Genomic DNA, 57,671 nt, shown 5'->3' on the forward strand with positions numbered 1-57,671 from the left:
TCGGGGGAAGAATTTATGAAGAGTCTGTCTTGGTTGAGCAATTTGAAGTTACGTTTGAGTTATGGTCAGACTGGTAATGATAATGTAAGTGCATATCAGACACAGGGCTCTATTAGCGGTGCTAACTATTATACATTTGGTTCAAGCGAGTCTATCGGCTATGTTCCCAATAATTTGCGGAATCTGGATTTAGGGTGGGAACGTACTACAGAGTATAATGTGGGCATTGACTTCGGATTATTGAATAATCGTATTTCAGGTAGTGTGGAATATTATAATCGTTTGACAGAAGATTTGATTATGAATAAGACGGTGCCTGTTACTACCGGCTATTCTTCTGTGAAAGCGAATGTGGGATCTGTCAGAAATGAAGGTTTCGAAGTAAACATTCATTCAGATAATATCCGTACCAAAGATTTCTCATGGAGAACCAGTCTGAACTTTGCCTATAACAAAAATAGGATTGTAGATTTGCAATATAAGGAAGATCTGACTTCCCGTGGACAATCTTTAGCAGGAATGAGTGGTGACTACAGTAATCTTTGGATTATCGGTCAGCCTATTGATATAAATTACAATTTGATGACATTGGGAGTATGGCAGTTGGACGAAGCCGAAGAAGCAGCTAAATATGGTTGTAAGCCGGGACAATATAAACCGTTAGACTTGAATGATGATGGTGTGATTGATGATAAAGACCGTGTGATTGATGGTAAACGTACTCCGGATTGGACAGGTGGTATGACTAATACATTTACATACAAGGAATTCGATCTGTCATTTCAAGCGGCCTTCCAAGCGGGAGCAAGAGCTAGAAACCAGTTTTATGTTTCGTATGCATTGGAAAACAACAATCTCAATTTTAATAACTTAAGAAAAGATTATTGGACTCCGGAGAATCCGACCAATGCTTCTGCACAGCCTAGCAACATGGGTACTTATCGGAGTAAAGCAGGATCATGGGGGAATGCGAAGTCAGAGATGTCGCATACGATGTTCTCCAGTGATTTTCTTAAAATCTCATATATTACTTTGGGATATACTTTCAAGCCGTCAGTTCTTGAAAAAATGAAATTAGGTAATTTGCGTCTATATGCAACTGTTCAGAATCCATTTATTTTTTGTGCAAAGGATGTGGTTGATCCTGAACAGTTGAATGTCAGTATCAATACATCGGATGCAATGACTCGAAATGTGATTTTCGGTATTAATTTATCATTCAAATAATTAGGATAATATGAAAGCAAAAAATATTTTTACTAAAGGTCTCCTGCTGGCGTCTGTATTCGCAGTTTCGGGGTGTTCGTCTTTTCTGGATGAAAAAAACTGGTCCAGTCAGTCTGCCGAAGAATATTATGCTACGGCTGAAGGATATGAATCTCTTATAAATGGAGCTTATTCCACTTTAAAATCGGTATATAATACAACAAATTATTTTCTGTTGACCCAACTTGGTACGGATTTGGGAACTCAGAATGACGGTACGGCTACCAATGCATTAAATCAGTATACGGTGGATTATGCTAATGACAATGCTACTGTTTACAATCAATGGAAAGTAGTATACGAATCGTTGAAAAATGTCAATGCCGCTATTGGTCGCGCCGGTGCGGTAGTTACAAAAGATCAGGATCTATTTGATGGCATTGATAAGGGGGTATTGGCTCAGCGGGTTGCGGAAGCCAAGTTCTTGCGTGCTTTATATCTTTTTGAAATCGTGAAGAATTGGGGACAAGCTCCGTTGATCTTGGAAGAGCCGACTTCACCTTCTACAACTTCGCAATTGAATGGTGGTGCTGATTTTTACAGACAAATTCTGGCTGATTTGCAGGATGTCATGGACTCTTCTCTTCCAATGAAGCAGACTTCGGCTAATTATGGACGCGCCTCAAAAGCTGCGGCAAAACATCTTCGTTCCCTTGTTTATTTAACTCGCGGATATCAGAGTTATGCGGAAGATGATGATTTTAAAAAGGCTTATGATGATGCCGTAGATGTAATTAACAATTCCGGACATGCCTTGTTGGATGATTATGCAATGGTTCATCGTCAGGCAAATGAAGAGAACGATGAAATTATCTTTGGTATTAATTTCTCTGCCGGATCAGGATGGAATAATAATATTCAGACTGAATTCTATTTATTTGTTTATCGTGAAGGTTGGACTGATTTGGGATTTTCTTCGATTTATTGTAATGATTATGCTTCTGTAATGCCGACCAAATATAGTTATTTATTATTTGACTGGAAAAAAGACAGACGTACGGAAGTTACTTTTATGAGCCCGTTGAATGGTGATCCGGCAACTTCTATAGATGGACGCGCTTATGGTAGAAACTGGTTTGAAAGTACGAATGGCGTGAATGTAGCAAAGGGAGATACAGTTATTTATTTCCCAGTTCCCGGAGAGAGTGGATATAAGCAATATACAGATGCTGAGAAAACAGCGGCCAACAACCGTGGGCGTTTTTTCTATAATTATCCCGAGGGAGCGTATACTGATGCCGGTAATGATGATTATTATAAGACAGGTTATCAGAGTTTTAACTCTAAATCACGCGCTTGGCTTCCTGTCTGGAAATTTAAAGATTGCAATACTCGTTATAACAGTTCAGGAACAGTCGAAAATGGAACTCGTGATATTTATTTGTTCCGTTTAGCTGAGACTTATTTAATTGCTGCTGAGGCTGCTGTTAAGATGGGAGATAATTCTAATGCTTTGTATTATATAAATCAGATACGTAAACGTGCCATGAATAATACCCCGGAAAGTGGATTGCAAGAATATGCAGGTACTGTTACAGTGGATAATGTATTGGATGAAAGAGCATTGGAACTTTATGGAGAAGCACCACGTTGGAACGACCTGCAACGTACGGGAAAACTGGCTGAAAGGGTTTTGAAATACAACTGGGATGTTACAAATATTACAGGTGGATTAATCCAGACCCAATTAAATGAGACTACTTTTAAAAGTAAATATAAACTTCGTCCTATTCCTGTTACATGGTTAAATACTTTGTCTAATGGACAGGAACTTGGTAATAATCCTGGATGGGAATAGGTATAACAGATGACTGATATTTAGAGGACTATCTTCATTTGTGAAGATAGTCCTTCTTCCCATTTTCTCTTTTACTTTGTTTTATCTTTACCTCTTGGACTTCCAATTATAAGATAAACATCAATACGGAAAAGAGATAAATATATCTAAGGTTCCTTTAAAAAGTATGTTTTTGTACTTTTATCTCTCCAGACCGTCCGAGAATACATATAAAAGAAAAAGGAATTTAAATCTTTCTGTATTGAGTAAAAACAACCCGCTATACGTCTTTTAATATAAAGATGATACATCAAAAACAATAATTTACTAACTTTTGAAAATATGAAAAAATTATTTGTAGGCGTATTATGTGTAGCTTTGTCTTTGAGTGTACAGGGCAAAGAGGTGAATATGACATCACCGGATGGAAAATATCAGTTTACGTTGAGTGATAGCGGTGGACAGTTACATTATTCTTTGACCTGGAACGGAAAACAGACAGTAAAACCTTCCTTATTGGGAATCAATGCAAATGTAGAATGGCGGGATGGAGTTGAAATCGGAACTGTGGATAGTAGTCGGAAAGATACGATCTGGCATCCGGTTTATGGCGAAAGAAGTGAAATTAAAGACTGCTATCATGCATGGAAAATAGTTGTCAACCGTCAGAACGGACGTGATAAGCTTATTCTTGATGTCCGAGCCTATGATGAAGGAATTGCCTTCCGTTACCATTTTCCGGGTGGACAATATCTGAAGATTACAGATGAGTATACAGAATATACCATGCCCGAAGGTACTAAAGCCTATTTTACTCCCAAAGCCCAGACCCCGTATTCTTATCTGCCTCTTGAAAACTGGCCGGGCAAATCGGACCGTCCGTTGCTGCTGACACTGGCAGATGGAGGATATGTCTGCCTGGCTGAAGCGCAAGTGGTGGATTATGTACGTACGAAGTTCAATGTGTCACCGACTAAAAAGAATACGGTTATATCGGCTATGTATGGTCCGGTAGAAGATATTGCTCCTTATTCTACTCCGTGGCGTGTAATCATGTGTGCTGACAAGCCGGGTGAGATTTTGGAACACAACGATATTCTGTTAAATCTTAATCCGCCATGTCGGATTAAGGATACTTCCTGGATTAAACCGGGAAAGGTGATGCGTGAAGTGACCTTGACCACAGAAGGTGGAAAAGCTTTGGTAGACTTTGCTGTAAAACGGAATCTGCAATACATTCATTTTGATGCCGGGTGGTATGGTTTTGAGTATGATAAGGCTTCTGATGCTACTACCGTAACACTCGATCCGCGTAGAAATCCGAAAATAGATGCCCTGAATCTGAAAGAAGTGGTTGCTTATGCAAAGCAGCATGGTATCGGAGTTATACTCTATGTCAATCAACGGGCTTTGCAGCAACAGTTGGATGAGATACTCCCTTTGTATAAATCATGGGGAATTTCGGGGATTAAGTTTGGGTTCGTGCAGGTGGGTTCGCAGGTGTGGACTAAGTGGATGCACGAAGCCGTAAAGAAGTGTGCTGATTATGGACTGATGGTGGACATTCATGATGAATACCGTCCGACAGGCTTTAGTCGTACTTATCCTAATCTGATGACTCAGGAAGGCATTCGCGGCAATGAAGAATTTCCGGATGCCACTCACAATGTTACGTTGCCTTTTACCCGCTTTGTAGTCGGAGCAGCCGATTATACGATATGTTACTATCGCCAGGACTTTGGCAGGCTGAACGTTGAAAAAGATAATTATGGTGTTCCCCGTTCTAAATCCATCCAGACTACACCGGCGCATCAACTGGCATTAGCAGCTGTCTATTACAGTCCTCTGCAATATATGTATTGGTATGATAAGCCTTCGGATTCGCAGGACGAACCGGAATTAAAGTTCTTTGATGATGTGTACACCACCTGGGATGATACGAAGGTTTTACAAGGTGAAGTCGGTGAGTTTATTACTGTGGCTCGCCGGAAAGGAGAGGAATGGTTCATAGGTTCAATTACAAATAATGATGCACGGACGTTACCGGTTGATTTGAGTTTTCTGCCTGCCGGAAAAGATTATGTGGCTGAAATCTATACGGATGGCGACAAATCTATTCCTACACGAACGAAAGTCAGAGTCTCAAAATTCCGTGTCAATGCCAAGACTGTGTTGCATTTTAATTTGAGGGCTTCGGGAGGTTCTGCCATTCGTTTAGTGCCCGAGCTGACTAAGGATAAATCTTTGAAAACCTATAAACAACAGAAGTTGTGATGAAATATGTAAAAGAGACAGATAAAAAGTTACGGTAGTGGTGTGGCAGTATGGTAGGAGTGCAGCACCTAAGATTCAAACGGCCGAACCTATTAAATAAACATCCTCTATTTGGTAGTTACAGTTATTTCAGGATGTAGAAACTACGTTCCACCGGTTCGGCCGTTTGTACTTTACCAGCAATACCGTATTGCCAGGCAACTACCGTTACTTTTACCGGAAATTTACTGCGGGGTGGGATAGGAGTGAATACAATTTGGTCTCCTTCTATTTCAGCCGGACCTTCTTTGATGTAGTAAGAGACGGGCAGTCCACAATCACTTGTGGCTTTTAAAGATAAAGAACCGCTTTCCGCTTTCACATCGGGTAATCCTGGAAATAATATATACTGCCTTTGCCCTTCCGTATTCCGGTAGGGGATGCGGATACTGACTTCCTGAACAGCACTTTTATACTTCCGGTCTCCTGTCTGGCTTGCCAACAGACATATATCACCGGTACGGCGCGGATTATTCATACCCATCCGATAGAAAGATACCATGAATGTGGTGTCATTTACCTTTTCTACTGGTCCACAGATGCGGCTGATTACCGGTGTTGCATCTGCATGTTCTTCAGATAGTTGGGCTCTCAGGGAATCCGTACATACGGCTTTCAGGTGGAAAGTGATTCCATCGGCTTCCGGATTGAAGCGGGGCTGTACACGTACATGCTGCTTCTTGTCGTATGTCAGTAAACTGCCGTTTTGCTCAAAACCCAGATACTGTTCTTTCTTTCCGCGGCTTTGTGTATACCGTGCTTCAGTCGCTTCCGCTATTTCACGGTCAAAATACCAGAAAGCATCATGAGGATCACCTTTATATTGTGAATAGGGGGCGGCTTTGACTCGCTTCTTCTGATCGGGATGCCAGCGTTCTGCCAGCCAGCCTTTGGTTGGGTTTACCGGATTCAGTTTTACTTTACCGTCTTTCGTTACTTCATCAGTCAGTCGTTGATTGATAGCTTTTTCCAGAAATAGAGCAATGTATGCGGCTGTCTCATCTGCCACATCGAAATGTCCCCGTCCTGCGTCACACAGAAATGAGATACAACTTTCAGGATACATCATGCGGAAGGCCAGTGCCGGATTTACCCGGGCTTCCCACCATTCATATTCTCCTTCAATCATCAGTCCGGGTATTCCATCTATATTACGGGTACGTCCCCATTCCAGATTCTCACGCCCGTAGCCGGTAAGGTTTGTGCGCGGAGCATCGCCATGCAAGGAAATGATAGCCAAGGTACGTTCCGGATTCCATGCGGCAAAATTCCAGGGATAAGTAGCCATAGCCGAATGGCCTATGGGGACGATGGGGACATTTTTCAGTTCGCTATATCCGCTGACGTCTGCCAGGTCGACCATCATTTTCTCAAATATCTGTTGTGTGCCTTTCGATACATCCCATTGCTGATCGATACCGGGAGTTATCCATACAAAGCCGATTCCCAGCTTCTGCATCTTTTCGCGGAAAAGGGGATTATCAAAAAGAGTTTCTTCGCTCATATTGTGTTGTCCTACAATAATTGCTTTTATCTGCATACAGTCAGCGGGTATTCACAAGAAAGCCGTAGGATTCCGGTTCGTTTCGTTGGAGACGAACCCGTCAAGAGTCACAGACCATTGCCATTCTCCTGCCCGCAAACAGGGAGAGAGGAAAAGCAAAAGGATCATTGAAAAAAGCAGTCTATATCTATTCATTGTTCTTTGTTTTTATGTTGTATAATACGAACGAAGAACAGGGTTTACTCAAATAAATCAGGTTATAAATCCAATAAGAATTCTTCTATGTTGGAACGATTGATTACTTTAAAGGAACTGTTTGGATAAGCTTCAATAACTGTTGGGGATATTTATATTTGGCACCGGGATTCCACTTGAATTCAAAGGTTGAAATCTGTCCGTCTTCTTCTTCTATATAGTCGATTTCTTTCTGTTGTTGAGTACGCCAGAACCAACTGTTACAATAACTGTCAGAATAAGCGTTGTGCTTGATTCGCTCAGATATAATGAAGTTTTCCCATAATGCACCCGCTTCTTCGTGAGTGCGACTTTCGAGCATAGAAAAATTAGCCAATACGGCATTACGAATTCCGTTATCATAAAAATATATTTTCCGGCTTGCTTTCAGCTCATTGCGCAGGTTTCTTGCGAAGGATCCTAAACGGAATATGACATAATTCTTTTCGAGTACATCAATATATCTGTCAACAGTTTTTGTGTCAAGTCCTACTAATTGCCCTATTTCATTATAAGAAACCTGTGAACCGATTTGCAGAGCTAATGCTTGAAGTAGTTTTACCAGCTTTTCCGGCTTCCCGATAGAATCAAGAGCAAGGATATCCTTATAAAGATAACTGTCGTTCTATCATAACTTTAAGAGAATAGTTGCATAGGCAAAGATAAGGTATTTAAAACAATGATTCCACAAATCTTATAAGATTTGTGGAATCAGCCTGCTTTCTCTGTAATTCTGTGCGTCTTAGTATTCGTTAATAATCGTTCATTTAGAGGCTTCTTTCAGTTGTTCCGTCAGCTTATCCATATTTTCCGGGCTGGCTGCCGATGGGAATTGCAATTCCCCTTCTTTATTGACAATGGCATAATGCGGGATTGACAGTATGCCGTTCCGCCCGAACTTCTCATAAATTTCCATTTTGAAAGCCTCGTTGATGATGACATGCTCTCCTTTTAAGTTATAGTGCCCTGTCATCTTTTTCCAAAGTTCAGCTTTTTGGGGAGTATCGATGGAAACATACAATAACACGATATCATTTTCAGCAGCATATTTCTGCAAAGGTTTGATGTGTGCAAACGAAGCACGACAAGGACTGCACCAGGTAGCCCATACGTCGATAAAGATCACTTTACCCGGATATAAGTCAGTAATTTCCTTAAAGGTGCGTACACTGTCCGTATTCAATATATGAATGTCTTTCGGAAGTTCGGTTTCATTGAACGCTTTGTTCTTCTGTATCGCTGTTTCTAATTTCGGCATCAGTACGCTTTTGGGATATAATGTCTTGAACTCCTCATACAATGCAGAAATACCGTTTGCAAAATATTCGCGGCTTTCATCTTCTAGAATGAGAAGTCCCATTGCAGCTTCTTGTACCCGGCCTTGTAGATTTGCTTTATACCAATCGAATAACAACTGATTGCGTTCATTGTCATCATTCGTGCGCCTTTCATGTTTCATGAAAATATCTATGCCTGCCATATTCGATATGACATCTGCAAATGCGGGAGAAAATACGCTTTCAGCCTGACCGATGTTTGCAAAATCCAACATCTGGGCGTAAGCGTCGTCCCATTCCTTCCTGACCATTTCGGAACCTCTCCGGTAGTTACCGAAATATTGATTCATATATGCCATCAAAGCCTGTATACGTATATCTTGTACGGCTCTCTGCCTGAACTGATCGTCCACTCCTGCCACTTCTTTTTCTAATGTAGTAGCGTAGTCTGTCAGCTTTTGATATACGGATGAGGCAACCGTGTCCTTACTGACGTTAAAGACATCTCCCCGGCGTGCACGCAGATTAAATACGTTTTCATTCAGATCAGCCAACTTCTTGAGTATTTCATTTTCTTTCGTCAAGCCGTCAACTGGGTTTAGTTCATTAGATTTGGAAGCATCGATATCAAGCGTCTGTTTTCCCGGAGTAAGATAGATACTGCCTAAGTTTCGCTCACCATATAGAAAAAGAGTCAGCTTTTCGTTACCATTTACAGGTAAGGTAATCTGATACGTGCTGTCGGCATTTAAGCGTAAAGTATCAATCTTGTTCGGTAAGTAAATGCCATCTGTAGTGATGTTATATACAATGGGAGCGCCGGATGTATTCGTTACTTTGCCTTCTAAAGTAATGCTCTTCTGGGTACATCCGCTTAGGAGCATAGTGGTTGCTATGCCGCCAAGGCATAAAGATTTGATGAATTCCATTATTTGTTTTTCATTTAGTTCATAATCTGAGACGCTAAAATAGTAATAAGGTTACACTGGGACAATTATTTTCTGTTATTTCTCGATGATTACTTATTTAATCTTAATACCTTTTATAAAATCATTGGTTACTACCCCTTTCAAGTCTTTCATCCGTTCTCCATTGATTACTACATTTTCAAACGTCACGTTTTGCACGGTTCGTTCTTTGTCCAATCCTTGAATTAACGATGGATTTTCTCCCACACCTGTATATGTAATATTCCTGAAAGTAATGCCTTCAATACCGCTTCCCGGCTGTTTATCATATTTCTCGTTGAAACGTACTTTTACATAAAACAGCCGTCCTTCCTGAATATTCTCTACCCGGATATCTTCGAAAAGAACATTACGAACCTGATTCTTATCACCACAATCCACTGTCATGCAACCCTGATAAATCGGATCATCCTCGTCATGTTCCAGAATGTCGATGTTACGGAAAGTCAGATTCTCTATTACTTCTCCTGTCGGTGAGTCCGGATCGCCATGACCACCTATATTAATGGGATGTGCCACATCTGCCCAAAGAATAGAGTTCTGCACTGTGATATCCGATGAACCTCCCCACCAGTTCCAGCGGTGATTGTACAAAGCAATACAATCGTCCGAATTGCGCATAAAGACATTGTCAATAAGTACCTGGCGGCAACACATCATATCTATGCCATCGCTCCAACCTTTGCAACTGAATGATTTCAGGTTTTTGATGGTGATTCCTGTAGACCCGCCGCCGAATACCGTATAATGGTCAGGGTTCACTACGGTAATTCCATCTATCAGTACATTTTTTGAGTCGGTTATCTCTATACCCCGTATCGGATGATCTAAGATACCTCGTCCGATAATTCGGACATTTTCCGCTTTATCTACCAAAAGTTTCGCTTTTACTACTGCTCCCGGTGCCAGATATACGGTGGTATTACTGGGGATACGGATTTGATTATTAGGTAAGTCTTTAGGGCGGTGGACTCCCGGACCGAAGTACATAATGTCTTTTTCTACCTTATCATATTTCTCTGTTTCTAAGGGATTGGCAAAAAGATGCAGATTGTGCAGTCGGTCGCCATTAAACTCGATGGAGAGATATTGCGGCTTTTCCAAAGTGAAAAGAATGGCGTTTTGTATCTGTTTGTATTCAATGCCTTTACTCAAAGGGCGTATAGCCACTTCACGCACGGTGCCATTGTTCTTCTTCACCATTAGTTCTACAGGACTTCCCATATCGAATTGCACCATAGAAGCATCCTGCACTTTGTCCATATCTACCTGTACGTTGTATTCGAACAAGTCTTTCCATTCACCACCGGGAATGCGTACACGTATGGTATAGTCATCATTATGCGGCATTCCGGTACTCAGTGTACCGGGATAAGTCACTAACTGTGCCTGCATGGATAAGCAGAAAAGAGTTGATAAAATTGTTGTAATAAACTTCATTGTATAATTGTTTTTTATCGGTGCTTCTATACCTGCTAATATACGAATTAAAACAGAAGATCACTCAATACGATTATACAATTCTATAAAAAGAATACGGAGCTCATCACGGGCTCCGTATTCACGAGATGAAAAGGATTGGAAAAAACGGGTATATATATTGGTTAGATGAGGGGCTTATTCTTTTTTATGATAAACAAGTGATAGAGAAAAGGCCAAATTCCTCCTTTTCCGGATATCTTATTCTCATAATCTTTCATCATTTTTTCATGGATTTCGAGGATTTCATGTGTATAATTCATCATTTTCTCTAAGTTCTCTCCTAGTTCTGTTTCCCGTCGGGTGTGCTTATGAATTTCCTCTAATAAATCGTCGTTGACTTTTTCCAGACGGGCTTTTTCCTGATAAAGCCAATTCAAATGCTCTTTTCGCACTCGTTCCATCATGGTATCATCAGGATAAGATTTTAGTGAATTAAATTCGAGAGCTTTGTCAAGTTCGTCAGTATCTATCAGTGGGTCATTGTCTTCATAAGGTTCTGTGCCTATAGAAGAGCATGTCAGATAACGTAACCTAATCCATTCGCGGATTTGCTCTTTCGGTATGCCGTATTTCTCAGCTACTGACTTTGTAGATAACCAATTAGCCATATAGTGTTTGATTATAAGTTTAAAATCAACCCTATACGGCTATAATGGCTTTATTATAAAGGTACGGGGCATTACTCTATCCCTAAGGTCAGGTATGTAGCGCACCCTTAACGCAGGAAGAGTAAGCCCGTACCAATAACTGATACAGGCTACGCTCATCCGGTCGTTAGATACAAATCGCTACATTTTAACCTAACCGAAGGAGGACATGATATATGTTAAAATATCATCATGTCAAATAGTTCAGTTGCAAAGATACGTCTTTTTTCACATTTAACAACGAAATCATAGATTTGTTTCTCCATTTTGCGTAACTTTTCTGTTTTCTTGGAAAAGTGGCATAAAAAGTGTCTCTTTGCCTTGGATAAGTGGCGTAATTATGGTAGTTTTGTCTTGGAAAAACGGAAATAGGTGTTTTCGTCGTTTAAGGTAAACTGTAGAAGCCATGCTGAAAAGAAAGATTGACCATTACATTAAGCGTTATTATGAGACCACTCGTAATGCTTTGCTTGTTACCGGTGCGCGCCAAATCGGTAAAACTTATTCTATCCGGGAATTTGGAAAGTCGTTCAAGAGTTTTGTCGAGATAAACTTCATAGATAATCCTGAAGCCGTAGAAGTCTTTAGAGGTGCAAAGGGGAGTGCGGATATACTGTTTCGTTTGTCGGCTATGACTACAATTCCACTGATTAAAGGTGAAACACTCATATTTTTCGATGAGGTACAGAAGTGTCCTGAGATGGTTACAGCCATCAAATTCTTAGTAGATGAGGGTTCGTATCGTTATATTTTGAGTGGGTCACTGCTTGGCGTAGAGCTGAAGGATTTGCGTTCGGAACCTGTGGGATATATGGGAATCAAAGATATGTATCCCATTGATTTCGAAGAGTTTATTTCGTGTGTGGGCATTAATGATAAGATAATCGACTCTCTGCGTAATGCTTGGGAAAGTCGCGTGGCGGTGGATGAATTTGTCCACTCTAAAATCATGGAATTGTTCCGCTTGTATCTGGTTGTGGGCGGTATGCCTGCTGCCGTGAGCAAATATATCGAGAGTAATAATTTGCAAGCAGTAATGTCTGTGCAGCAGGATATCATTCGTTTGTATAAGCGTGACATTGCTCAATATGATCCTGATAACAAACTTTATATAGAAGAGATTTTTAATCTCATTCCGCCTGAACTCGATGCCAAGAATAAACGGTTTATCTTGAAAAAACTCAATGAGAATGCCAAGTTTGAACGTTATCAGAACAGTTTTCTTTGGTTGAAAAATGCGGGTGTTGCATTATCTGTTTATAATGTGGAAGAACCTAAGATACCCTTATTGCTTGCTCGCTCACGCAATCTGTTCAAACTTTTTCAGAACGATATAGGCTTGCTCGCCGCTCAATATGCCGAAGGCATTCAGTTACGAATTATCAGGGGTGAGAAGAATATTAATTTTGGTTCCGTATACGAGAATGCGGTTGCTCAAGAATTGGTGGCGCATGGCATAGAACCCTATTATTATAACAATAAGAAGCGAGGCGAATTAGACTTTGTCATCGAACTTGACGGTAAAGTATTACCCATCGAGGTGAAGTCGGGAAAGGATTATGAGGTGCATCGTGCTTTGTCTAATATCATGGATTGTAAAGAGTATGATCTTTCCGAGGCTGTAGTGTTCTGTAATGATAATCTACGAGTGGAGGGCAAATTAGTGTATGCTCCCATTTACATGGTGATGTTCCTTGAAAAGAGTAATGTGGCGCCAACTTATTACAAGGTCGATTTGTCGATGTTACAGTAATCCTCCAGCAACGGCGCATCAGTTTTGGAATGTATCAACTATGTTTCTTGAAAGTTTGAAGTATACTTCAAACTTTTAGCGTATGGAGTCACATTTTTGAATATAATGTCGCATCAATGAGGGTATTAGAGAAAATTGGATTTGAGAAAGAGGCAATTATTAAATTGTCCGTCATAAAAGAAGGACGAATATTTAATGAATACATATATAGCATTATGAATATATGAAAGATGAAGCAATAAAACATATAATTAGCAGGTGTAATCTAAATGAAATAGTTGATATACTGTCCGATAAATTGAGTGGTTCAGAGTTAAACTCTTTGCTATTAGAGGTGTTTGACAGGCGTACCACAAAAGAAACACCATCTTCCTTATTGAGTAAATACAGTAAAAACAAATTGGCTAAACCTGCACAATTAGATTTTCTGGAATTTAAAGAGGAAGAATTGGAATGCTGTAAAATAATTGCGAATAATAACTATGAATTAATTGAGTTATCCCCTGTTGCTCAATTAGGTACAAGTAGTGTAATGGCAACAGTAAATCAAAAAAAAGTTCTTACAGCACTAAGAAACACGGAAGTTCAGTCCGACCCAACAAATGCAATAGCTTTGCATTATGCTTCATTAAAGAAAAGTAATGAACTGTCTGAGAAAACATATAATTTTGGTAATGTATCAAGAGTTATAAGAACTCAGGTTTTCTCAAACCCAAATTTTACGCCTCATTTTCCTCTTTTGTGCCTAATCTCGTGCGGTATGGATACGGGTAGTTTTGAATTTGAAAGAACTGAATTGCATAAACATTTAGCCATAACACAGAAGGTCTGCAAAGAAGTCTTTGGGTTTGAAAATATATTCTTTGAAATTATACCCTGCAAAGGATATGATGAAAAAAGTCAATTGGTATCAGATACCTTTTTTTATACTAAAAATAGCGGTTTGGATATTCGTATTGCCAAATCAGATTCACATAATAATTATTACTACGGCATTAGAATTAAAACTAAGATTATTATTGATGGGGTAGAACATGAAATAGGTGATGGAGGATTACTTAACTGGACTCAAAACTTATTGGCAAATAAAAAAGAACGTATGCTCACAATGGGGATAGGGATACAATTATTGCACTTATTTAAGAAACAAAAATGTTGAAATCTAAAGTCATATACGAAAGCGAAATAAACGAACATGTTAAGGTTATATACACCTATAAAGATACTTGTCAATAATTGTTGCACCTCAAAAAGTAGACACTGGAAGGTAGAAAAAAGATAGAGATTGGTTATCTTCGTAAGTGGATAAAGGAAGCGCCCTGTAGAGAGGGGGTAACCCGAACGAAAGGGCGCTTCCTTAGCCCGTTTTGATTACCCCTGTCATCTACCGGAAAGGAGAAACTTTTATGGCAAAACATTTGAATCCATTGGAAAAAGAGTTCTTGATACGTAAGTTCAAGAGCAATTCCTTGATTAAGTTAAGTGACTTCTGTACAGTCAACAACATCTCTGACACAGCCTTCAAAAAATGGATAAGGCAGTATGATGAAGGTGGCTTAGAAGGTCTTGCGCGTGCTGACGCAGAGCTAAAGGGTGTTCTTCCTGAGGGTCTCAACCCTACGGAAGAAGCCTATAAGCGGGAGATTCTGCGACTCCGCATAGAGAACGAGCGTTTAAAAAAAAATTATGTGGTACGTCAGACCGAGGATGGGCAAACGGAGTATGTTCGTTTAAAGCCGAAGAATTTAAAATAGTCGATATGTTGTCAAGAGACTTTGCGATAGCGGATATCTGCCCCATGATGGGTGTGAGCCGTGCCGGCTATTATAAATGGAAGAGGCGTGAACCTTCTATGCGTGACATCACTAGGGAAGCGATGGTCGAAATCGTCGAACAGATCCATACGGAGCATCCGTCACATGGATACCGTTGGACGGCTGCTTATATACGTCATAATCTCAACCTCATTCTCAGTGACAACTTCGTCTATAAGTGCTTCCGATATCTTGGAATACAGTCTGAAACCTGCCACAAGGTGCATTATAAGCCTCGTAAGGTACGTGATCGATATCCTAATCTGATATTTTCCACATGGGATACGGTCGACCGTCCCCGCCAGGTGATAGTATCTGACATGACTGTACTTAAGTTCTGGATATTCTATTTTGAGCTGACTTTCTACTTTGACGTATTCACTAAAGAGATATTGTCCTGGAAGTTGGCCGAGCGTAGGGGCGCCCGTGAACAATATGTGGATGGATTGAAAGAGGTAGTGACCCTGTTGAAGGGCTCTTCCGAGTCTGTTGTACTTCATACGGATCAAGGCAGTGTTTATTCATCAATGGCTTATAATGACCTTATAAAAGATACTGTGATAGTAAGGTCTATGTCACGTGCCGGGAAACCCACAGACAATCCCGTAAATGAGGCTCTTAATGGATGGATAAAAGAGGAACTGATGATAGACTACCGAATTGACAATTGTCGTTCGCGCGATCAGGTAAGAACTGTTTTAGAGAACTACATGGAATACTACAATAAGCAGCGCCCCTGTTTTGCTATTGGGTATGATACTCCCGTAGGCTATCGGAAGAGATATTACAAAGGTGAATTAGACAGAAAAGACACTTTTTCTAAGAGGGAACTATCCGAATTACCGAAATTTGTACAGAAGAGGAAAAATCATGCTGATAATCAAAAGGTTGAATAAGGTGTCTACTTTTAAAAAGAAAAACTTGTGAAAATAGATGAGAATGTCTACTTTCGCAAAAGAGAAATTAAGAAAAAGTGTAGTATTGACTACTTTTAAAAATAGTATTAACTAAAGATTATTTTTAGTGTCTACTTTATTGAGCTGGTACAATATTTAATTCTTTATTGTCCGGCTACAAAGATGATATTGAAAAGTATGCACAACGTCCTAAAGAGCAAGATATCCTTCGCTATATTTTGAATTATGGCTGGGGATTGGCCGGGCAACGCTTCCAGTTCTCCAAATTCTGTAGTTCTTCCTATAAGTCGGCAGAAATGGGTAATGCGTTCAGAACTTTGGAGAAAACTCTTTTGTTGGAACTGGTCTATCCATTGATTTCCACTTCATTTCCTATTCTTCCGGATTTGAAAAGAAGTCCGAAATTGTTGTGGTTGGACACTGGATTGGTTAATTATGTGGCTGGAATGCAGGAGAGTTTGTTGTTCACTTCTGATACAGATGAATTATGGAATGGACATATTGCTGAACAGGTAGTAGGACAGGAATTGTTGGGGGCTTCTTTTGCCTTTGGAGTCAAACGCATGTTTTGGGTTCGCGATGCCCGTAATTCACAAGCGGAGGTGGACTTTGTATATAAATATAAATCACATTTGATACCTGTTGAGGTGAAGACGGGGGATAATTCTAAGCTGCGTTCTTTGCATCAGTATATGGATGAGTCCCAAGAGGACATTGCTTTGCGTCTATGGAACGGACCCTTGACTTCCGATTTGATACGTTTGCCTTCCGGCAAACAATACACATTATATAATATGCCATTTTACTATGCCGGACAACTGGAAACCTTTTTCAATAATAAGTTTGCATAGTTTGTCAGCACTTCAGCACAACTCCATTGAATCTATTGAAATACAAACGGTTGCCTGGTGACGGCAACCGTTGTGATAAGTGACGACAAACCGTTTGTCGTCACACTGAAAAATAAATTATTATAACTTTTCTACCCAGTATACAATACCTTTGCAAGTTCGTTTATATTCCAGATTATTCTTCCGCAATATCCTCCCAAAGTGATTTACATTGCTTGCTGTCAGCTTAATATCCCTATTCTTACTCCGTAGATGTTCCAGTATTTGCATGGGAGACAAGTATTCGCCTTCTTCTCTCTCTTCCGGTGAACGAAAATAACAATGGAATAGCTGCTCAACCGGGCTCATTTGCTCGAATTCCCGGTTCGTTTCACGCAAAATAGCCTCATCGGCATCATCAAACCAATAACGTTCGCCCTTTACGATGGCTTCCATCGCCTGTGCATAGAGTTGGCGGTAGTTGATGGTTACGTTTGTATCAATCGGTGCGGTCACTTCTATACAGATGAAACGGCGGCTGCCGCTCGGATCGGTCAGCAAGTCTTTCTGATTGCTTGTCCCGATGAACGAGGCATAGCGCCGCATTTCCTGTATGCTGCTGCCATACGGTTTGCGCAGGTTGGCTACGGGCTTTTGTAGTAAATGTTTCAGAAAGCCTTGTTGATTGATGCTGACCTGGTCGAACTCATCAATGTTAATCAGCATGAAGCGCCCCAGATACAGTTCCGCATCCCGTTTGCTCTTGAAGTCCAGACTGTCGGTATAGCCGAAGCGGAGTTCAGGTGGAAGAATGATGCGGCAATAGGTCGATTTCCGAAAACCCTGCGCACCCACCAATAGGGGAGATGTACTGTTGGAATGCAACTTATCGAGCCCCCTCCAATGCGCCACCATATTCAGGAACCAGCGGTAGAAAAGTTCCCTCCAATGAGGATTGTTGCAAGGTACAAGGTCGGCCAATGCGCGGATGCGGTCTTTTCCGTCCCAGCGGCCCAGATTGCAGAGGTAGTCTTCCACCGGATTATAAAGCGGTACTCGATTGGAGGATAAATACCTGTTCACATCCCTGTCCCACACACGGATACCTTCTTGCAGGGCATCCATTGCCACGCTGTTTTTTACGCGCTGGTCAACGGGCTGGAAATAAAAATGAATGGAGTCCCGTTGCCGGTATTCCAGGTCGCTCGTCAAAGCATTGAAACGGAATTCGTACCTGCGTTCCATAAATTCATTTAGTCGGAAAGCAGTATCTTGTTCCGGTGTCAGCGATTTTCTTTTGCCAAATCCTTTGCATTCCTGATAGAGGTTGTGGACAGTTGTCCGCACGGTTGGTTCGTCCGTCTGCTTGAAATAATGTATCATGACTTGGCGTACAGTCTCTTCCTCCGGTATGCCTGCCTTGAAACAGTGTTCTGCCAGGCACACCAGCAGTTGCTGCAAGTCGTCGCCCCGTTTCCATTCTTCCATTTCATTCAGTGCTTTGCTGAGGGTTGTTTCAAACAATAATGTGAAGGTCTGCGAGGTTTCGTAACCCGGTTTCAGTCTTGACAATGGGTTCTTTTCCGTCAGTTGGCGTTGCCGGAAAGTTTCTTCGCCGGGCATACCGAAGGGCTGCTCAAGGCAGAAAGGAATGGCTTGCCGGTTGAAGTAGGGATATGCATCAAGCGTCATGCGGCAGCTTTGCGTCATAGAAGGCTCTCGCAGCGTGATGGGAAACGGCAATATGGGCTGGTAGCATTGCACTGCCATGCGGTAGGCGTGTGCGTGAAAAGACTCCATGTTTTCTTCTTTCACCGGCAAATTTCCGTCCGGCAGGGCGAATTTCACCCAGATTTTCACACTCCGTCCACTGCTTCCGGCAAAAGCCGCCCAAGTTTGCGGTAACAAAGCCGCCTGCCGTTTCACCAGTTCCACTTCGGACAATCCGGCCAAATGGTTTACTTCCAACATCACTACGCCGTTGTAGTGTTTCAGTTTTCGCCCGTTGTCTCTGCTTCTTCCGAATTCCACGGAGGGATAAATGCGCGGCAACTTGTCGATGTGTTCATAGTATCCTCCGCTGTCAGGATTCGTGTAAAGGAGCATGGAGCGCAATCTTGTGACGTGTTCCTCTTTGGTTTCTGTTTTTATCCGGTCTATCCATGCGTCAGCTTCGCAGGTGTTGAGGGTTTCTTTTCCACTCTCCCGGTCTTCTCTGATAAGAGTTATTTTCATCCGTATATGTGTTTTGAAATAATTGAGCAATAAGGGTTATTCCTTAGCGACTGCAAGGTACGCATAATATGCGCTGAAAGCAAATTATAAATGCCTTTTATGATTCTATTTATCCTTAAAGACTGTCGTCCTAAATGCATGAGAAAAATTAACGAATACTTAAGGGCAAACTTGCTTTTGCCTTATTGATTTCGTATCTTTGCTTACTCTAAAACTTCGTCCTGCAATTGCGGGCCCGACGGTTTCGATATGGGAACCAAGTAGCCTGCAACTGCCCACCGGACAGCCCGCAATTGCAGGACGAAGTTTTAGAGTAAGCATAAGAATATTTATCCTAAGCCAAAAGCACAAAAACGACAGACTATCTGCACATTTCTCTGCCTTGTTTTGGCTTTCAATCACTTAAGAAGAACAGTATTAACCCTTTAAACAGAAACAAAAAACAATGGCAGCACAGTATGACTTCCAAAGAAGACCTAACCCGAAGGGTGACGGTGAATTACAACCCTTGTATCCACGTATCGTGAATAAAGGTACGATTGACACAGAGCGTTTGGTTAGTGACATTTCCCGAATGTCCAGTTTCAGCCCCGGTGACATCCATGGTTTGTTGGCGGCGATAGAGGATCGGGTTTCATATTATTTATCCGAAGGACACCACGTTCAGTTGGGCGACATGGGATATTTTTCGGCAGGCCTGCAAGGCCGTCCGGTGATGGATCCGAAAGAAATCCACGCGCAGACTATCTTTTTCGGCAAAGTACATTTCCGTGTATCACCCGATTTCCGCAAGCGGTGTGCCGGTTCTGTGGAGCGTGCCAAATATGGTTTCCGTAAGAGTGCGGAGCTTGGCGGTGCCGAGCGTTACCGCCGTTTACTGGTGTTTTTGGAGACGCATCCCTTCATTACACGCAAAGATTACAGCTGTATCACGGGACTTTTGAAGAATAAAGCACTGGATGACCTCAATTTGCTTGTGGAAAAGGGATATTTGAGCACAATCGGGCGTGGTTCGCATAAAGTGTATGTACGTGCTAAACCACAGGAGGTTAAATCGGAAAATCCGTAAATATATCGAAAAAACCAGTGCTGATAAACAGTTTGTCAGCACTGGTTGCAACGGTTGCCAGCACAAGGCAACTGTTTGTTTTATTGTATATTAGCTGTCTTAGTGCTGGAGTGCTGACAACTATCGAAAAACTTTCATTGTGTAGAAATTCCTCTTGTTCGTTTTTTGGGGGGTGACACACTTATTGTCCACCGTTCGGTTTTCCAGATTTTATTGCGTACGGTGAGTACTTCCCATTGCGGAACTTTTTTCAAAATTTCACAGATGTGTTCTATATAGAGATTTTTACGTTCTTCCATGATACTGTCCGGACGAATTATGTGAACTTCTATACTATCGCTCCACTGAACCAAGAGGCTACTATCCGGCCTCGTTTGTCCTGATACTGATCGAAGATGCCATTTAAATCAACGGTAACTTCCGGCACTGTATCGGGATAGGCGAAAAGGCTTTTGCTGTCTTCTATTTTTTTCAGAATCAGTTTATCATCTTCTATTTGCCATGTGGCTTGGTATCCTCTCCAGCAGGCTGTACAAAAGTCCTCTTGGGAGAGACGTTCACTCACCTGTTTGCTTAAGATTGAATCGTGCTCTATCGGGCACGTTTGCAACATAAAAGTGTCTTTTCCGATAATGATGAGATCGGATATCTGTCCGGTTGCTTGGGCTGAAAGGAGGCAACAGAAGCACAGGAGGTGGAGGAGGAAAAGCTTTCGTGTCATAGTAGAAAAAGTTATATCTGCAAAAATAATTGTTTTTGTGTATAAGAAGGGAGTTTTATATAAGAAATTAGTTCTCATCCCTTTGGCTTGGTGAGAGAATAGTTTCCGTTTCATCTATAAAAACTTCCTCTTGGTCGATTTTCTTGCTGACGGGATTAAACTGTTTCATGTAAAAAGAGTCATAGATGCATATTTGGTGAATTCAATGAAAATATAACTCACTTTTAAATGCATTAGAATTATGAAGAAGCAAATTTTAGGTTTGGCCGTTGTTCTGTTTATGGGCTCGGCAGTATGTATGGCTCAGGATAACAGAGGTGGACGTCCTGACATGTCAAAGCGTATCGAACAGATGGTGACAGATCTGGGACTGAATGAAGCTCAGGCTAAAGAATTTAAGGCGGTAATGGAGGAAATGAGACCAAACAGAGGTGCTTCGGGCGAAAGACCTTCACGCGAGGAAATGGAGAAAAAACGTAATGAGGCAGATGCGAAACTCAAAAAGATTCTGACGGACGAACAGTATAAAAAGTATCAGAGCATGAGGCCTCAGAGAGGACAGAGAAGAGGGAAATAATCTTCTATAAGGAAGATATGTCAAACGTAGTGAAGGATCTACTCACCTGAATGCACGGAGAGGAGATCCTTCGACTACGCTTAGGATGACAGTATCGATAAGCTTATTGTTTTTTTTCAAACGGTTATTTACTGAATGTAACCTCTTCTGTATGTTCGCCTACAAAGATGCGTGCCATATCTCCGGTCTTATACCATTTGGGTTTATCGGGCATGTCATCATAAATCACTTCACCGTTTATTTGTAAGTTTTCAAAACGAATGTTTTTCACTTTCCGTTTTTTGTCATAACCGATAATCATGGAAACTTCTGCATTCTCTCCCGTGTAGGAGATATCCTTGAACAATACATTCTCAATACCTCTGCCCGGTGCTTTGCAATATTTCTCATTGTAGAAGATACGCAGATTAACTAATTGTCCCTGTCTGAAATCTTCTATCCGGATATTCTCAAAGCGCACATTGCGGATCAGATTATTATCGCCTGCATTGATGGCGAGGCAGCCTTGATAATCCAATTGCTTCTCTTTATGGTCCAGAATGTCGATATTGATATAATTCAGGTTTTCCAGAATCTCAGGGTTTTCAACGTCTCCATGAATACCGATAAAGATGGGGTGCGCTACATCCGCCCAAAGGGTAGAGTTTTGCATGGTGATATTTTTGCAACCGCCGGTAAATCCCAGACGAGTTCCGTAGACAGTGGTGCAATCGTCGGAGTTACGGCAAAATACGCCGTCGAACAATACATTGTTGCTGGCAAATACATTCATGCCGTCGCCCCAACCGTAAGAGCTGATGGATTTTACGTTGCGTATCGTTATGCTGTCCGATCCTCCTGTGGGGCATTGGGTAGTGATAACTCCTTCTACTAATACATTTTTGGAATTGACGATACGTAGCCCTGCCCAGCGTTCGGGAATAACGATACCTCTTCCCAGAATCTTCACATTCTGAGCATTTACCACCTGGATGCATCCTTTTACAAGAGCTCCTCCCGCTATATAAACCGTCTTTCCGGACGGAACATTCAGTGTGTCCCCGGGAAATGTGTGTATGCCCGGACCGAAGTAAATCAGATTCTTATCCTTCAGTTTTTTGGGTTTCTTCTCATCTATCGGATTGGCAAAAAGATGAAGATTATGGAAAATATCTCCGTTTACTTCTACCGACAAGTTACGCGGACGGTCCAGTTTGAAGGTCATTGTATTACCGTCTATCGAAGGGGCTATTCCGTAAGATAGTGGGCGGATACGACCCGTTTGGATTGTTCCGTGATTGAACGTTACCGATACTTCTACTTCGCCTGAGAAGTCGAAATAGCTCATGGAGGCATTTTCTACATTATGGTTGTTTCCTTGCACTTCGTCTACTTGGACAAGGTATGTGTCCACAGACTTCCAGTCTTTTCCGTTTTGTCTCACTTTGACAGAGAAATCATTCATCAGTTCGGCATCTTTCGGTGCCGGGTAAGTTGTTAATTGGGCTTGTGAGTAGATACACTGGATATAACCCAACAGGATACTTGCGATAAATACAAATCGTTTTAGGTTCATTTATATAGTATTACGTTATTTATTAACGGAAGATACGAATAATGAAAGAAATACACTTAATGCAAAAGGAATGTTATAGCATTATTTTAATAATTCTTTAGGTACTCCTTTCCATTTATTATTTAATCGGATAGCTTCCTCTTCGGTGATGCTGATTACACTACCATGCCTTGGATTGAAGTTTTTATTGAAAACCTCAGGAGTATTGGTGAAGTTATAAAGGTCTTTACTACGCTGAAACTCGTAACGTAGGTTTTTATACAGGTCGTACATGAGTATATAAGTGTCGGAATTATTCAGTTTAAAAATACTTGAACCTTCTACCACCGTAGGTGTTTCGGCATAAACATCCAGATATTTGAAATCTTCAATCCAGGGCCCTTTTAGAGATTTGCTTGTTGCTTGTTGGATACCATTCTTGTATTCTTTCCCGTTCTCATCTTTCGTATTTCCTTTATAAAAAAGGTGGTAAGTTCCGTCTTTGTATACGATATCTCCATCAATTGCACCATATCGGGCACGAAACATCAAAGTTGGTTCATTAATGAAAGCGGTAAATTTTTTATTAGCATATGCGCAATAGAAATCTAAATTCTCTTCACCTTTAAAGCGTATGGTGAAATATACCAGATATTTCTTTTCATCCGGATCGTATACGACTTGAGGTGCCCAGACCCATTGTATGTTTTGAAAATTGTTGGGATACGCTTTTGCCAAATCAATCACTGAATGTTCCCAATCAATCAGATTATCTGATTTCATCATTATAATTCCCGGGTTGTGTCCCCAACCGTTTTTAAAGGTAAACATATCTGTGGCTACCATATAAAATGCTTCTTCATGTTCTCCGCGCATAATATAGGGGTCTCTGATTCCACCGGTTTGTGATATGGTATCGGAAGCAATAATTGGTTCATTGTTGTTGAGTGCGTACCAGTTTATAGCATCGCTACTTATCCCAAAGCGTAGTTGCTCTTGTTTCAGGCGCTCTCCTGACCCTTCAAAATAGGCAAATAAATATCCGGCAAATGTCGGCTTTTGTTTTCCTTTGGTTAATGTGCAACTACTTAGGCAAAAAGCTAATGTGGTATAAGTGAAAAGTTTTAAAGCTCGTTTCATGTGTATTGATATAATGTTAAACTGCTGGGCGCATAGTCCCAGCAGTTTTGTTAATATTAAGATTATCATTTGTAGAAGATGATCATCTTTTTTCTATACAATCATTATCCGGCAAAAGCCTTTCTGAATGTACCTTGCATTCGATAACGCCCTTCACCGTCCATATAGTCATACCAGAAAGTGAATGTGCCATTGTTGTATTCGGCTTCTCCGTTCACGATTGGCATATCTTCCCAAGCTCTCACAGTAAACTTGTTTTCGCTTACCTGAACGAAGTTGACACATAAGTTCTTGACTGCTGTAAAGTAATCTTTTCCAGGATTCCATGAATTACTATATTCAGCCAAAGTTTCTTTCGTTTTATCGTGGAAGAAACGCACCGTGTTTTGTGATGCGGCAGTCAGTGTGCGCTGGATGCTTACAGGAATAGGCATACCTTGTTCCACCCATTCTGTAGTACCATCGGGAAGTGTTTCTTCTTTAAGTGTGGTTCTGGCTGCATCCAGATGGTAATTACCTGAATAGGGATTGGTCAGTTTCAGAGTAAAAATTAACTCCGAACCATTTTCAGAAATCTGATAATCTGATGTTGATTCTATGGCAAAACCGATGGAATACAGTGAGTCGCAGTGTAATTCATTTGTATTTAGACTGAACGGGAAACGTGTGTATAATTCTCCTGCTTTGAGGGTTGCGGTCCATGAAGGAAGATTAATGAGAGCCAAAGGTAACTGTTGATACTTTACCGGAGCATCAAGCATGTATTTGGCATTGTACCAGTCTACAATTTCATCATTGCGTTTCAGCGTAATAACTACATCTCTGTCCACTTTCTGGCTTCCGCTGGCTGACAGAGAGACAAATGCTTCTTGCTCATCTCCATAGGGGATTTCAAAAGAGGACACTTTGGTATCGGCGCCAATCATATAGATGTCTTTCTGATATTGTTCGGAATCCATCGGATCGACAACTTCACAAGCTGCAAACAGCACTGTTGACAGCAGTGAAAGTATAAAGTTATTTCTATTCTTTTTCATAATCTATTGTATTTATAAGGTTTACCATCCGGGATTCTGAACTAATTTACTGTTTTTATTCATTGCAGACTTCGGTATTGGACAGAAATTATTCTTATAGTCGAAGTACCGGCGGGATTTATCATCATTCAAAGTAGTGATGGTGTGGAATGCTTCACGCTCACTTTTTCTGGCTTTGATATTCATACCCAATACTGGTTTATTATAAGCATGTTCGGCATCTCCCCAACGGCGAAGGTCATGATAACGATGTCCTTCGCATACAAATTCGACGCGACGTTCGTGCTTGATCAGCTCGCGCATTTCCTCGCGTGAAGGTAATGCAGTCAAACCTGGTAGTCCTGCACGATAACGGATTTGATTGAAAGCATCCAGAATCTCGTCTTCATCCCGTCCGGTCACTGTTATATCGCCTTCGGTATATGTGCCTTCCAGCTCATTCATGGCTTCCGCGTAGTTCAGTAATATTTCAGCATAACGGTATATCGGGAAAGACTTGGGTTTTAGAGAACCTTTCAGGTTGTCTTCTGGATGAACGTATTTCTTGCAGGTATATCCGGTATGGTTATAGTCTACGGCAAAATTAGCCGGAGGACCTGCATTGCCATCGGCATAGTATTGCACTTCTACATTTTTCAATGAATTATCATTGCCGGAGTAAGATGTGCCGGGCCATAAGCAATGATTAAATCCCATAGAGACATAAAAACGCATTTCCCGGTTGTCATACATTTTTGCTGCATTGGCTTTCAAGGTGTATCCTGAGAATTTTTTATCAGTTCCAATAGGTTCCCAGTGATTTGCAGGAAGAGAGTAATTGCTGCCGTCAGCCATATAGAAAGCATCGGCTACATCTTGTGTAAGATTTAATCCGTTCATACCTCCCATAACTCCCGGTAGGGCGATTCCGGCAGGCGTATCTTTACCTGTCTGAGTTGGCCGGCATGAATAGATAACTTCCTCATTCATCTCAACAGGTACATCTCCATTGAATATTTCAGCATAAGAACGATAAGGATCAATATCTGTAGGGTTGAATTGCGAAATAGGACGGGCTGCATAAGCTTGGGTTACAGCCTCAGGCAACTGGCCGGTATCAGATTTTCTTTTTGCTGTATAGAGATGGTATAGTTCGGTATTCATAACACGTTTGGCTGCTACCGCCGCTTTTCCCCATTTTTCGTTATCTTTGTTTTGACTGATGAAGTGAACTCCGTCGCTCTTACGTATCCAGTCTGCGTATAATCCACCGCTACCACCATTGAACCAAGGACTTGCCGCATACAATCTGACGCGTGATAAAGTAGCTAAAGCTGCTCCCTGTGTTGGAATAGTGATTTGGTCGGTCGGCCTTGAACTATATAAATACTCTACTGCCTTTTCCAGATTCTGGCAGATGTAGTCCACGCATTCATCGTATGTGGCACGCTCTATGGACATTTCCTCTACACTTGCGTCAACGGCAAATGCTTCGTCGGGGACAATGGGAACAGGACCATATTGCAACAATAACTGGAAATAATAATAGCCTTTCAGAAAATAACATCTTCCGATAAAGTCTCTACGGTCTAAGTCAGAGATGTCCTGTACTTCGTTGATACGTTTCAAAACGATACTTGCTTTTCTTATTCCTGTGTAGTAATTGGGATAATTAAAGTATTTTGTTTCATAAAAAGGTGTCATTTCATCCAACAAGAATTTGATGGCAGCATGACGGTCATCGTTGAAAGACGTAAAATTTTCATCCGATGCTCCTTGAAAAGGGGTTGGGGCTAATGTCCATAGGTTTCCTTCATTGGGCAGATAACTTGCTGCTCCATTGATGTATTGTTCCGTCAGTACTTTTCTCTTGAATATAGAATCCAATTGGGTGGTCTGTTTAAAGTAATCGTCTACATCCAGATAATTGCTACATGAGAACTGTGTAATACTAAGCAAGCAAATGCATAGCATGCCTATTATGATATGTATATTTTTTATATATGTTTTCATTATTGTCACTTTTTAGAATGTTACAAATAATTGCATGGTATATTTACGTTGCAACGGATAAACTGCTCCATTGTCCGATGCTTGTGCGGGATCCCAAAGTTTTACTTTATCCCATACGTGCAGGTTCTCACCTATTAGGCTGACGGTTAAAGATTTGATTATTTTGGTCTTACGCATCCATCTGTCAGGAAAGCTATAAGAAAGTTCTACGTTCTTCAATCGGACATAGCTACCATCAGCGAGCCAATGTGTGGAAGCCCGGTTATTGTTCTTGTTCTCTCCATATGTCAGTCTGGGAAAGCGTGCATTAGGATTCTCCGTGGAAGGGTCGCCTGAGTACCAGGCGGGAGTCCAGCGGTTGGATTGATCGGTTACGATAGAGAGTACATTACCCGTTGTTTCTCCGGCAAACGGATAGTAACCGCTTCCTCCCATAAAATATTGTACGTCTTTCACGCCTTCAAACAGTGCATTGAGGCGGAAACCTTTGTAATTCACTTCGAAGGCAAGACCATATTGAATTTGCGGAATATTGGAGAATGAGAGGGGAACAATATCGTCATCGTTGATAACTCCGTCACCGTTTACATCTTTATATTTGATGTCTCCCGGCATTACATTTTCCATGAAAGTTTGTTTAGGGCTGCTTTTAATATCAGCTTCATCCCTGAACAGTCCTTCGGATATCAACCCGCGTAGTACATTATAAGGAACGCCACTATATGACTGGTACGGATAATTTATACCGGATTGTTCCCAGTAATTCACTTTGTTTCTTGCCAATGTAAAATTACCACGCAGGGTGAAGGAAAGATCTTTGGCTATAGTCTGGGTGAAAGAAGCATTTCCGTCAAATCCCCAGGAAGTCATGGAGCCGATGTTGGCGTAAGGAAGTGTGGAGTTCAGACCGGATTCTAAAGGAACACTTTCACGCTTTTGAAAGACACCAGTGGTCTTGTTGCGGAAAAAGTCTACGGTAAACTCTAACTTGTTATCAAATAACTTACCATCAATGCCGAGATCAAGTTTGGTAGTTGTTTCCCATGCCATATTTGTTGCACCGATTTGTGTCTCACCGATGGCTGTTCCGCCCCAAGTGCCAGCGCCTGTACCTCCTACAATGGTAAGGTAGGGGAAGCGTACATCTTTTAGGCGGTCGTTACCTACTTTTCCATATGATCCGCGAAACTTCAGGTAGTTGAAGAAAGGTAGCGCTTTTTGGAAGAACTTGTATTGGGAAGGAATCCAGCCGAGCGCGATAGACGGGAATAAGCCATAACGTTCTCCCTTTTTGAAGTTCTCCGAACCGGTATATCCTACATTACCTTCGATCATATAGGTGTCTTTATATGAATATGTGGCTCTGCCGGAGAAAGCTTGGTAACGCTTGGGGACTACAGAATATAAGTCATCACCCCATGTGCTATTTTTGGTTTCCTGGCAATAATAGTGCAATAGTCCCGTAACGCGGTGGTCTTTATTAAAAATACGTTCATAGTTGGCTTGTAACTCAAAATAGTACTGTCGGTCTGATGAAGTCAACTGTTCGGACTTCAAGTCTACCTTTTCCACTTTCTTTTGGGTTCGCAGGCTTCCATCGGTATAGCGTCCCATTTTAGGATCAGCAAAATATAGGTCGGGAGTGATGGAATTTTTAATAGTATGACTTCCGTTGGTCATCAACGAGAATAAACCTTGTACGGATAACCCTTTAACAAACATTCCTAAATCCTGTTTCAAGGTTATATTCGACTTGGCACTATATCGTTCAATAGCTTTATATCCGGTATAGTTCAGTTGTACATAAGGGGACATTTGGTCACTATTAACACCATAAGAAGGCAACTGACCGTTTGAGTAGCGAACCGGAACCATGGTTGCAGGTAAGTTGGCCTGCGCTGTCCATAGTGCTTTATTATCATCTCCGAATCCCGGTGCGTTCTGCTTTACAAATACAGTCTCTAAATTAAGGGAGAGTAGAGTTGTGCGAGTTATATTAGCATCTACATTAGCCCGGAAATTGTATTTGTTATAATCTACATTAGCGCTATATGGGGATTCTTTATCTTGCTTAAAAAGGGCTTCATTGGTAAGTGCTCCCAAACTTACATAATAGCGTGCGTTTTCTCCACCACCTGACAGGCTGAAGTGGTGTTGCGTGTTCCATACATGATCTTTTAGAATCACATCCCGCCAGTTGACGTTAGGATATAAGTCCGGATCTAGCCCAGTTCTATACAGTTCTAATTCAGTAGGAGTATATAGCGCACTGTTGCCCCTGACCATTCGTGCCTCATTGGCTAGTGCGGCGTATTGATAGGCGTCTGTATATTCCGGCATACGTGGAGAGTAAGAGTAGGTCATGTTTGCCTTGTAGTTGATTTGCAACTTACCAGCCTTACCTCGTTTGGTTGTAACTACAACGACACCGTTAGCGCCACGTGTTCCATATACTGCTGTTGCTGAAGCGTCTTTTAGTACAGAGAAACTTTCAATATCAGATGGGTCAAGGTCATTCAAGTCTCCTTCGATACCATCAATAAGAATTAGGGCTCCTTGGTTGGCTCCGAAAGTACTGATACCACGTATCCAGAATTCGGAGAAGTCATTGCCAGGTTCACCACTACGCGTCACTGCAATGATACCCGGTACGCGTGCACCAAGCATATTACTGACAGATGTGGCCGGTACTTGCAATTCACGTGTTTCTACATTAGTAATAGCTCCAACAACGGATACTTTACGCTGAGAACCACGCCCTGTTATTACAACTTCTTCCAATTCACTGATATCGGGTCTCATACCGATTGTTTCTCTCTCTTTATCAGATGTATATCTGATTTCAAGAGTCTTATAACCCATATAGGAAAATGCTACAGTAGCTCCTTTGGGAATGTTGTTTATTCTGAATCTTCCGTCTAAATCGGTTATGGCGGCAATATTAGTGCCTTTTACCATAATATTTACTCCGATTAATGTTTCTCCGTTCTCATCCATTACTACTCCCGCCACTTTAACAGTATTGTTTTGTGCAAAAGTAGGGACTGATAGACAGAATGTAAGCAATAACAAATATATATATTTCATATTTACGCGATGTTAAAGGTTATTCAATTGAATATTTTCTGATTGTGGCTTCCCACCATTCGGTAATGTAGAAGTTACCTTCTCCATCATAAGAAATGTCTTGCGGGTCAAGGAAGACTGATTCGGCCGGTTCGCCATTTGCTTGTGGACTCTCTTTATCCAATGTTCCGGCGATGGTTGATACATAGCCGTCGATTCCGGAAATTTTTCGAATAACATCTGCTCTGTCGCAGTCGCAAATGTAGAGGTTACCTTCATCATCCATACACATCCCCATAGGCTGTTTGAAACGGGCATCCTGAAGTTCTCCGTCTTTAACTGCGCTTTCGGAAGGACTACCTGCATAAAGTTCGGCCTTAACGCCGTCGCTCCAGTCGGCGCCGGTTTTCGTTATTTTATAGATACTGTAGAAATTATATAATGAAACATAGAAGCAGTCCTTGAATTTGTCGTAGGCCATATATCCGGCAAAAGTATTTGTCGGCATATCCAAAGTTTGATCTGCCAAAATCTGAGTCTCTTCCGTATTGACGTTAAAACGTCCGAAAGTTTGGTCTTTATGACAGAAATATAACCATTCCTGATTAGGATCATGAGTCTCGTCCATCATGACAAGCGAACGGATACGGTCACAACAGGTGGTATACTTCGGAACCACAATTTCTCCAATGGTATATGGTGTCCAACCCGTTTCTTTTTTATATTCATAAACAGTATGAGGAGGGTTGAGCGTAGTGGCGTAGACTTTGGTTTTTGCTTCATTTATAGCCGGTTTACCCAGATAAACTCCACTTTGTACAGTGATGACTTTATCATCGTTCACAGAGATAAGCCGAACGTAATTGGCTTTAGCTTCATGGAAACCAAAAGTCATCATCTGGTTATTACCGAGTGCTACAATACCTTGAGGTTTCCAGAAATGGGCTTCTGATAAGGTGCCATCTGCATATTTAGCACCAACGCCATCCCGAGTTCCTACTCCGGCCACCCATGAAACGCTGGCGGCAGCTATATAGTGAAAATTCTGAGATGCGGTAATCGTTTGATTTTCAGCTATACGAACTTTAATCCGGCTTCTACCATCACTTTGTCTGGGTGCAAGGCAATAAATAGAGGTTCCATCTACATTGATAACTTGTGCTTCTTTATCCGAATAGCCATCGTCAAAAAAAACTTTTACTTTAGACGGGTCGTTGCCGAAATTTTCTCCTGAAATAACGACTTTTTCTCGTATCTTACCCTCTTCAGGAATAAAACCGGTAATTTTTACAGGTAAATCAGGGTTGTAGGGAGTACCTTTACCTTGATTCTGTTGATAAACATAAGTTTCGTCTTTACAGCTGAAGATAAGAACGAAGATTCCCAAAAAGAGAGTTCCTAACGGGAATAGTACTTTTTTGTTTTTCATGAATTAATAAATTTAAAATTAACACTAAGTTTGTTTTATATTGCATATAGCAGGTTGATGAAGTTGCGTATTTCTCTACGGCTTTTGAATAAGTGATTCTCAACTGTGCGAGGAGATATTTTTAGCTCAGTAGAGATTTCGGAAATGGATTTATCTTCGAAACGATTCATAGCATATACTTTTCTACGTTGTTCGGAAAGGGTATCTAATTTATACTTTTCTAAAACAGATAATTCTTTGGCTATGACTTGACTTTCTATTTCATTCGTATAAGTGATCGCATGGTCGTATATATAAGAGGTGACTTCTTGTTTTTTATAATGACGACGTAGATAATCGGTCACCAGGTTGCGGGCAATGGTATGAATGAAATATTTAACAGTGTCTTCACGGAGCATTTGTTTGTAATCGATAAGACGTAGAAATACGTCTTGCGACAGGTCTTTAGCTGTTTCTTGGTTACCAATCTTATAATAAATATAAGAACATACCGATTGATAATATTTCTGGTAAGAATCAGTAATTAGGCAGGACAATATTACCTTTATGTCTTCCATGCTTTCGATTTTTTGGTTAATAGCTTGTATCTTAAAATTCTCTTTAGTTGAGAAGTACAACGCAAAAATAGATAACAATAAACGAATGGAAAACAAAAAAAAGGTGGAAGGTGTATCAAACTTATGAAAGATACTATTAAAACATAAAAGTGCTGAAATTCAGTGGTATATGACGGTATCACAAATGAGTGATACCGCCCGGAATATGAATGCTAAATTATTATTTATCGAATTGCTGGATATATTCGTTAGGAGTGGTACCTGTAAACTTCTTGAAAGCTCGGAAAAATGAAGCTTTGGATTTAAAACCGCATTTTTCAGCCAAGGTTACCAAAGTATATTTTTTGTGCTGTCCTTCATTGATGGATTGTTTGAATTGTTCTACGCGGTAACTGTTGACAAAGTCATAATACCCCATCTTAAGATAATGGGTGAAGATGGCAGAGAGGAGATAGGTCGGATAACCGATTACAACAGCTACTTCTGACTGTTTTAAGTCGACATTCAGATAAGGCTTCTGCTCTTGCATATATTTCTTTAGTGTATCAATGACTTCTTTAGCCTCTTCCTTACTCATTTTTACATAACTTTCAGTTGGTTGCATATCAATTTTGATTTCCTTTTGAATGATATCAGGTAGATCTTCCGGTTTCTCTACGTGTATTGGAGTTTTTGTTTTCTTTTTGTAAGTGAACAATAATAAGATGATAACTAATATTCCTGCAATAGAGGAATAAACTAACCATGAATGATTATGTTTGATGTTGAATGCTATTTGATCAACAGATTCCATGTTCAGAAATTTACGAACATGGAATCTGTAATTGCCGGCAGGTAAGTTGAAATATGAAACCTTATCTTCATTTACTAGTTCAGTCCATATTGAGTCTCTTCCTTCAAGCATATATTCATACTTAATCTGTTCAGGGTTTTCGTATCCTAAAGAATTGAATATGAAAGTGATGTTATTCTCGTTAGAGTTTAGATTGAAAGTGGAATCTGGATTTAATACATAATTATCAGCGTATAATTTTCCATTAACCTGCATTTCTGTTATTCGTACTGAGGATGGGACAAATTCGTTTTGAGGAGTAACAATAAAAAGACCTTTCATTCCGCATACCCATAACTTGCCGTATTCATCTTTACTGATAGGCGGGCCTGCATTTGCGGCAAGCGCATTGATGGCAGGGAAGAATGTATAACGATCCATTTTTTCGTTTACCCTTAATAAACCATCCCATTTACCTAACCAGTAATATCCTTGATCGTCTTGGGTTATGCTATGGCAATTAGTAGGTAAGGGGTAATAGAAATGAGTTAGTGATTTATCTGTTACTAATAATTTATTATTCAGTTGGGCAAATATAAGTGTTCCATCTCTACCTTCAAAAATATATCGTATGGCTTCTTTATGATATATTTCAGGTAGCATATCTTGATTGCATTTACCTGTTTGACTATCAAAGATGGCTAATCCTTTGTCTGTTCCAACCCAGAAGCGTCCGGATGAGTCAATATAAGCGCCATATACAATGTTGCCGGGCATATTACTATTGGACGCATTGTATTCTGTGATACTTTCAGTTTGCTTATCATAAGAATATAAACCGTCAGAAGTAGCAAGCCATAGCTTATTATTAGCGTCCTCCAAAAACATAAAAATATCATTAGAAGTACATGTACGTGTCAAAGGGTTTTCATTAAATATACCAGTGCGGGGATTAAAAGAAGAGATGCCTCCACCGCAAGTTCCGATAAATATTTCTTCTCCATATTCATGAAAAGAGAATATCAAGTTGGAATGTAGTCTTTCACTTTTGTCATTCCGTGTATTTATATAATTGATTTTTCCAGTTTGTACATGTATATAATAGAATCCTTCACGTGTACCTATAAAAATATAGTCCTTTGTGTGAAAACAACTTCGCACGGAAATGTCTTTTGATTTGAAAAGCCCTTTGTCATAACGCTTGAAAGCTTCGTTTCTTTTTCTTAATATATTCAGGCCTTGATAGTAATTTGTCCCACACCATACGTCTCCCTGAAAAAAAAGAATGGAAGATATAACATTGGATAGAAGGTCTTGTCCGGTTTCTGTTCCATAGGTTGCAGAATATAGAACTCTTTTTTCAGGTAAAGACAGCAAATATAAGCCTTGACCGGCAGTGGCAATACCCAAAACTTCCTTTTCATAGGTAAGGCTTGAAATCGGTGCTTTTACTGTATTCCAATAGGGAGCAAAATTTCGGTGAAGTAAATCGAAGGTGATAATGCCTCCTTTCTCAGTACCAAGATACAATATATCTTCTATTTTAACAAGGCATTTTAATTGTCCACATGCAGCCAAAGGGCATGAATATTGTTTGAGTGCTCCGGATTTGGTATCGCAGAGAACAAGACCATTGGCAGTCAGTAGCCAAATGGATTGGGAATTGCATATTGCGATATCCAGAATACGGTTATTGGGAGAAAGGATATTTTTTTCATCTATAATAATGTGCCGGAGTTGATTCTTGTCATAGATGTAAAGACCATTCACCGTACCTATATAGAGTTGGTTTTCCTCATTTTTTTTTAGGACTTGAACAGAAAAGTTTATTTCCTGAGTAAACATCCGCTCCAATGTACGGTTACTATGATTCATATGCCAAAGGCCTTGGATAGTTCCTACCCAAAAATCATGTTTGTAATTTTCTATTATTGTATTGACCAGAAAAGGGGAGGGAGCACTTCCCTGATATTCTTCAGCAAAATGATAAGGTAAAGTGTTTTTTCCATTTATTCGTTCGACAGTGGCTCCTGTACCAATCCAGATAAAGCCGTCAGTATCTCTATAAATACAGTTGACTCGGGTGTCTTCGAACTTAGATTGAGACCCTTCATTTCCTATACTGTATATAGTGTAGTCATTTCCTAATACAAAGGTCAGCATCCCTTCGACAACAAGGAGTACAAAGGATAATATGTGTTTTTCTAAGGTCATAGACATCTTTTCTTTATGACATGCAAATTTAGAAAAAAATCACTATGTACAATCCGTTTGCCAGAGAAAAAACTTTTGTGTATATGGTTGAAAGTATAATCAAAATCCGGATTAAGCGTAATTTCAAGAATTTGCGCTTAATCCGGATTACTAAAATTATTTTTAAGAGATACTTTGTTTTGTTAGATTCTATAAAATCCTATTCACGATACAGCATCAGCGTTCCCCAACCCAATTGGTCGAACGCACCACTATTTGTGCCGTAACGGCTTCCACCGTCCACGCCACCTTCGGGGCGCATCTTGTCGGCAGCCATCTTGGCGTACTTGTAGCCACTGCCCAACTTCTTCACTTTGGCGTAGTGATTAAAGAGAATTTCCCATCCCGGACGAAGGTTGCCACGACCATTGTCATCAGCTACGGCTGTATGTATGGTACCGTGATTCTTATCGGCGCAACTGCAATCAATGCAATATTCATAGCGGTTGAACGGCATCTGTTCTTTAGTTGCCAACCAGGAACCGGCGGCGTTCAGCTGGTCTGAACCATTGCGCAGATTGAAGAGAGCTGTATACTCACCCATTTTCATTATTGCATTGTTTTTTGCGGCAAAGAAGTCGAGTTGAGTCACTGTTGGATTGCACTGGAAGAGGGTGTAGGCCATTTGACACAGATTAGCTGTTACAGCTACCGACATCATGGCGTGTCCCTGGTCACGACCGCTCTCCTGGTTTTGGGCTATTTCTTCTCCACTTCCCAGCGGATCGGTGAAAGTGCCTTGAATGAGTTTGCCGATGTAGCCGTTACCTGCTCCATTGTAGAAGTAGTTCACTATATAATTTACCATTTCGTCGTCTTCATTCAGGATACCGATGGCAAGGTACGAACACATATTCACTAAATCCCAGTTAGACCAGTAGTGATCGCTGCAAGTACCTTGATGACGTTTCATGAAGTCCAGGTTTTTGGGAGCAAAAACATCTTTCATCCATTTCTTGAAGGCGGTCAGATCGTTGGCTGCCCAACCTGCATAAGTTTGCATGATTTCACCTGCATTCGCGAAAGTATAACCTTGTGCACCTGCGGCAAGCATGTGATTGGAATCGTTTGAGGTTACTTCCTTGCACACCTTTACCCAAGCATTCATAATTTTGATGGAAGCATCGGCATATTTCGTGTCGCCTGTCAGCTTCCACAACAATGATAGTTGGTAGGCAGCGGCGGCATCGCGCATTGCATTGCTGTAGTTCTCATTTGTTCCCGTTCCTGTAGCATCACCACGTACTATCTTTTCGGTAGGCGTAGGAGTATAGGTAACATTTGTAAATTGGCTGCTCTTCAGCAGATCGAATTCATCCTTTACTGCCTGCGGTGCACTTCCGTTATCAAGCATCGTCTTCACACGTGTAAAGTCGGCCTCGTTGAACATGGCGCAAGGGTGAGTGTAGGTGTATTTGGCAACTACTTCTTCATAAGGCATCTCCCAACTGTCGATGTCTGTTGTTCCGTCCTCGATTTCACTGGAACAGGCTGTGAAGCCTGTTACCAGTGAGAGACCTAATGCGAATATCAAATTCTTTTTCATTGTGAGTATTCTTTAGAGTTGTATTTTAGTTTCCGGTTGCTATCTCCGCTTCTGCAAAGGCTTTCGCTTCGGCTATGCTCTTGAATGTGCGAATCCAGTAAACCGTATATTGGCCGGTAGGCAGGTTCTCATTATAAATGTCCGCAACCTTGATTTGGAAGGTATTGGCTTCTACCACACCATTGCCTAATGCTGCATTGATAGACGGTACATCATAATATATCAGATTCGTACCATCACTCAGAAGTTCTCCGACATGGGCTCTACCGGCATTTCCGGACTTAGTTACCATGTCCAGTGTATATGCACCACCTTGTCCGATTCCTTTTCCGCCAACTGGCAATGTGGAACGCATGGCAAGTACCGGATAGTTGGAGAAATCAAGGTTGATGGGGACATTCCTGAAACTCAAGTCCGCACGCCTCATGGTAGCGTTTTGGGCACCGGCTGTAACCACCATTTTGCCGTCTTCTATCACATAGCTCGAATAAGCCTGTCCGATTTTCCAGCCATCGAAATTATTCTGACCATCCCAAATCACCCAACCGCTTTCTACGGTTACAGATACGGAAGCCGTCTGACCTGTTGCCTTACAAGTTGCCGTAATAGTAGCAGTTCCGAAACCCTTCGGTGTTACAACACCCAAATCTACCGTAGCAATGTTTTCGTCACTTGAAGTCCAGTCTACTGAACCTGTGGTAGCGTTGGCGGGTGTGTAAGCAACATCCAGCTGAACCGGGCCGCGAGAGATACAAAGCGGTTCTGTCAAAGCAAAGATAGAGACACTTTCTACCGGAATGTACTCTTTGATATTCAGCTCATAAGAGGCAGATACACCACTACGGTCGTGTGTGTAAGCTGTAATGATTGCCTTGCCCGGTGTCAGGCAGTTTACTAAGCCATTTTCTGATACTGTAGCGATGCTTGGGTTACTGCTTGCCCATGTCAAATAAGAATAGGTGTGATTGGCCGGAAGGATGGATGCTTCCAACTGAATCCGGTCTGTTTCATAAATGTCTTCTCCCTCTTTCGGATTGACCAACGTCATATCGGTAGCCTTGATGATTTCGGGTATTACATTGACCGTTACCGAAGCTGATGGACCGAAACCTATGGCGGGAGTCACACTAATGATGGCTGTACCTTCGGCTATACCGGTAATAGTGCCTTGCTGCGAAACTTTGGCAACAGTTTCGTCGGTTGACTTCCAGATAATGGAACGATCTTCTAGTTCTTCGGGAGCATCAATCGCAAAAACAATAGTAGAGTCCATGCCAATGGCAAGCGGCAGGTTCTCACTTACCTTGAATGTGATGCCGTTGATCAGTTTGGCTTCGGGCATGGCAGGAGTAAATTCTTGATCCTTATCACATGCAGTCAGAGCCATGCAGGCCGCCAGCATCCCGATGGATGCCCGGCTCAAGCCTTGATATATAGAATTTCTATTCTTCATGTTGTTATCTTCTTTTTATGAATGAAAAACATTGATTTATTCTCCCCAACCCGGGTTCTGTTTCAGGTTTGGGTTCAACTGCAACTGGTCGGTAGGTAATGGGTAAAGATAGTGCTTATCTTCCCATTTACGTCCTGACTCCAGGATGATGAAACCGTCGCTGTTTCTTTCATTGGTAACGCCCGGCCATTTGTTCTGGAACTCTGTACCTGTCCATCTGATACCCAGGAAGTCCTGCGGCATTTCCGTTTCAGCTGTCTTCCAACGCTTCAGGTCGTCTATACGGAAACCTTCGTTGAACAATTCAATGGTACGCTCACGGCGAATTTCAGTTCTCATATCCAGATCGTGAGTTGTAGCAAATGCATTGGTCAGCTTGGGCATTTTGGTGTTGATGCGGCAACGAACCAAGTTGAGAGAGAGGTTCAGGTCTTCGTCAGAAATCTTTTCATCCCGTTCAAATACTGCTTCGGCATAGTTCAGCAGAACTTCTGCATAGCGGATGATGGGGTAGTCGTAGCTTTCGTAGGTGTCATTCACATAACGTTCGCAAGCCCATTTCTGATTGTTATAACCGCTTCCGCTGGTAGGCACCAATCCTTTGATGGAAGCTGAAGCGCGGTCAACGGCATCACCTGTCCAGTTAACGCGTGAGTTCAGGTTACTCCAAAAATATTCATAAGGTTTGCAGAGGGTATAAACCATACGGTTATCTCTGTTCAGGTATTCGTCCAAAATCTTCAAGTCTCCTTTATATACTTCCGATTTTTCAATGGGGAGTCCATCCTGGCAGAGATACATTGCAGCAAATTTGTGAGAAATCATTTGGGCATTTGCCAAACACTCTTTCGTGATATTTGAACCGATAGGAGCCAACGCTTCGTCATGACGGCGGGAGAAAATATACTCCGTATTGGCGCTTTTCTGTAATCCGGCAGGGTTACATTTCGTATCTTCCAGGATAAACATGTACTTCTGTGCACTGTCGCCCAGGATAGCAGGTGCAAACAGTGAGAAGTTTTTAGTGTTGATCACTTCTTTTGCTGCATTTGCCGCAATGTCCAACAAGTCTTTACCACGAGCTGTGTTGCCACGGAACTTTTGCCATGTACCTTCGTAGAGTGCTACACGGGAAAGCATTGCCCAGGCGCCTTCGCGACCTACACGTCCTTTTTCCACTGTGGAAGTGACGGGAAGTAATTCGGCGGCATCTTTCAAATCCTGAATGATGAGGTCGGCTACTTCGCTGCGGTCGTTGCGTGCTGCTTGCATTTCGGGAGCAGTAACATCAATCGGTGTAGTGACTACTATGACATTTCCAAAAAGCTGCAACAGGTCAAAGTAGCAGTAAGCGCGGAAAAACTTGGCTTCACCGATATATTGTGCGATGTCACTCTGGTTTGCAAAACTCTCTGCTTTCTGTAAGAGGATATTTGTACGACGGATGCGATTGTATGCATCGGTGTAGTTGCCGTCGGAAGCCGGTATGCTGTTGGTTCCGTTAGCAAATACATTCTTGCTGCCTTTATCCATAATAAGGTCGGAACGCTTATCGGAGTGGGGGGCATCGTAGACGCTGTTTTTGAAATCGCGTGTCCAGCCATAGAACTGATTGGAGAATAACTTGAAGTCTGTAGCAGTCTGCCAATAGTTACCATCGGCAATCTGGTCTTTCGGATCCAGGTCGAGACAGGAATGTAACATACATCCTATTGCCAGTATCAAGATAGATTTAATTGTATATTTTTTCATTTTTGTATTCAATTAAAAGGTTAAATTCAATCCAAAAGTTACAGTGCGCAGGAAAGGATATCGCTTGGAGTTGTCCACTTTACGATTTGCTTCCGGATCCCATCCATCATTAATTTTGCTGTGTTCCCACAAATCGCTACCTGTCACATATACGCGCGCCTTACTTAATATTTTTGTTTTGGCAAGCAGGGAAGCCGGAAGTGAATAACCCAGAGTTACATTTTTCAAGCGCAAATATGCTCCGTCTTCTACCGACCATGAAGAACATTGGTAGTTGTAGTTGTTAAGTTCGGACTGGTTAGTCAGTGCAGGGAAGAATGCACCCGGATTATCCGGAGACCATGTGTTGCCTATGTGCTGATCGCTCGTGTTCAGATAAACGGCACGCATCGGAATTCTCCATGTACTTTCCTCACGCCAGATAGTACGTTTGCCTGCTCCCTGGAAAACGATGGCAAGGTCAAAACCATTCCACTCCAGACCTGCATTGATGGAGAATTGTACTTTAGGATCGTCTGTACCCAGATATACCAAATCTTCTTCTGTCAGCTTGCCATCCTTATTCACATCTTCGAACATGTTATCGCCAAGGCGCAGATTGTTGAGTGTACCGATAGTACTGGTGTTTTTATACTTATCCACATACTTTTTCAGTTGTTCTTCTGTCTGAATCTTGCCACAGTAACGGAGACCGAATACAGAATTCAGGGGATATCCTTCACGGTCGGAGCGTACACCTGCTTTGATGGCTCCACTGCCACCGTTATCCACTAATTCGTTGGTGGTGTAGGTAAAAGTACCACCGATATGATAGTTTACTTTTCCAATCTTATCCGACCAGTTGATCATACCTTCCCAACCGTGTGCCTTGAATGCACCGTAATTTGCCGTGGGAGCCTTGTCACCCAGAATACCCGGATAGATTACGTCGATCAACATATTGTCACTCTTCTTCCAGAAGATTTCTGCCGTACCTGTCAGGCGGTTACGTAAGAATCCGAAATCAAGACCAAGATTGTAGTTATGGATGCGTTCCCATGTACGGTCGGTACTCGGCAACTTACCGTTAGTGTCTACATAAGAGATTTTTCCATTACCTATCAACGCACCGCCACTGGGGGTGAAGTTATATAACTGTGCACCGTCATAGCGGTCAACGCCACTCTGATTACCTACGCTACCGTAAGAAGCTCTCAGCTTTAATTCGTCTACAAATGTCAGATTCTTCATGAATGCTTCTTCCGAAATTCTCCATCCGGCAGAGGTACCCCAGTAGAATACCCAACGGTTTTCGGGCTGGAATTTGGAAGAACCGTCGTAACGTCCCTGTGCTTCCAACATGTATTTAGAACGATAATTGTAGTTGATACGACCGAAGTAAGACATTACTGCCTCTTGCCATTTGGTTGATTTATCGTCACCGTTCTTCAGGTAAACAACATCTTTTGTGCTATTGGGAATTTCCAATGAGGGCAGTATACCTTCTGTATAGAGGAAAGTGCCTTCATACTCTTTCAGATTATATTGCGAACCCACCATCACTTTTACATCATGAACATCGGCAAAGATATGCGACCAGTCGATGTGTCCGGACAATGAGTAAAAGTCAGTACGTGAATTGGATTTGGAATACGAGCTCTTGTCCTCGGTCGGATTACTGCGAACTACGCGGTCACCCTCATAGTTATACCAATCAATAGCTTTACTTTGTTTATCACGGATGGCTGTCGATGTATTATAACCGGCCGTTACAGAAGCTGTCAGATTTTTCAGGATGGAATATCTGAATGTCTCGCTGATGTTGATGGCGGACACTTTCAGCTTGTTGTCACCGCCCAATTCACAATACCAGTTGGGTGCACCCCATGTTCCCCATGCATAAGGTTTGCCATTAGCTGTAGCAGACGGGAAACCCGGTTGCTGTGAGTTGGTGGTCAGTGCCGAACCAATCTGTGTGGGTGCCACCTGATCCTGACGGTTGTAGGCAATTACCGACTCAATAGAAGCGCGGTCAGACAGTTTAAAGGTATTTGTCAAGCGCAGGTTATAACGATTATTATTGTTGTTACCCCACTTCAAGTTACTGTCATCATACATATAGCCTAAAGACAGACGGTACTTTGAGGCATCCGAGCCACCTGCTATGGCAAGTTCGTGTTGCGTGGAAGCGGCTGTTCCCCACATGATATCCTGCCAGTTAGTATCGAAAAATACAAAGTCCGCTACGTCTGTGAAGGCATTACCAAAAGGATTCGTAGTGTGGTCAAGATTGATATACTGATTTTTATACGCCAACGCCAGTTTTGCGTAACGCATCCAGGTATCATCGTCACCGTAACCGTCATTGGTACGTGCATCTATTACAGAGGAAGCCCATTGTTCCAGGCTCATCAGATGAGGAGACAGACCGATAAACTTACTTGTAACCGAACCGCTGTAGTCTACCTGCACCTTGCCTGCCTGGGCTTTCTTGGTAGTTACCAATACTACACCACCGGCAGCTTTGCTACCGTAGATGGAAGCCGAAGCATCTTTCAAGAAGTTGATAGACTCAATATCAGAGGGATTCAACAAACGCAATTCGTTTACGCTTTCATATTCCACACCGTCGATAATGACTAACGGACTGGTCGTGTTTTTTGAAACTGCACCGCGCAGACTCATGTTCCAGCTTTCATCGCCCGGGGCTGTAGAGTTACGCGTGATAATGACTCCGGGAACCTGGCCTTGCAATGCCTGTACAGGACTGGACATTGTTCCTTTATTCTCTAACATCTTCTGATTCACCACTGTTACCGAACCGGTCATTGTAGCTTTCTTTTGTGTACCGTAGCCCACAACCACCACTTCGTCCAGCATTTCCGAATCTTCTGCCAGAACCACTTTCAGATTGGTTTCATTTCCTTTTACCACAATCTCCTGTGACTTATAGCCTATAAATGAAACCACTAAAGTCCCTTTTGCATTACTCAGACTGAAATTACCGTCAATGTCGGTAATACAACCGTTCGTGGTGCCTTTCACCATAATGTTGGCACCAATGATGGGTTCACCGGTGGCATCCACTACGGTACCTTTTACTGTACCGGCCTGCATAATGGCTTGTACCTCATTTACATTGGCAAAAGCCTGCTGCGGGCTACCTACACAGAGTGCAGATGCCATTGCTGCTGAGAATAAAATTCTTTTCGATGAGAATTTCAGAAATTCATTCCTCATAATTTATAAATTTAAAATTAACACTATTATTTCTATTGTACTCTAATTAGATACATTGTTTCATATATTCACGTATTTCTTTCCGGCTAATAAACAAATGGTTTTCGACCGTACGGCGTGAAAGGTTCAATTTGGCGGAAATTTCCGATGAGGATTTATCCTCAAAACGGTTCATGATATAAATCTTTCTGCGTTGTTCCGGAAGGGTGCGCAGTTTGCGCTTTTCACAAGCCAGTAAATCATTGGCAATAATCTGGTTTTCCGTTTCATTGGTACAGGTCGTTGCATGATCGTATATATAAGAAGTTATTTCTTGCTTCTTATAGTGACGGCGCAGGTAATCGTTCACCAGATTACGGGATATGGTGTAAATGAAAAACTTTACGGTATCCGGACGGAGCATTTGCTTATAGTCCATTAAACGCAGAAATACATCTTGGGCTATGTCTTCAGCTTCTTCTTTACTGTTTATTCTATAATATATATAGAGATAGACGGAGCGGTGGTAACTCGTATAAGAGTCAGCTATCAATTGAACGGATGTCATCTTTTTGTTTTCCATGCTTCAGACTTTGGTTACGTTTTACGTTAGCTTTACGATTGCAAATATAAAAGGTAAAAAACGGAAAACAATTTTTTATAGTGCTTAACAAATCTCATCTCATTAACTTAGACTAAAAACTAATTAATTTGCTGTAATATAGTTGTTTAAGAATTTGAGACTCGTAGTGTCAACTAATAATTTGAGACTCCGGGGTGAGTTGGACGGAAAATCTGATGCAACAAAAACGCACTTATCTTTCAATATGCTGAAAGATAAGTGCGGAAAATGATGGAGTATATCTTAATATTATAAGTTATTCGTTGTTATTCTTTCCGATGCTCCGGATATATTCATTGGGAGTGATGCCGGTAGCCTTCTTGAAATAGCGGAAGAAGGAGGCGCGTGAGCTAAAACCGCAGAGTTCGGCAAGTGCTCCCAGTGTATATTTGGAATACTCGTCTTCGTTGATAAGGCGCTTGAACTCTTCAATACGGTAATCATTGATATAATCGTAATAATTACGGTTCAGATGTTGATTGAACAGATAAGATAAAGTATGTGCTGACCTGCCGAGCATTGTTGCCAGATCGGCTATTTTCAGATCTGGGTTCGTATATGGCTTATCACGAAGCATCAGAGCCTCCAGCTTTTCTGTCAGGCGCTGACATTCTTCCGTGCTTATCTTATTGGTTTTATATTTTGATTCTACTGTCTTTTCTTGCTTTTCGGGCTCTTGCACATCTTCCGGAAGTTGGATTTGAATATTTTTCGTTTGCTTCGCTTTTCTCTTACGCTGATAGTAAATGTAGCCGATAAAAACTAAGGCAATGGAAATGGCAATGATGCTCCATGTTTCTACAGGATAGGCAATGTGGACAGCGGTGTGTATTTCAGAATCAGGATTCCCGATATAGCGTAACTTGAAAAGATAGTTTCCGGATGACAAGTCATAATAAGTAATTTCAGACTTTCCGGTCAGTATCTGCCAGTCTTCATCTTCACCTTCCAATTTATATTCATAAGTCATATAAGCCGGTTCGGTATAGGTAAAACCGGAGAAGTGAAATGTCAGGTTGTTTTGCGAGGATTCAAGTTCTATTTCAGGAACTTTTCCACTTTCAATAACAGGATGAAGCGATTTCTTTCCATTGACATAAATATCTGTAATTGTCAGCGGATAAGTATATCTTTTCATCTGGTTATTTTCCTTGAAGTTCATATAAATCAGCCCTTTGGAATTTCCCATCCATATATTTCCCTGTTGGTCCTGTATGGGAGGGCACAATGTGAAAATAGAACTGGGAATACCGTCTATGAAATTATAAGGAATAAAAGTTTCTTTCTTGTCGTAGCGGTAGAGTCCGTTATTGGTTCCTATCCAGAGCCATTTTTCGTCATCTTCCAGAATAAACATACCATCTTTTCCTTCCAGTTGTGTATCAGGTTGCAACCTTCTGAAACGGCTCATGGAGAGATCGGATATACACATACTTCCTTTGTCCGGCAGGAAATAAAGATTATGGTCGGAGTCTTCATATACAACTCTGATCTTTTCTTTATGAATAAAATTTTCCGGAAAGATGTCGGTTTTTAAACTTTCGGAAGAGGGGTCCCAGATGCACATGCCATTCTCCGTACAAATCCATCCCTTGTGAGTGGAATCAAAATAGATTTCGTAAACATTTCCTTCGGGTAATTTGGAGTTGGCACTGGTGTAGTGTTTGATTCTTTTCCCATCCTTATAACAATAGAGGCCCATTGAGGTACCTATCCACAATTGGTCTTTAGCATCCGCTTTTATACTGAAAATCTGTCCCCGCATGAAAGGCTGCGGTTCGTTGGGTTCGAAGTCGTGGATAGTAAGATCAGCAGGATTGAATATGTACATACCTCCGCCATAAGTTCCGATATAATATTTATCCTGAAATTTGTAGATACAGAAGATCATACTGGAACGCAATTCGGGAGATTTAAAGTTTTTGAAGCGTCGTTCCTCTTCGTTTATATAGAATAGACCGTCGCGGGAGCCGACTAACTTTTCATGTTCAGTGATTGCGATACTGCGGACGGGCATATCTTTGGAGTCAAAATACGGGGGATAACTGTAAGTAGAGAAAAGTCCGCTCTGGTATAGACTGTAATCCAATCCCAGTTGATAGAAACCTATCCAGATAAGCCCGTCACGATCCACTAAAAGGGAGTATACGGAGTTGGAACGGATACTTTCGTCTTTTCCCGGCTCGTGGCGGAAAGAGCGTAGAACTTTCATTTGTTTGGTAGAAATGAAATGTACTCCATTTCCATCTGTACCCACATACAACATATCTTCACCATCACTGGACAGCGAAGATATCACATTGCACCCTACATCGATGAAGTGCCTGAATTTATGTGTTTGCGTATCGAAGCTGATAATGCCTTGCCCCATCGTACCCAGATAAAGTACGTTGCCGATGCGGGTGATATTGTTGTAAGAGCAAAGATGCTTGTTTTCTACTATATTATGATAAGGGGCGATTTTCTTGTCGGCAAGTGTCAGGGAATAAAGCCCGTCGTTGGTAGCTATCCAAAGAGTGCCATCTTCACTAAGATTTAGTCCGGTGATGATATTAGAGGCTGAAAGGACATTGGGATCTATGAGCTTTTGTTCCAGGTTCCCGTTTTTATAGATAAACAGACCGGCCTCGCTCCCTATATATAAAGTACCTTTTCCATCAGGTAGGAGGGTCCGGACGCCATAGTGTAATGTTTCAGCAGCAATCGGTTCGAGAATATCTTTTTCGGTATTCACTCGCCAAAGTCCCATACCATTTCCCATCCATATCTGGTTGCCCTCCATTTCGGCAATAGCATTGACTCGTTTGATTTTCTCATTTGCTCCGGAAATCAGGAAATGTTTCAGACGTGTGCCGTCAAAACGTTCCAGGGAATTGCCGGTACCTATCCAAACATAACCAATGGAGTCTTTATAAAGTGCATTTACTACTAAATCGGAAAGTCCTTCGGTGACGGATAGTCCCCGGAAGACGGAGGGGAGGGAATAGCCCGGAAGGAAGCTAAACAGTAGGAATAGCAAGATGATATATTTTGATATGTTCTTCACAATATGATATCTTTCGTTTCTATGCATTATGTTTCTGTACAGCAAATATAAGGAAAAAGAACGAAAATATTCAGGTTTAGGATGATTATTCGGCAGTCGGGGAGTCTTTGCTGACTTATTGGCTTACGGGTAGGGGCGTATCTGATCCGTACCAAGTCCGTACCAAGTCCGTACCTGCTCCGTGTCTATAGCTATGGAGCAGCTACGGAGCTGGTACGGAGTAGCTACGGAGATACTATGGAGGGTGTACGGAGATGCTACGGACCATGTATGGAGATGGTATGGACTTGATGCTGTTATTTTCACTTCAATTCCGTTTCCGCTGTATTGGCTTTTAGTTTATACGTCTTCTTTTTGATGCTGATGGTGCAATCGGCGGATGCAGTGTAGTACCATGCCCCTTTCTTGAATTCCAGTAATACCTCTGCGGGAGTTTCCGCCTTGATAACTACATTCGGGGTGCTTAGCAATGTGCCATGTCCTAAAAAGAAGGTACAGTCATCGCCCTTTTTATTTCCCCATAAAGCATAGGTGGCTTGTGCACTCATTTTTCCGCTGGTGCAGATATCCGTAGGGTTATCTGATGACAGGATATAATCTATACGTCCATCTTTCTGTACGACACATATGCTAGTGGCGCTGTTTTCTGTTTTGCTTTTTACTTCGGGGAAGCTTACTTCGGTAATGCAGCCGGGTTCTTTTATGGATGAAGGTTCATAGATAGCGACGAACGGCCGGTTCCAGGCTTCTCCTTTCTGGCGGGCTACAAAAGTCAGGGTAGGTTGTTCTTTGATATTATATGGCATCCCTGGGGTACGGCTCAAACCTTCCGTCATGGGAGACAGGGCGGTGAAAACTTCCCGGTCCGTTTCTCCTTTCATCCACAAGTTCATTGAAATGTCATCCTTGTCGGGCATGGCAATGGTAAATGTAGCTTTTATATCTTTGTCAGTAATAGCTGACTTTTTATCATAGATATAAGAATAAGCATAAAGGTGAGCACCGGCAAAGGCCAGTTCTTCGGTGGGTTGTAGATTCAAGTCTGCACCGTCTGTGCCTGTCAGTGTTAGGGTTTGCCCCAGATTATGGTAGAAATAATCATGCATTTTATCACCGCCGCGTTCTTTCCGGCTGCGGAAGATATCTATATAGTAACCGGTTTCCGGACCGGTAGTGACGATGCTCATCATACGGGTCTGGTCGGCACGGCTTTCCGGTTCACGGAAAGAAACATCGCTATAGGTTACGGAAGTGAAAGCTTTTCCCGGTTCGGAAGAAACAGGGAAACTGGATTTAAGATCGAAGGAGTGGTTACTTTTCATAACCGGATAACTGGAAATGCCGTCTACGCATACCGTGTTATGGCTGGGAAATTGAGAGTAATATTCCAGATAATCCAGCCCACTGTATAAATAGAGACCAATTCCGGCATCAGGAGCCAGAACATATCCTTTACCGTAAAGTTCCATGGATATGCCATTAGCATGCATGTGGTTTCCTTCACTGGCATTCAGGGAAATCATGAGGCTGTGACGGGGATTCATTCCGTTTCGTTGTACCAGCCAGGAAACGTTCGGTGCATAGAAGAAGGGAGAGACATATTGTTCTATTTTTCCGGCTTCGATATTGGGATTCAGTTCCAATGGCTTTTCATCAAAGAAAGAACTGATAGAGACGGGGACACTTTTTTTATTGTCTTTGGTTTTTCCCGCATCGGGATGGAAGCATTTCAGCATGGCAGTGAAGTATTCTTCCTGCTCTTTTTTTCCGTTGTGCTGTGCATTTCGTATCATGCGGGATATAGGGTTGGTGTTCAGATATCCCGGGTGGGTGTCGCCGAAACCACAGATCATCCGGTTGGGGAATAAATATTGCGGAGTAGCGGCTACCGCTTTAGAGAGAACCGGCATTGCTTTCACCAGGTCATAATTCAGGTTCCGGTCGAAGAGGGTAGCAAAACTGGTGTAGTCATTCAGTACTACATTGCTGTATCCGGGACATTCGGCCCAGATGCCTGTCTTCGGATCGAAACCATAATCGGCTAATTTATTCAGACTCCATTGGCGGATACTGGAACGGTTGAGTACATAATCAATGTAATATTCGCGTCCTTTACCATCGGCATATTGCTTATTGTTTTCCAGTATCATACCGATATTCATGACATAGCGAGCCTGCATCAGGTTCCAGTTGTTGTGAGGAACACCGTTTGCAATGATATTGTCCGCCCATTTCTTGAAAGCTCCTGCGTATATATCCATTTTGTCGGTATGCCGGGCATTCAGGTAGTCATACAGGAAATCGTAAAGGGGAACGATGTCATAAAGAATATCTTCGTGAATAACCTCGAAAGAACTCATTCCTACCAGCGTTTGCTGATGGCCGTGGTTGAGGTCGATGGGAACATTCCGGTAATAGATGCCAGTCATATAGGTATCGAATACTCCGGCGGCGAGTTTTGCATATCTTTCTTCTCCGGTAAGCCAGTAGAGGAAGGCGGCATCACGGGCGATACCCATGATTTCACGGTTCAGGCTCTCGATGTTGCGTCCGGTTTTAGAAGGATGTACACTCTCCATAGGACGGCCGGGCAAGGCATTGTTACAGAAAGTCACATTTCCTTCCGCATCGTCATCGTATGGCACTACATCTTCCAGACGGGGACGTCCGTGGGTGGCAAATGTGCCGCGCGTACCGGTATAGCGAACGGTGGGTGCCGGTGCTTTTTCGCCTCCGGCATGGTTGAAGGTTTCACCTTTTATATATACATCCGTAGCATGAGACTTCCAATACATGGCAAGGCGCGAAAGTAACCAGTCCGGTTGGGCGTCTGTCAGGTTAGCATAAAGATCGGTTTGTCTTTTCAGTTTCTCAAATACGTTTTTTGCCCAATCTTCTTTTTCTATCAGATTCAGGGTTTCACTCTTACCGTTGTTGTCTGTCAGATAACGCGGATGGCTGTCCGGTAACTGCTGCCGGAAGGCGATTTTCACCTCCTGGGCCTGTAATATCCCTGAAAAAAGAAGGCATATCAATAAACTAAGTGCTTTCATATTCTATCAATAACATTAGGTGTTTAAAGAATATACGGATGAGGGTGGATAATTACTCAACGAAACTATGTAAAGATAGCGCAAAACTATGCAAAAGATGTAATCATTATTACACTTTTTTAAAAATAAAGCCCCTACTTTTGTGAAAAATACTATTTCCTATGAAGAAATTGTCATTTATAAACAGGTTTTTACCTTCGTACAAATGGAAAGTGGCTGCGGTAATTATCTGCGGTATTGTGGTAGGCGGGGGAGGCTTGTTCATGTATCTGCTGCGGGCACATACCTATTTGGGGGATGAGCCGTCGGCGTGCGTGAACTGTCATATCATGGCACCTTACTACGCTACATGGTTCCACAGTTCACATAGTCGGGATGCCACTTGCAATGACTGTCATGTTCCTCATGAGAATGCCGTTAAGAAATGGACGTTCAAAGGGATGGATGGTATGAAGCATGTAGCTGCTTTTTTGACAAAGAGCGAGCCGCAGGTTATCAGGGCGCATGAAGCCAGTTCAGAGGTGATTATGAACAACTGTATCCGTTGCCATACGCAGTTGAATGCGGAGTTTGTGAAAACCGGGAAAATAGATTATATGATGTCTCAGGTAGGCGAGGGTAAGGCTTGCTGGGATTGTCACCGGGATGTGCCGCATGGTGGAAGCAATTCGTTGTCATCTACTCCCAATGCTCTGGTACCTTATCCCGAATCGCCCGTTCCGGACTGGCTGCAAAAGATGCTTAAGAAATAATGAAATAAAATCAATATACTTATGGAAAAGAAATTGAAATCATGGCAAGGCTGGCTGCTGTTCGGTGGTTCGATGGTAGTCGTGTTTGTATTAGGATTATGTGTTTCCGCGTTGATGGAGAGGCGGGCGGAATTAGAAAGCGTGTTCAATAACCGCAGGACTGTTATTACAGGCATTGAAGCCCGTAATGAAGTGTTCAAAAGTGATTTTCCCCGTGAATATCAGACCTGGACGGAAACAGCGAAGACGGATTTCCAGAGTGAGTTCAACGGAAACATTGCGGTTGATGTATTGGAACAACGTCCCGAAATGGTGGTTCTGTGGGCAGGATATGCTTTTTCAAAGGATTATTCGACTCCGCGTGGCCATATGCATGCGATAGAGGATATAACGGCTAGTCTTCGTACAGGTGCGCCTGCTACTCCCGAAGATGGTCCGCAACCGTCTACCTGCTGGACTTGTAAGAGTCCGGATGTTCCCCGTATGATGGAGGCTATCGGTGTGGATGCATTCTATAATAATAAGTGGGGAGCAATGGGCGATGAGATCGTAAATCCTATCGGATGTGCCGATTGCCACGAACCGGAAAATATGAACCTGCACATCAGCCGTCCGGCATTGATCGAGGCTTTTGCACGTCAAGGCAGAGATATTACGAAAGCTACTCCGCAGGAAATGCGTTCGCTGGTTTGTGCGCAGTGTCACGTGGAGTACTACTTCAAGGGTGATGGTAAGTACCTGACTTTCCCTTGGGATAAAGGCTTTACTGTGGAAGATATGGAGGCTTATTATGATAATGAAGGTTTCTATGACTATATTCATAAACTGAGCCGTGCTCCGATATTGAAAGCGCAGCATCCTGATTATGAAATCTGTCAGATGGGTATTCACGGTCAGAGAGGTGTGTCTTGTGCAGATTGTCACATGCCTTATAAGAGCGAAGGTGGTGTGAAATTCAGCGATCACCATATTCAAAGCCCGCTGGCGATGATAGACCGCACTTGTCAGACTTGCCACCGCGAAAGCGAAGAAACACTGCGTAACAATGTGTACGAACGTCAGCGTAAGGCTAACGAAATACGTAACCGTTTGGAACAGGAACTTGCCAAGGCTCATATCGAGGCTAAGTTTGCATGGGACAAGGGTGCTACGGAAGATCAGATGAAAGACGTACTTGCCCTTATCCGTCAGGCGCAGTGGCGTTGGGATTTCGGTGTGGCTTCTCACGGTGGTGCTTTCCACGCTCCGCAGGAAATCCAACGTATCCTTTCACATGGATTGGATAAGGCTATGCAGGCTCGTCTGGCTGTATCAAGAGTATTGGCTAAGCATGGTTTTACGGATGATGTGCCGATGCCGGATATTTCAACCAAAGAGAAAGCACAACAATACATTGGTCTCGACATGGATGCGGAAAGAGCAGCTAAAGAGAAATTCTTGAAAACAACTGTACCTGCGTGGCTGGAAAAAGCGAAAGCTAACGGTCGCCTGGCCCAGAAATAAAACAGAGATATGTGGATCAGACCGTGGGGATTTAAAGAAGGGTGCCTGATAGGCGCAGGACTGTTGGCGACAGGATGGCTGCTACAGATTACAATCGGTGAAATAGATTGGAGTCTGTTTGCCTGTCCGGTGAACATCATAGTTCTGGTTTTATATATAACCGGAATAGTTGCCATGCATTGCCTGCGCAAACGTGTCTATTTCTTCGGTTGGATGAGCCATTATACATTGGCTGTCTCTTCTCTTTTATGGGTGGCGGGCATTACGGTGGTGATGGGACTTATCCGTCAGATCCCTTCCGGTCATCCGGCAGATATGCTTGGCTTTTCACGAATGCTTTCGGCATGGCCTTTTGTATTGCTTTATATCTGGATGGTGACTGTACTGGGGCTGACTACGCTTCGTGCCGGATTTCCATTCAGATGGAAGAAGCTTGCTTTCCTTTTGAACCATGCCGGGCTGTTCATTGCCCTGATTACGGCAACCTTGGGAAATGCCGATATGCAGCGGCTGAAAATGACTACCCGGATAGATAATGCCGAATGGCGTGCAATGGATGGGTACGGTAAATTGATAGAACTTCCGCTGGCCATTGAGCTGAAAGACTTCACGATTGACGAGTATCCTCCGAAACTGATGCTGATTGATAATGAAACAGGACGTACATTGCCTGAGAAAGCACCGGAACATTTGTTGCTGGAAGAAGGTGTAACGGATGGGCAACTGTCCGATTGGCTGGTGACTATCCGGCAAACGATTCCCTGGGCGGCTTCCGTGGCTACGGAAGATACGGTGAAGTTTACCGAATTCCATTCGATGGGAGCCACATATGCCGTTTATTTACAGGCTATCAATCAAAAGACGAAAGCGGCAAAGGAGGGGTGGGTAAGTTGCGGTAGTTTTATTTTCCCATATAAAGCATTGCGTCTGGATTCGTTGACAAGCCTTATCATGCCGGAACGCGAGCCGCAGCGTTTTGCATCTACAGTGAAAGTTTACACGGAAGACGGCAAACAGGTGGAAGATACGATTGCAGTGAACCATCCTCTGAATGTGGCCGGATGGAATATTTATCAATTGAGTTATGATGATACGAAAGGGCGTTGGAGCGATATCAGTGTGTTCGAACTGGTACGTGATCCGTGGCTGTCTGCTGTCTATACGGGTATTATCATGATGGTGCTGGGAGCTATCTGTCTGTTTGTTAACGCACAAAAAAGAAAAGAGGAGGACGCAGAATGACGTGGGATTATTTTGTACCGTTTTCAATTGCCGCCCTGCACTTCTGGGGATTCGGTGCCTTTGCCGCCTGGCGCGGGAGAAAACCGTATATTGTTGGCGGGCTTACCTTGATTGGGCTTGCTATCTTCTTCTGCTTTATTGTGGGAATGTGGATTTCCCTGGAACGCCCGCCTATGCGGACCATGGGAGAGACGCGCCTGTGGTACTCTTTCTTTCTTCCACTGGCAGGACTCATCACATACAGCCGTTGGAGGTATAAGTGGATACTCAGTTTCAGTTTTATCCTGTCACTGGTATTTATCTGCATCAATATCTTCAAACCGGAAATACATAACAAAACTTTGATGCCGGCTTTGCAAAGTCCGTGGTTTACACCTCATGTCATCGTATATATGTTTGCCTATGCTATGCTGGGTGCGGCCACCGTGATGGCTATTTATCTGCTTTGGTTCAAGAAGAAGCCGATTGACAGCCGGGAGATGGACCTATGCGATAATCTGACTTATGTAGGATTGGCATTCATGACATTAGGCATGCTGTCGGGGGCTGTATGGGCAAAAGAGGCGTGGGGACATTACTGGTCGTGGGATCCGAAGGAGACATGGGCGGCCGCTACGTGGTTTTCCTATCTGATTTATATACATTTCCGCCTTGGAAAACCTTTGCTACACCGTAAGGCCTTAATTTTACTTCTGATATCATTTGTTTTGCTGCAAATGTGCTGGTACGGCATCAACTATCTGCCCTCTGCACAGGGAGTCAGCATTCATACGTATAATTTAAACTGATAATCATTATGAAAACTACTTATTGGGCAATGCTTCTCATGCTTTTGCCAAGCATGGCGTATACGCAAACAACAGAAAAAGAGAATGAATTTACAATGTCCATCCAGATCAGACCTCGTGCGGAATATCGTAACGGTGCTCTGATGCCCCGTAATGAAGGAGAGGAACCTGCGGGATTCATCAATAACCGTGCACGCCTTTCTATGGAGTACAAGCGTTCTGATTTGCAAATGAAAATCTCGGCTCAGCATGTGGGGGTATGGGGACAAGATCCGCAGATTGACAAGAATGGACGTTTCATCATGAACGAGGCATGGGCTAAACTGAATTTCGGTAAAAACTTCTTTGCACAATTAGGTCGTCAGACCCTTTCGTATGATGACGAGCGCATTCTGGGCGGACTGGATTGGAACATAGCCGGACGCTATCATGATGCATTGAAACTGGGTTATGCCGACCCCAACAACCAATTGCATCTTATCCTCGCTTTCAACCAGAATGACGAGACTAAGATAGGCGGTACCTATTACGTGCAGGCCGGGGCGCAGCCTTACAAGAATATGCAGACATTCTGGTATCACTATAAATCCGATTATACTCCCTTTGATGCATCCTTACTGTTCATGAATCTGGGATTGGAAACCGGAGATGCCGCTACTAAAGAGTCTCACACCCGTTATCTGCAAACAATGGGAACTTATATCACCTACAGGGAAAATGGGTGGAATGTAGACGGCGCCTTCTATTATCAGACGGGCAAGAACCAAAATGTGCAGAAGGTATCTGCTTTCATGGCCAGCCTGCAAGTGGCTTATGCTTTCCCATACAACCTTAAACCTACTTGGACGATAGTGACAAGCGCCGATTATCTAAGTGGAAACAGCAGTGACAGTGACAAGTATAAGGCATTCAATGTTCTGTATGGCACACATCATAAGTTTTACGGAGCTATGGATTATTTCTACGCGTCCGACTTTAAACCCGGATATGCTCCCGGCTTGTTTGACAAACGTCTGGGTTTACGTTTCCGTGCTTCCGATAAGGTGGATATGGACTTGAACTACCATCATTTCTCAACTGCGGTGAAGTTGCCGAATCTGAAGAAAGCATTAGGTTCGGAAGTCGATTATCAGATTAACTGGTCGGTGATGAAGGATGTGAAACTCTCCGCCGGATATTCTATTATGCGCGGAACGGAGACGATGGACATCGTGAAAGGCGGCAATCATAAAAGCTGGCAAGACTGGGGATGGGTGTCTGTCAACATCAATCCCAGAGTGCTGTTTGTGAAGTGGTAAAACAGTAGTAAGAGAGAGAATAAATGAAGGTACGTATCAGGAGGAAGCTCTTATACGTACCTTTCTAATATAGCTTCATTGAGTATCTGCACTGTCTTTCCATCCATATCGATAATACCTTCCTTTATCATCTTATTAATCTCTTTCGATAGTGCAGGGCGGGTTACATTCAGATATTCGGCAAGGGTTGCCTGGTTGTGGATGATGTTGACCGTTGAAGAATTCTTTTTCTTGTGTTCCAGCAAGTAGACAACGAAACGTTCGCGCACTGTTTTCCGTGATAGGGTTTTCAGGCGGGATACTGTGCAGACATTACAATTACCCGTGATGCAAAGAAAGTTGTGTAATATTTTAGGTTCCTCGCTGATAAGCTTGAACATGGACTCTTTGCTGGCGGTGAGCAGGGTGCTGTCTTCCATGGCGGTAAAGGTTGCCGGCAGCACTCCGTCTGAACTGAATAAATGAGGAGTGGCGAATGCACGTGCCGCAACGATATATTCTATCATGACTTCATTTCCCAATCCGTCGATAATATCTACCCGTAGTTTCCCCTCCAACAATACATATAATTTCTTGCAGAGTGTTCCCTGGGTGGCAATGATATCTTTTTTGTCGACCGAGTACAGGGAAATATCCAATCTGTCGAGCAACGAATGCTTGATGTTAAGGGGAAGGTCACGAAACAGCGGAATCTGGAAAAGTAATTCCTGATGTTTGTCGGTTAATGTTATTTTCCTCATTATATTAGGTAGTTGGTTGTACAAAGATACGATGAAAAAGTAGAATTAAAAGTATTTCTTTGAATTCTCCTCGTCAATAAACATTTCTTTTCCTTCTATTTGTATGCAGCCCTCATTGCTCAGTTCAGATATGGCACGTGCCAATGACGGACGGGCTACCCCAAGTATATGTGCCACTTCCTGTTGGGAACCGATGCCTCCATGCATCTTTACATAATTGAGCAATCTGGATTTCAGGCTTTGTAAGGCAAACTCGTTCAACTTCTTGGATAGAAACAAGCTCCGGTCGGAAATCAACTTCAGGAAATTCTGCATGATGACCGGGTACTGGTGCATGAATTCCAGAAAAGCATCCTTGTTCAGAATCAATACTTCCGAGGTTTCCAGGGTTTCGATATTCACCGGGAAACGGTTTTCGGAAGCGAAGATGAAAGCTGGTGCAAGGAGTTTCGGAGCACGGAGGGTCTCTATGGTGAGTTGTTTTCCTTCTGCACTGACCATTTGCGTACGTACTGTTCCATTGCACAGAATATAGAGAGAGCGGTAAATATCTCCCTGCATGGCGATAAACTCTCCCGGTTTATAAGATTTAAGGGTATGTTGGTGCAACAGAACGAACTTTAACAGCGTTTCTTCTGTTATGCCTCGAAATAATGGCATCTGTAATAATATATGTGGTTCCATTCTTTTTTAAGTTTTTTGTGATTGGGTGTAACATACGTGACAATTTACCTGCCATAAACTCTCCATCTTTGCACAAAGATAATACAAATCGAATGCAGAACTTTCATGCTTGCATGAAAAGTTATGCTGGGATGCAGCTTATCTTATCTAAAGATCAATTTTATAACTAAAAGAATAAGATGATGGAAGCTAAAATGTTTTGTTACCAGTGTCAGGAGACAATGAAAGGCACCGGTTGTATTTTGAAAGGTATGTGTGGAAAAGAAAGTCATACAGCAAAGGCAATGGATTTGCTGATGTTCGTGGTACGTGGAATATCGGTCGTTACCGATGAGTTCCGTAACGCCGGACATCCTGTAGCTGCCGAAGTGAATCGTTTTGTTGTGGATGCCTTATTCTGTACCATTACAAATGCCAATTTCGATGATGAAAGCATTCTGAACAGGGTGGATAAAGGTATGGCATTGCGTAACCGTTTAATAGAAGAAGCCAAAGAAAAAGGTATTTCCCTGCCTGAAATCGACGAATTGCAATGGCAGGGCGGACGTGATGAGTATGCTTCCAAGGCGGAAAGCGTGGGTGTGTTGCGTGAGCCCGACATAGATCTGCGTTCCCTGAAAGAATTGATGACCTATGGTCTGAAAGGTATGGCGGCATATCTGGAACATGCCATGCGTCTGGGATATGACGATGCTTCTATCCATACTTTTATGCAACATGCTTTGGCCGCCACTGCCACAAAATCACTTCCGGCAGGCGAATGGGTGAAGATGGTGCTCCAGACCGGAGAATACGGTGTGAAGACTATGGCTTTACTGGATAAAGCAAAT

38 protein-coding genes and 3 pseudogenes (2 of these 41 running past the window's edge) are annotated in these 57,671 nt (G+C 42.3%); 16 read left to right on the forward strand and 25 right to left on the reverse strand.

Going from position 1 to position 57,671, the window contains the following annotated elements:
* From K6V21_RS15715 to K6V21_RS15725, 3 genes are all read left to right on the forward strand, one after another.
* Positions 1 to 1,227, forward strand: the final stretch of a protein-coding gene (locus tag K6V21_RS15715; RefSeq protein ID WP_224319196.1) for a SusC/RagA family TonB-linked outer membrane protein. Its footprint begins 1,851 nt before the window's first position; 1,227 of the gene's 3,078 nt are visible here — the last part of the coding sequence; its start codon lies off the left edge, out of view; it ends in the stop codon at positions 1,225 to 1,227.
* A gap of 10 nt (positions 1,228 to 1,237) precedes the next feature.
* The gene (locus K6V21_RS15720) at positions 1,238 to 3,064 is read left to right on the forward strand and encodes a RagB/SusD family nutrient uptake outer membrane protein (RefSeq protein WP_217713280.1); all 1,827 of its coding nucleotides are present in this window, start codon (positions 1,238 to 1,240) and stop codon (positions 3,062 to 3,064) included.
* A 321-nt stretch (positions 3,065 to 3,385) separates the two neighbouring features.
* Positions 3,386 to 5,317, forward strand: coding sequence for a glycoside hydrolase family 97 protein (locus K6V21_RS15725; RefSeq protein WP_224319197.1), 1,932 nt, complete (start codon positions 3,386 to 3,388; stop codon positions 5,315 to 5,317).
* A 124-nt stretch (positions 5,318 to 5,441) separates the two neighbouring features.
* On the opposite strand, the pseudogene K6V21_RS15730 reads toward K6V21_RS15725, so the two are convergent.
* The 5 genes and pseudogenes from K6V21_RS15730 to K6V21_RS15750 all read right to left on the reverse strand — a co-directional run bounded on the left by K6V21_RS15730 (position 5,442) and on the right by K6V21_RS15750 (position 11,429).
* Positions 5,442 to 7,055: pseudogene (locus K6V21_RS15730) on the reverse strand (hypothetical protein).
* Between the two features lie 62 nt (positions 7,056 to 7,117).
* Positions 7,118 to 7,719, reverse strand: a pseudogene (locus K6V21_RS15735) (DUF4143 domain-containing protein); the annotation flags it as partial.
* A 138-nt stretch (positions 7,720 to 7,857) separates the two neighbouring features.
* A complete protein-coding gene (locus K6V21_RS15740) occupies positions 7,858 to 9,300 on the reverse strand; it encodes a redoxin family protein (RefSeq protein ID WP_224319198.1) in 1,443 nt (480 codons plus the stop codon).
* A 93-nt stretch (positions 9,301 to 9,393) separates the two neighbouring features.
* Entirely contained in the window at positions 9,394 to 10,779 is a 1,386-nt protein-coding gene (locus K6V21_RS15745; RefSeq protein ID WP_224319199.1) for a glycosyl hydrolase family 28 protein, read from the reverse strand.
* Between the two features lie 164 nt (positions 10,780 to 10,943).
* Positions 10,944 to 11,429 carry a hypothetical protein gene (locus tag K6V21_RS15750; protein WP_224319200.1) on the reverse strand — a complete coding sequence of 162 codons (486 nt, stop codon included), beginning with the start codon at positions 11,427 to 11,429 and terminating at the stop codon, positions 10,944 to 10,946.
* A gap of 445 nt (positions 11,430 to 11,874) precedes the next feature.
* On the opposite strand from K6V21_RS15750, the gene K6V21_RS15755 reads away from it, so the two are divergent.
* The 5 genes and pseudogenes from K6V21_RS15755 (at position 11,875) to K6V21_RS15775 (ending at position 16,803) form a co-directional block, all read left to right on the forward strand.
* Positions 11,875 to 13,221 carry an ATP-binding protein gene (locus K6V21_RS15755; protein ID WP_224319201.1) on the forward strand — a complete coding sequence of 449 codons (1,347 nt, stop codon included), beginning with the start codon at positions 11,875 to 11,877 and terminating at the stop codon, positions 13,219 to 13,221.
* Positions 13,222 to 13,444: 223 nt separating this feature from the next.
* On the forward strand, positions 13,445 to 14,380 hold the full coding sequence (locus K6V21_RS15760) for a hypothetical protein (protein ID WP_224319202.1): 936 nt from the start codon (positions 13,445 to 13,447) through the stop codon (positions 14,378 to 14,380).
* A gap of 247 nt (positions 14,381 to 14,627) precedes the next feature.
* On the forward strand, positions 14,628 to 14,975 hold the full coding sequence (locus K6V21_RS15765) for a hypothetical protein (RefSeq protein WP_224319009.1): 348 nt from the start codon (positions 14,628 to 14,630) through the stop codon (positions 14,973 to 14,975).
* Positions 14,948 to 15,931, forward strand: a pseudogene (locus K6V21_RS15770) (IS3 family transposase); the annotation flags it as partial. The gene K6V21_RS15765 and the pseudogene K6V21_RS15770, both read left to right, overlap by 28 nt.
* A 167-nt stretch (positions 15,932 to 16,098) precedes the next feature.
* Positions 16,099 to 16,803 carry a DUF4143 domain-containing protein gene (locus K6V21_RS15775; RefSeq protein ID WP_224319203.1) on the forward strand — a complete coding sequence of 235 codons (705 nt, stop codon included), beginning with the start codon at positions 16,099 to 16,101 and terminating at the stop codon, positions 16,801 to 16,803.
* Between the two features lie 120 nt (positions 16,804 to 16,923).
* Here the strand turns inward: K6V21_RS15775 and K6V21_RS15780 are convergent, their stop codons facing one another.
* Positions 16,924 to 19,017 (reverse strand): BT4734/BF3469 family protein, encoded by a 2,094-nt coding sequence (locus K6V21_RS15780; protein ID WP_224319204.1) that lies wholly within the window; start codon positions 19,015 to 19,017, stop codon positions 16,924 to 16,926.
* A gap of 445 nt (positions 19,018 to 19,462) precedes the next feature.
* Between K6V21_RS15780 and K6V21_RS15785 the strand changes: the two genes are divergently transcribed.
* Entirely contained in the window at positions 19,463 to 20,086 is a 624-nt protein-coding gene (locus K6V21_RS15785) for an HU family DNA-binding protein (protein ID WP_224319205.1), read from the forward strand.
* A gap of 328 nt (positions 20,087 to 20,414) precedes the next feature.
* On the opposite strand, the gene K6V21_RS15790 is transcribed toward K6V21_RS15785, so the two are convergent.
* A complete protein-coding gene (locus K6V21_RS15790) occupies positions 20,415 to 20,807 on the reverse strand; it encodes a hypothetical protein (RefSeq protein ID WP_224319206.1) in 393 nt (130 codons plus the stop codon).
* A 241-nt stretch (positions 20,808 to 21,048) separates the two neighbouring features.
* Between K6V21_RS15790 and K6V21_RS15795 the strand changes: the two genes are divergently transcribed.
* On the forward strand, positions 21,049 to 21,384 hold the full coding sequence (locus K6V21_RS15795; RefSeq protein WP_224319207.1) for a Spy/CpxP family protein refolding chaperone: 336 nt from the start codon (positions 21,049 to 21,051) through the stop codon (positions 21,382 to 21,384).
* Positions 21,385 to 21,508: 124 nt separating this feature from the next.
* Here K6V21_RS15795 and K6V21_RS15800 read toward each other — a convergent pair whose 3' ends face one another.
* The 16 genes from K6V21_RS15800 to K6V21_RS15875 all read right to left on the reverse strand — a co-directional run bounded on the left by K6V21_RS15800 (position 21,509) and on the right by K6V21_RS15875 (position 49,834).
* The gene (locus K6V21_RS15800; RefSeq protein ID WP_224319208.1) at positions 21,509 to 22,939 is read right to left on the reverse strand and encodes a glycosyl hydrolase family 28 protein; all 1,431 of its coding nucleotides are present in this window, start codon (positions 22,937 to 22,939) and stop codon (positions 21,509 to 21,511) included.
* A gap of 81 nt (positions 22,940 to 23,020) precedes the next feature.
* Positions 23,021 to 24,058, reverse strand: coding sequence for a glycoside hydrolase family 43 protein (locus tag K6V21_RS15805; protein ID WP_224319209.1), 1,038 nt, complete (start codon positions 24,056 to 24,058; stop codon positions 23,021 to 23,023).
* A 104-nt stretch (positions 24,059 to 24,162) separates the two neighbouring features.
* Positions 24,163 to 25,095 carry a BT_3987 domain-containing protein gene (locus K6V21_RS15810; RefSeq protein ID WP_224319210.1) on the reverse strand — a complete coding sequence of 311 codons (933 nt, stop codon included), beginning with the start codon at positions 25,093 to 25,095 and terminating at the stop codon, positions 24,163 to 24,165.
* A 21-nt stretch (positions 25,096 to 25,116) separates the two neighbouring features.
* A complete protein-coding gene (locus K6V21_RS15815) occupies positions 25,117 to 27,087 on the reverse strand; it encodes a RagB/SusD family nutrient uptake outer membrane protein (protein WP_224319211.1) in 1,971 nt (656 codons plus the stop codon).
* A gap of 12 nt (positions 27,088 to 27,099) precedes the next feature.
* Positions 27,100 to 30,174, reverse strand: coding sequence for a SusC/RagA family TonB-linked outer membrane protein (locus K6V21_RS15820; RefSeq protein ID WP_224319212.1), 3,075 nt, complete (start codon positions 30,172 to 30,174; stop codon positions 27,100 to 27,102).
* A 19-nt stretch (positions 30,175 to 30,193) separates the two neighbouring features.
* The gene (locus tag K6V21_RS15825) at positions 30,194 to 31,582 is read right to left on the reverse strand and encodes an IPT/TIG domain-containing protein (RefSeq protein ID WP_224319213.1); all 1,389 of its coding nucleotides are present in this window, start codon (positions 31,580 to 31,582) and stop codon (positions 30,194 to 30,196) included.
* Between the two features lie 35 nt (positions 31,583 to 31,617).
* Positions 31,618 to 32,139 carry a sigma-70 family RNA polymerase sigma factor gene (locus tag K6V21_RS15830; RefSeq protein ID WP_224319214.1) on the reverse strand — a complete coding sequence of 174 codons (522 nt, stop codon included), beginning with the start codon at positions 32,137 to 32,139 and terminating at the stop codon, positions 31,618 to 31,620.
* A 220-nt stretch (positions 32,140 to 32,359) separates the two neighbouring features.
* A complete protein-coding gene (locus tag K6V21_RS15835; RefSeq protein ID WP_224319215.1) occupies positions 32,360 to 35,125 on the reverse strand; it encodes a two-component regulator propeller domain-containing protein in 2,766 nt (921 codons plus the stop codon).
* A gap of 199 nt (positions 35,126 to 35,324) precedes the next feature.
* A complete protein-coding gene (locus K6V21_RS15840; protein WP_224319216.1) occupies positions 35,325 to 36,710 on the reverse strand; it encodes an alginate lyase family protein in 1,386 nt (461 codons plus the stop codon).
* 25 nt (positions 36,711 to 36,735) lie between these two features.
* The gene (locus tag K6V21_RS15845; protein WP_224319217.1) at positions 36,736 to 38,163 is read right to left on the reverse strand and encodes an Ig-like domain-containing protein; all 1,428 of its coding nucleotides are present in this window, start codon (positions 38,161 to 38,163) and stop codon (positions 36,736 to 36,738) included.
* 36 nt (positions 38,164 to 38,199) lie between these two features.
* On the reverse strand, positions 38,200 to 39,915 hold the full coding sequence (locus K6V21_RS15850; RefSeq protein WP_224319218.1) for a RagB/SusD family nutrient uptake outer membrane protein: 1,716 nt from the start codon (positions 39,913 to 39,915) through the stop codon (positions 38,200 to 38,202).
* Between the two features lie 12 nt (positions 39,916 to 39,927).
* Positions 39,928 to 43,134, reverse strand: a complete 3,207-nt coding sequence (locus K6V21_RS15855) for a SusC/RagA family TonB-linked outer membrane protein (protein WP_408912611.1) — start codon at positions 43,132 to 43,134, stop codon at positions 39,928 to 39,930.
* 46 nt (positions 43,135 to 43,180) lie between these two features.
* Positions 43,181 to 43,696, reverse strand: coding sequence for a sigma-70 family RNA polymerase sigma factor (locus K6V21_RS15860; protein ID WP_224319219.1), 516 nt, complete (start codon positions 43,694 to 43,696; stop codon positions 43,181 to 43,183).
* A gap of 295 nt (positions 43,697 to 43,991) precedes the next feature.
* Positions 43,992 to 46,808, reverse strand: coding sequence for a two-component regulator propeller domain-containing protein (locus tag K6V21_RS15865; protein ID WP_224319220.1), 2,817 nt, complete (start codon positions 46,806 to 46,808; stop codon positions 43,992 to 43,994).
* A 96-nt stretch (positions 46,809 to 46,904) separates the two neighbouring features.
* Positions 46,905 to 47,087, reverse strand: a complete 183-nt coding sequence (locus K6V21_RS15870; RefSeq protein WP_224319221.1) for a hypothetical protein — start codon at positions 47,085 to 47,087, stop codon at positions 46,905 to 46,907.
* Positions 47,084 to 49,834 (reverse strand): heparinase II/III family protein, encoded by a 2,751-nt coding sequence (locus K6V21_RS15875; protein ID WP_224319222.1) that lies wholly within the window; start codon positions 49,832 to 49,834, stop codon positions 47,084 to 47,086. The genes K6V21_RS15870 and K6V21_RS15875 overlap by 4 nt, the downstream gene beginning before the upstream one ends.
* Positions 49,835 to 49,995: 161 nt before the next feature.
* Here K6V21_RS15875 and nrfH point away from each other — a divergent pair, with 161 nt between their 5' ends.
* The 5 genes from nrfH to K6V21_RS15900 are packed head-to-tail and all read left to right on the forward strand — an operon-like array spanning position 49,996 to position 55,417.
* Complete coding sequence (nrfH, locus tag K6V21_RS15880) at positions 49,996 to 50,586, forward strand: cytochrome c nitrite reductase small subunit (protein ID WP_224319223.1); 591 nt, start codon at positions 49,996 to 49,998, stop codon at positions 50,584 to 50,586.
* 21 nt (positions 50,587 to 50,607) lie between these two features.
* Positions 50,608 to 52,089, forward strand: coding sequence for an ammonia-forming cytochrome c nitrite reductase (gene nrfA / locus K6V21_RS15885; RefSeq protein ID WP_224319224.1), 1,482 nt, complete (start codon positions 50,608 to 50,610; stop codon positions 52,087 to 52,089).
* A 9-nt stretch (positions 52,090 to 52,098) separates the two neighbouring features.
* Positions 52,099 to 53,331 (forward strand): cytochrome c biogenesis protein ResB, encoded by a 1,233-nt coding sequence (locus K6V21_RS15890; RefSeq protein WP_224319225.1) that lies wholly within the window; start codon positions 52,099 to 52,101, stop codon positions 53,329 to 53,331.
* Positions 53,328 to 54,119, forward strand: coding sequence for a cytochrome c biogenesis protein CcsA (gene ccsA, locus K6V21_RS15895; RefSeq protein ID WP_007216193.1), 792 nt, complete (start codon positions 53,328 to 53,330; stop codon positions 54,117 to 54,119). Before K6V21_RS15890 ends, ccsA begins: the two co-directional genes overlap by 4 nt.
* An 8-nt stretch (positions 54,120 to 54,127) precedes the next feature.
* A complete protein-coding gene (locus K6V21_RS15900; RefSeq protein ID WP_224319226.1) occupies positions 54,128 to 55,417 on the forward strand; it encodes an alginate export family protein in 1,290 nt (429 codons plus the stop codon).
* A gap of 50 nt (positions 55,418 to 55,467) precedes the next feature.
* Here K6V21_RS15900 and K6V21_RS15905 read toward each other — a convergent pair whose 3' ends face one another.
* Both K6V21_RS15905 and K6V21_RS15910 read right to left on the reverse strand, forming a co-directional pair.
* A complete protein-coding gene (locus K6V21_RS15905) occupies positions 55,468 to 56,157 on the reverse strand; it encodes a Crp/Fnr family transcriptional regulator (protein WP_044271327.1) in 690 nt (229 codons plus the stop codon).
* Between the two features lie 45 nt (positions 56,158 to 56,202).
* A complete protein-coding gene (locus tag K6V21_RS15910) occupies positions 56,203 to 56,841 on the reverse strand; it encodes a Crp/Fnr family transcriptional regulator (protein WP_118221085.1) in 639 nt (212 codons plus the stop codon).
* A 182-nt stretch (positions 56,842 to 57,023) separates the two neighbouring features.
* On the opposite strand from K6V21_RS15910, the gene hcp reads away from it, so the two are divergent.
* Positions 57,024 to 57,671 carry the 5' end (the start) of a hydroxylamine reductase gene (hcp, locus tag K6V21_RS15915; protein WP_007216197.1) on the forward strand. 1,005 nt of this gene lie beyond the right edge of the window, so 648 of the gene's 1,653 nt are visible here — the first part of the coding sequence; its start codon is at positions 57,024 to 57,026; the stop codon falls past the right edge of the window.

Origin of the sequence: Bacteroides cellulosilyticus (assembly GCF_020091405.1) — a bacterium.
Lineage (GTDB): Bacteria > Bacteroidota > Bacteroidia > Bacteroidales > Bacteroidaceae > Bacteroides.

Bases quoted from the DNA above. Each gene is read 5' to 3' on its own strand.
- K6V21_RS15720 (WP_217713280.1), top strand. From the start codon at position 1,238: ATGAAAGCAAAAAATATTTTTACTAAAGGTCTCCTGCTGGCGTCTGTA.
- K6V21_RS15725 (WP_224319197.1), top strand. From the start codon at position 3,386: ATGAAAAAATTATTTGTAGGCGTATTATGTGTAGCTTTGTCTTTGAGT.
- K6V21_RS15740 (WP_224319198.1), bottom strand. From the start codon at position 9,300: ATGGAATTCATCAAATCTTTATGCCTTGGCGGCATAGCAACCACTATG.
- K6V21_RS15745 (WP_224319199.1), bottom strand. From the start codon at position 10,779: ATGAAGTTTATTACAACAATTTTATCAACTCTTTTCTGCTTATCCATG.
- K6V21_RS15750 (WP_224319200.1), bottom strand. From the start codon at position 11,429: ATGGCTAATTGGTTATCTACAAAGTCAGTAGCTGAGAAATACGGCATA.
- K6V21_RS15755 (WP_224319201.1), top strand. From the start codon at position 11,875: ATGCTGAAAAGAAAGATTGACCATTACATTAAGCGTTATTATGAGACC.
- K6V21_RS15760 (WP_224319202.1), top strand. From the start codon at position 13,445: ATGAAAGATGAAGCAATAAAACATATAATTAGCAGGTGTAATCTAAAT.
- K6V21_RS15765 (WP_224319009.1), top strand. From the start codon at position 14,628: ATGGCAAAACATTTGAATCCATTGGAAAAAGAGTTCTTGATACGTAAG.
- K6V21_RS15780 (WP_224319204.1), bottom strand. From the start codon at position 19,017: ATGAAAATAACTCTTATCAGAGAAGACCGGGAGAGTGGAAAAGAAACC.
- K6V21_RS15785 (WP_224319205.1), top strand. From the start codon at position 19,463: ATGGCAGCACAGTATGACTTCCAAAGAAGACCTAACCCGAAGGGTGAC.
- K6V21_RS15790 (WP_224319206.1), bottom strand. From the start codon at position 20,807: ATGACACGAAAGCTTTTCCTCCTCCACCTCCTGTGCTTCTGTTGCCTC.
- K6V21_RS15795 (WP_224319207.1), top strand. From the start codon at position 21,049: ATGAAGAAGCAAATTTTAGGTTTGGCCGTTGTTCTGTTTATGGGCTCG.
- K6V21_RS15800 (WP_224319208.1), bottom strand. From the start codon at position 22,939: ATGAACCTAAAACGATTTGTATTTATCGCAAGTATCCTGTTGGGTTAT.
- K6V21_RS15805 (WP_224319209.1), bottom strand. From the start codon at position 24,058: ATGAAACGAGCTTTAAAACTTTTCACTTATACCACATTAGCTTTTTGC.
- K6V21_RS15810 (WP_224319210.1), bottom strand. From the start codon at position 25,095: ATGAAAAAGAATAGAAATAACTTTATACTTTCACTGCTGTCAACAGTG.
- K6V21_RS15815 (WP_224319211.1), bottom strand. From the start codon at position 27,087: ATGAAAACATATATAAAAAATATACATATCATAATAGGCATGCTATGC.
- K6V21_RS15820 (WP_224319212.1), bottom strand. From the start codon at position 30,174: ATGAAATATATATATTTGTTATTGCTTACATTCTGTCTATCAGTCCCT.
- K6V21_RS15825 (WP_224319213.1), bottom strand. From the start codon at position 31,582: ATGAAAAACAAAAAAGTACTATTCCCGTTAGGAACTCTCTTTTTGGGA.
- K6V21_RS15830 (WP_224319214.1), bottom strand. From the start codon at position 32,139: ATGGAAGACATAAAGGTAATATTGTCCTGCCTAATTACTGATTCTTAC.
- K6V21_RS15835 (WP_224319215.1), bottom strand. From the start codon at position 35,125: ATGACCTTAGAAAAACACATATTATCCTTTGTACTCCTTGTTGTCGAA.
- K6V21_RS15840 (WP_224319216.1), bottom strand. From the start codon at position 36,710: ATGAAAAAGAATTTGATATTCGCATTAGGTCTCTCACTGGTAACAGGC.
- K6V21_RS15845 (WP_224319217.1), bottom strand. From the start codon at position 38,163: ATGAAGAATAGAAATTCTATATATCAAGGCTTGAGCCGGGCATCCATC.
- K6V21_RS15850 (WP_224319218.1), bottom strand. From the start codon at position 39,915: ATGAAAAAATATACAATTAAATCTATCTTGATACTGGCAATAGGATGT.
- K6V21_RS15855 (WP_408912611.1), bottom strand. From the start codon at position 43,134: ATGAGGAATGAATTTCTGAAATTCTCATCGAAAAGAATTTTATTCTCA.
- K6V21_RS15860 (WP_224319219.1), bottom strand. From the start codon at position 43,696: ATGGAAAACAAAAAGATGACATCCGTTCAATTGATAGCTGACTCTTAT.
- K6V21_RS15865 (WP_224319220.1), bottom strand. From the start codon at position 46,808: ATGCATAGAAACGAAAGATATCATATTGTGAAGAACATATCAAAATAT.
- K6V21_RS15875 (WP_224319222.1), bottom strand. From the start codon at position 49,834: ATGAAAGCACTTAGTTTATTGATATGCCTTCTTTTTTCAGGGATATTA.
- nrfH (WP_224319223.1), top strand. From the start codon at position 49,996: ATGAAGAAATTGTCATTTATAAACAGGTTTTTACCTTCGTACAAATGG.
- nrfA (WP_224319224.1), top strand. From the start codon at position 50,608: ATGGAAAAGAAATTGAAATCATGGCAAGGCTGGCTGCTGTTCGGTGGT.
- K6V21_RS15890 (WP_224319225.1), top strand. From the start codon at position 52,099: ATGTGGATCAGACCGTGGGGATTTAAAGAAGGGTGCCTGATAGGCGCA.
- ccsA (WP_007216193.1), top strand. From the start codon at position 53,328: ATGACGTGGGATTATTTTGTACCGTTTTCAATTGCCGCCCTGCACTTC.
- K6V21_RS15900 (WP_224319226.1), top strand. From the start codon at position 54,128: ATGAAAACTACTTATTGGGCAATGCTTCTCATGCTTTTGCCAAGCATG.
- K6V21_RS15905 (WP_044271327.1), bottom strand. From the start codon at position 56,157: ATGAGGAAAATAACATTAACCGACAAACATCAGGAATTACTTTTCCAG.
- K6V21_RS15910 (WP_118221085.1), bottom strand. From the start codon at position 56,841: ATGGAACCACATATATTATTACAGATGCCATTATTTCGAGGCATAACA.